The 57,406-nt window shown below is 72.4% G+C and carries 50 protein-coding genes (2 of these 50 running past the window's edge); 24 read left to right on the top strand and 26 right to left on the bottom strand.

From position 1 onward, the window contains the following. The 4 genes from P5G46_RS09835 to P5G46_RS09820 form a co-directional block, all read left to right on the top strand. Positions 1-354 carry the end of an ABC transporter substrate-binding protein gene (locus tag P5G46_RS09835; RefSeq protein WP_239277633.1) on the top strand. Its footprint begins 822 nt before the window's first position, so 354 of the gene's 1,176 nt are visible here — the last part of the coding sequence; its start codon lies off the left edge, out of view; the stop codon is at positions 352-354. 130 nt (positions 355-484) lie between these two features. Further along, complete coding sequence (locus P5G46_RS09830; RefSeq protein ID WP_408905597.1) at positions 485-1,813, top strand: FAD-binding oxidoreductase; 1,329 nt, start codon at positions 485-487, stop codon at positions 1,811-1,813. Continuing rightward, the gene (locus tag P5G46_RS09825; RefSeq protein ID WP_375094905.1) at positions 1,810-2,589 is read left to right on the top strand and encodes a creatininase family protein; all 780 of its coding nucleotides are present in this window, start codon (positions 1,810-1,812) and stop codon (positions 2,587-2,589) included. Before P5G46_RS09830 ends, P5G46_RS09825 begins: the two co-directional genes overlap by 4 nt. Before the next feature lie 703 nt (positions 2,590-3,292). Beyond that, positions 3,293-4,501, top strand: coding sequence for an MFS transporter (locus P5G46_RS09820; protein ID WP_408905596.1), 1,209 nt, complete (start codon positions 3,293-3,295; stop codon positions 4,499-4,501). Between the two features lie 107 nt (positions 4,502-4,608). Here the strand turns inward: P5G46_RS09820 and P5G46_RS09815 are convergent, their stop codons facing one another. The 3 genes from P5G46_RS09815 to P5G46_RS09805 are packed head-to-tail and all read right to left on the bottom strand — an operon-like array spanning position 4,609 to position 7,740. Next, positions 4,609-6,144, bottom strand: a complete 1,536-nt coding sequence (locus P5G46_RS09815) for a tripartite tricarboxylate transporter permease (protein WP_408905595.1) — start codon at positions 6,142-6,144, stop codon at positions 4,609-4,611. Between the two features lies 1 nt (position 6,145). Further along, complete coding sequence (locus tag P5G46_RS09810; RefSeq protein WP_239277499.1) at positions 6,146-6,706, bottom strand: tripartite tricarboxylate transporter TctB family protein; 561 nt, start codon at positions 6,704-6,706, stop codon at positions 6,146-6,148. Further along, positions 6,706-7,740: a tripartite tricarboxylate transporter substrate binding protein gene (locus P5G46_RS09805; protein WP_408905594.1), complete on the bottom strand. Its 1,035-nt coding sequence runs from the start codon at positions 7,738-7,740 to the stop codon at positions 6,706-6,708. The genes P5G46_RS09810 and P5G46_RS09805 overlap by 1 nt, the downstream gene beginning before the upstream one ends. Positions 7,741-7,861: 121 nt before the next feature. Here P5G46_RS09805 and P5G46_RS09800 point away from each other — a divergent pair, with 121 nt between their 5' ends. Further along, positions 7,862-9,142: a sensor histidine kinase gene (locus P5G46_RS09800; RefSeq protein ID WP_408905593.1), complete on the top strand. Its 1,281-nt coding sequence runs from the start codon at positions 7,862-7,864 to the stop codon at positions 9,140-9,142. Then, positions 9,139-9,852 (top strand): response regulator, encoded by a 714-nt coding sequence (locus tag P5G46_RS09795; protein WP_239277505.1) that lies wholly within the window; start codon positions 9,139-9,141, stop codon positions 9,850-9,852. Before P5G46_RS09800 ends, P5G46_RS09795 begins: the two co-directional genes overlap by 4 nt. Positions 9,853-9,883: 31 nt before the next feature. Here the strand turns inward: P5G46_RS09795 and P5G46_RS09790 are convergent, their stop codons facing one another. The 3 genes from P5G46_RS09790 to P5G46_RS09780 form a co-directional block, all read right to left on the bottom strand. Continuing rightward, positions 9,884-10,672, bottom strand: a complete 789-nt coding sequence (locus P5G46_RS09790; protein ID WP_408905592.1) for an alpha/beta fold hydrolase — start codon at positions 10,670-10,672, stop codon at positions 9,884-9,886. Positions 10,673-10,816: 144 nt separating this feature from the next. Next, complete coding sequence (locus tag P5G46_RS09785) at positions 10,817-12,193, bottom strand: amidohydrolase family protein (protein ID WP_408905591.1); 1,377 nt, start codon at positions 12,191-12,193, stop codon at positions 10,817-10,819. A 335-nt stretch (positions 12,194-12,528) separates the two neighbouring features. Continuing rightward, positions 12,529-13,479 carry an alpha/beta hydrolase gene (locus tag P5G46_RS09780; RefSeq protein ID WP_408905590.1) on the bottom strand — a complete coding sequence of 317 codons (951 nt, stop codon included), beginning with the start codon at positions 13,477-13,479 and terminating at the stop codon, positions 12,529-12,531. A 302-nt stretch (positions 13,480-13,781) separates the two neighbouring features. On the opposite strand from P5G46_RS09780, the gene P5G46_RS09775 reads away from it, so the two are divergent. Together P5G46_RS09775 and P5G46_RS09770 are read left to right on the top strand one after the other, a co-directional pair. Continuing rightward, positions 13,782-14,486 (top strand): SDR family NAD(P)-dependent oxidoreductase, encoded by a 705-nt coding sequence (locus tag P5G46_RS09775; RefSeq protein WP_408905589.1) that lies wholly within the window; start codon positions 13,782-13,784, stop codon positions 14,484-14,486. A gap of 165 nt (positions 14,487-14,651) precedes the next feature. Continuing rightward, complete coding sequence (locus tag P5G46_RS09770; RefSeq protein WP_408905588.1) at positions 14,652-16,121, top strand: hypothetical protein; 1,470 nt, start codon at positions 14,652-14,654, stop codon at positions 16,119-16,121. 39 nt (positions 16,122-16,160) lie between these two features. Here the strand turns inward: P5G46_RS09770 and P5G46_RS09765 are convergent, their stop codons facing one another. Genes P5G46_RS09765 through P5G46_RS09750 form a run of 4 tightly spaced genes read right to left on the bottom strand, consistent with a single transcriptional unit; the run spans position 16,161 to position 20,240 of the window. Beyond that, on the bottom strand, positions 16,161-17,204 hold the full coding sequence (locus P5G46_RS09765; protein WP_408905587.1) for an ABC transporter ATP-binding protein: 1,044 nt from the start codon (positions 17,202-17,204) through the stop codon (positions 16,161-16,163). After that, entirely contained in the window at positions 17,201-18,130 is a 930-nt protein-coding gene (locus P5G46_RS09760; RefSeq protein WP_239277520.1) for an ABC transporter permease, read from the bottom strand. Before P5G46_RS09760 ends, P5G46_RS09765 begins: the two co-directional genes overlap by 4 nt. Beyond that, on the bottom strand, positions 18,127-19,002 hold the full coding sequence (locus tag P5G46_RS09755) for an ABC transporter permease (protein ID WP_239277521.1): 876 nt from the start codon (positions 19,000-19,002) through the stop codon (positions 18,127-18,129). Before P5G46_RS09755 ends, P5G46_RS09760 begins: the two co-directional genes overlap by 4 nt. Further along, the gene (locus tag P5G46_RS09750; RefSeq protein ID WP_408905586.1) at positions 18,999-20,240 is read right to left on the bottom strand and encodes an ABC transporter substrate-binding protein; all 1,242 of its coding nucleotides are present in this window, start codon (positions 20,238-20,240) and stop codon (positions 18,999-19,001) included. Before P5G46_RS09750 ends, P5G46_RS09755 begins: the two co-directional genes overlap by 4 nt. A gap of 72 nt (positions 20,241-20,312) precedes the next feature. Between P5G46_RS09750 and P5G46_RS09745 the strand changes: the two genes are divergently transcribed. Together P5G46_RS09745 and P5G46_RS09740 are read left to right on the top strand one after the other, a co-directional pair. Next, positions 20,313-21,005 (top strand): TVP38/TMEM64 family protein, encoded by a 693-nt coding sequence (locus P5G46_RS09745; RefSeq protein ID WP_239277530.1) that lies wholly within the window; start codon positions 20,313-20,315, stop codon positions 21,003-21,005. After that, positions 20,998-21,624 carry a CDP-alcohol phosphatidyltransferase family protein gene (locus P5G46_RS09740; RefSeq protein WP_375094918.1) on the top strand — a complete coding sequence of 209 codons (627 nt, stop codon included), beginning with the start codon at positions 20,998-21,000 and terminating at the stop codon, positions 21,622-21,624. The genes P5G46_RS09745 and P5G46_RS09740 overlap by 8 nt, the downstream gene beginning before the upstream one ends. A 114-nt stretch (positions 21,625-21,738) precedes the next feature. Here the strand turns inward: P5G46_RS09740 and P5G46_RS09735 are convergent, their stop codons facing one another. After that, a complete protein-coding gene (locus P5G46_RS09735) occupies positions 21,739-23,202 on the bottom strand; it encodes a dihydrolipoyl dehydrogenase family protein (RefSeq protein ID WP_408905585.1) in 1,464 nt (487 codons plus the stop codon). Between the two features lie 37 nt (positions 23,203-23,239). Between P5G46_RS09735 and P5G46_RS09730 the strand changes: the two genes are divergently transcribed. The 3 genes from P5G46_RS09730 to P5G46_RS09720 all read left to right on the top strand — a co-directional run bounded on the left by P5G46_RS09730 (position 23,240) and on the right by P5G46_RS09720 (position 25,591). Then, complete coding sequence (locus tag P5G46_RS09730; RefSeq protein ID WP_408905584.1) at positions 23,240-23,902, top strand: methyltransferase domain-containing protein; 663 nt, start codon at positions 23,240-23,242, stop codon at positions 23,900-23,902. Positions 23,903-23,967: 65 nt separating this feature from the next. After that, complete coding sequence (locus P5G46_RS09725; protein ID WP_408905583.1) at positions 23,968-24,696, top strand: GNAT family N-acetyltransferase; 729 nt, start codon at positions 23,968-23,970, stop codon at positions 24,694-24,696. Positions 24,697-24,820: 124 nt separating this feature from the next. After that, positions 24,821-25,591: an alpha/beta fold hydrolase gene (locus tag P5G46_RS09720; protein ID WP_408905582.1), complete on the top strand. Its 771-nt coding sequence runs from the start codon at positions 24,821-24,823 to the stop codon at positions 25,589-25,591. A 761-nt stretch (positions 25,592-26,352) separates the two neighbouring features. Here P5G46_RS09720 and P5G46_RS09715 read toward each other — a convergent pair. Continuing rightward, the gene (locus P5G46_RS09715; RefSeq protein ID WP_408905581.1) at positions 26,353-27,375 is read right to left on the bottom strand and encodes a methylenetetrahydrofolate reductase C-terminal domain-containing protein; all 1,023 of its coding nucleotides are present in this window, start codon (positions 27,373-27,375) and stop codon (positions 26,353-26,355) included. Positions 27,376-27,514: 139 nt separating this feature from the next. Here P5G46_RS09715 and P5G46_RS09710 point away from each other — a divergent pair, with 139 nt between their 5' ends. From P5G46_RS09710 to P5G46_RS09700, 3 genes are read left to right on the top strand one after another with little or no spacing between them, the layout of a single operon-like run. Next, positions 27,515-28,129, top strand: a complete 615-nt coding sequence (locus P5G46_RS09710) for a pyridoxine/pyridoxamine 5'-phosphate oxidase (protein ID WP_408905580.1) — start codon at positions 27,515-27,517, stop codon at positions 28,127-28,129. Positions 28,130-28,132: 3 nt separating this feature from the next. After that, positions 28,133-28,966 (top strand): FAD binding domain-containing protein, encoded by an 834-nt coding sequence (locus P5G46_RS09705; RefSeq protein ID WP_408905579.1) that lies wholly within the window; start codon positions 28,133-28,135, stop codon positions 28,964-28,966. 43 nt (positions 28,967-29,009) lie between these two features. Beyond that, positions 29,010-31,745: a molybdopterin-dependent oxidoreductase gene (locus P5G46_RS09700; RefSeq protein ID WP_408905578.1), complete on the top strand. Its 2,736-nt coding sequence runs from the start codon at positions 29,010-29,012 to the stop codon at positions 31,743-31,745. A 79-nt stretch (positions 31,746-31,824) separates the two neighbouring features. Here the strand turns inward: P5G46_RS09700 and P5G46_RS09695 are convergent, their stop codons facing one another. The 9 genes from P5G46_RS09695 to P5G46_RS09655 all read right to left on the bottom strand — a co-directional run bounded on the left by P5G46_RS09695 (position 31,825) and on the right by P5G46_RS09655 (position 42,791). After that, positions 31,825-32,679, bottom strand: a complete 855-nt coding sequence (locus P5G46_RS09695) for a PhzF family phenazine biosynthesis protein (RefSeq protein WP_408905577.1) — start codon at positions 32,677-32,679, stop codon at positions 31,825-31,827. Positions 32,680-32,745: 66 nt separating this feature from the next. Next, complete coding sequence (locus P5G46_RS09690; RefSeq protein WP_275438552.1) at positions 32,746-34,023, bottom strand: allantoate amidohydrolase; 1,278 nt, start codon at positions 34,021-34,023, stop codon at positions 32,746-32,748. Next, a complete protein-coding gene (locus P5G46_RS09685) occupies positions 34,020-35,267 on the bottom strand; it encodes a pyridoxal-phosphate-dependent aminotransferase family protein (protein ID WP_408905576.1) in 1,248 nt (415 codons plus the stop codon). Before P5G46_RS09685 ends, P5G46_RS09690 begins: the two co-directional genes overlap by 4 nt. Then, entirely contained in the window at positions 35,264-35,422 is a 159-nt protein-coding gene (locus tag P5G46_RS09680; RefSeq protein WP_408905575.1) for a hypothetical protein, read from the bottom strand. The genes P5G46_RS09685 and P5G46_RS09680 overlap by 4 nt, the downstream gene beginning before the upstream one ends. A 74-nt stretch (positions 35,423-35,496) precedes the next feature. Beyond that, positions 35,497-37,221: an AtzH-like domain-containing protein gene (locus P5G46_RS09675; RefSeq protein WP_408905628.1), complete on the bottom strand. Its 1,725-nt coding sequence runs from the start codon at positions 37,219-37,221 to the stop codon at positions 35,497-35,499. Positions 37,222-37,726: 505 nt separating this feature from the next. Continuing rightward, a complete protein-coding gene (locus P5G46_RS09670; RefSeq protein WP_408905574.1) occupies positions 37,727-38,899 on the bottom strand; it encodes an acetamidase/formamidase family protein in 1,173 nt (390 codons plus the stop codon). Next, on the bottom strand, positions 38,896-40,230 hold the full coding sequence (allB, locus tag P5G46_RS09665; RefSeq protein ID WP_408905573.1) for an allantoinase AllB: 1,335 nt from the start codon (positions 40,228-40,230) through the stop codon (positions 38,896-38,898). Before allB ends, P5G46_RS09670 begins: the two co-directional genes overlap by 4 nt. Positions 40,231-40,281: 51 nt before the next feature. Next, the gene (locus tag P5G46_RS09660) at positions 40,282-41,127 is read right to left on the bottom strand and encodes an aspartate/glutamate racemase family protein (protein WP_408905572.1); all 846 of its coding nucleotides are present in this window, start codon (positions 41,125-41,127) and stop codon (positions 40,282-40,284) included. After that, positions 41,124-42,791, bottom strand: a complete 1,668-nt coding sequence (locus P5G46_RS09655; RefSeq protein ID WP_408905571.1) for an NCS1 family nucleobase:cation symporter-1 — start codon at positions 42,789-42,791, stop codon at positions 41,124-41,126. The genes P5G46_RS09660 and P5G46_RS09655 overlap by 4 nt, the downstream gene beginning before the upstream one ends. Positions 42,792-42,950: 159 nt before the next feature. Here P5G46_RS09655 and P5G46_RS09650 point away from each other — a divergent pair, with 159 nt between their 5' ends. The 4 genes from P5G46_RS09650 to hpxO all read left to right on the top strand — a co-directional run bounded on the left by P5G46_RS09650 (position 42,951) and on the right by hpxO (position 45,750). After that, entirely contained in the window at positions 42,951-43,556 is a 606-nt protein-coding gene (locus tag P5G46_RS09650; protein WP_239278949.1) for a helix-turn-helix domain-containing protein, read from the top strand. A gap of 167 nt (positions 43,557-43,723) precedes the next feature. Then, entirely contained in the window at positions 43,724-44,239 is a 516-nt protein-coding gene (uraD, locus tag P5G46_RS09645) for a 2-oxo-4-hydroxy-4-carboxy-5-ureidoimidazoline decarboxylase (RefSeq protein WP_239278947.1), read from the top strand. Continuing rightward, positions 44,236-44,556, top strand: coding sequence for a hydroxyisourate hydrolase (uraH, locus tag P5G46_RS09640; RefSeq protein ID WP_239278935.1), 321 nt, complete (start codon positions 44,236-44,238; stop codon positions 44,554-44,556). Before uraD ends, uraH begins: the two co-directional genes overlap by 4 nt. Positions 44,557-44,565: 9 nt before the next feature. Next, positions 44,566-45,750, top strand: coding sequence for an FAD-dependent urate hydroxylase HpxO (gene hpxO / locus P5G46_RS09635; RefSeq protein WP_239278906.1), 1,185 nt, complete (start codon positions 44,566-44,568; stop codon positions 45,748-45,750). A gap of 290 nt (positions 45,751-46,040) precedes the next feature. On the opposite strand, the gene P5G46_RS09630 is transcribed toward hpxO, so the two are convergent. Further along, a complete protein-coding gene (locus P5G46_RS09630; RefSeq protein WP_239279187.1) occupies positions 46,041-46,565 on the bottom strand; it encodes an adenine phosphoribosyltransferase in 525 nt (174 codons plus the stop codon). 561 nt (positions 46,566-47,126) lie between these two features. Here P5G46_RS09630 and P5G46_RS09625 point away from each other — a divergent pair. Further along, entirely contained in the window at positions 47,127-48,806 is a 1,680-nt protein-coding gene (locus P5G46_RS09625; RefSeq protein WP_408905570.1) for a glycoside hydrolase family 13 protein, read from the top strand. A 27-nt stretch (positions 48,807-48,833) separates the two neighbouring features. After that, positions 48,834-49,826: a LacI family DNA-binding transcriptional regulator gene (locus tag P5G46_RS09620; protein ID WP_408905627.1), complete on the top strand. Its 993-nt coding sequence runs from the start codon at positions 48,834-48,836 to the stop codon at positions 49,824-49,826. 510 nt (positions 49,827-50,336) lie between these two features. Here the strand turns inward: P5G46_RS09620 and P5G46_RS09615 are convergent. Next, complete coding sequence (locus P5G46_RS09615) at positions 50,337-51,530, bottom strand: NAD(P)/FAD-dependent oxidoreductase (RefSeq protein ID WP_408905569.1); 1,194 nt, start codon at positions 51,528-51,530, stop codon at positions 50,337-50,339. 535 nt (positions 51,531-52,065) lie between these two features. Between P5G46_RS09615 and P5G46_RS09610 the strand changes: the two genes are divergently transcribed. Together P5G46_RS09610 and ypfJ are read left to right on the top strand one after the other, a co-directional pair. After that, on the top strand, positions 52,066-53,280 hold the full coding sequence (locus tag P5G46_RS09610; RefSeq protein WP_408905568.1) for an amidohydrolase: 1,215 nt from the start codon (positions 52,066-52,068) through the stop codon (positions 53,278-53,280). A gap of 86 nt (positions 53,281-53,366) precedes the next feature. Then, positions 53,367-54,236, top strand: a complete 870-nt coding sequence (ypfJ, locus tag P5G46_RS09605) for a KPN_02809 family neutral zinc metallopeptidase (protein ID WP_375094940.1) — start codon at positions 53,367-53,369, stop codon at positions 54,234-54,236. Here the strand turns inward: ypfJ and P5G46_RS09600 are convergent. The 3 genes in view from P5G46_RS09600 to P5G46_RS09590 are tightly spaced (at most 47 nt apart) and all read right to left on the bottom strand, a layout consistent with a single transcriptional unit that may run on beyond the window. Beyond that, the gene (locus tag P5G46_RS09600; RefSeq protein WP_408905566.1) at positions 54,231-55,487 is read right to left on the bottom strand and encodes a wax ester/triacylglycerol synthase domain-containing protein; all 1,257 of its coding nucleotides are present in this window, start codon (positions 55,485-55,487) and stop codon (positions 54,231-54,233) included. The two genes, ypfJ and P5G46_RS09600, sit on opposite strands and share 6 nt — an antisense overlap. Before the next feature lie 25 nt (positions 55,488-55,512). Further along, positions 55,513-56,748: a glycoside hydrolase family 32 protein gene (locus tag P5G46_RS09595; protein WP_239277406.1), complete on the bottom strand. Its 1,236-nt coding sequence runs from the start codon at positions 56,746-56,748 to the stop codon at positions 55,513-55,515. A 47-nt stretch (positions 56,749-56,795) separates the two neighbouring features. Continuing rightward, on the bottom strand, positions 56,796-57,406 hold the 3' portion of the coding sequence (locus P5G46_RS09590) for a LacI family DNA-binding transcriptional regulator (protein WP_408905565.1). 436 nt of this gene lie beyond the right edge of the window; 611 of the gene's 1,047 nt are visible here — the last part of the coding sequence; the start codon falls outside the window, past its right edge; its stop codon occupies positions 56,796-56,798.

The raw sequence follows: 57,406 nt of genomic DNA, 5'->3' as shown, positions 1-57,406 counted from the left end.
GAGCTGTCGCCCTGCCTCACCAAGCTCGTCCCGGTGCTGCAGAAGGCGGGCGTGGCGTACTACGACGACCCGACCGCGGCGAACGACCTCATCCTCCAGCTCGTCGAGGAGTACGACACCGGCTGGACCTACACGCAGGGCGTGGCGGACTACTCGGTGAAGACGCAGGTCGACCTCGGCCTCGTCGGCGACGGCCCCGACTCCACCTACGGCAACTTCGACGACGCCCGCTTCGCGGACTTCTTCGACAAGGCCAGCAAGGTCTACACCGACCTCGGCACGCCGCCCGCGTCGGGCTACACCCCGGCCGACCTGTACACCAACGAGTTCATCGACACCTCGATCTCGTTCTGACCCGGACCGGCCCGGCCCGCCTCGCGCGGGCCGGGCCGCCGCCCGCCGCTGGTTCGGTTCGCCGAGCCCGCAGCCCCCGCGCAGCCCCGACCCCTGGCATCCACCCCATCCGCGTCACCCGGAGACACCCATGAGCGATACCGCCACCCGCGTCCTCTCCCTCGAAGACGACCTGCTCGACCTGCTCGGCCCCGCCGCCGTCAGCACCGAACCGCGCGTGCGCGAGCGCGCCAGCGTCGACGGGTCGCCGATGTCGCCGATCATCGCCGCCAAGCTCCCCCTCGGACTCGCCGACCTGGTGGTGTTCCCCGCGGATGCCGAGCAGATCGCGATCGCCGTCGCCGCCGCCGCGCGGCACGGCGTGCCCGTCACCGTGCGCGGCAAGGGCACCGGCAACTACGGCCAGGGCATCCCGATGCACGGGGGACTGGTCATCGACACCACGCGCGCCAAGGCGATCGTCGAGGTCGGCGACGGCTTCATCACCGCCGAGGCCGGCACGCCCATGGTGCTGCTCGAGCAGGCCGCGTGGGCGGCGGGACAGGCCCTGTGGATGTACCCCTCCACGGCGCAGTCCACCCTCGGCGGCTTCCTCTCCGGCGGCTCGGGCGGCACCGGCTCCATCGAGCACGGCTCCAACGACCGCGGCTTCGTCGCGGCGCTCGACGTCGTGCATGCCGACGGCAGCGCCGACATCATCCACGTCGAGGGCGACGAGGCCCAGAAATACGTGCACAACTACGGCACCGCCGGCGTCATCGTGCGCGCCACGGTACGCCTCGAACCGCTCCGCGAGTGGCGAGGCCTGTGGGCGAGCTTCCCCGACTTCGCGGGCACGCTGTCCGTGCTGCAGACCATCGGCAACCTCGAGCCCGCTCCGCGCCTGGTCTCCGGCGACGGCCCCGAGATCGCGGCATCCCTCCCCTCCGACGACGCCATCCCGGCCGGCCGGTCGAGCCTGCGCGCGATCATCGACGCATCGCTCATCGACGAGGTCACCGCCATCGTCGAGGGCGCGGGCGGCCGCGTCGAGGCGGTGCGCGAGGGGCCGCAGGCGAGCATCCGCCTTTCGATGCTCAGCTACAACCACCCGATCGAGTGGTACCAGAAGAGCCAGCCGCACGAGGTGTTCCACCTCGAGGTCGCCGGCGCACCGCTCGCCGAGAACGTCGACGCCGTCGAGGCCGTGTTCCCCGGCGGGAAGCTTCACATCGAGTCCACCAAACAGCACCCGATCGGCATGCTCGCCGCGCCCTATGTCAGCGAGGAAGACGTCTACCGCGGTATCGCCGACCTCAACGCCCTCGGCGTCGGGGTGCACAACCCGCACCAGTGGAACGTCGACTTCAACGTCGAGCAGACCGCCGCGACCGCCCGCATCACCGACCCGCACGGCCTGCTGAACCCCGGCAAGCTCGACCCGACCTACGCGGGCCCCCGCAAGGGCGCGATCCGATGACCCGGCTGCTCGCCGAGCTCAGCGGTCCGGCGGCTGCCGAGGCCCTGACCGAAAAGTCCATCGTCGTGCTGCCCACCGGTGCGATCGAGCACCACGGGCCGCACCTGCCCTTGGCGACGGATGCCATCGTCGCCGAGGCCTCCGCCACGGCGGCCGTCGCGCGCGCCGCGGCGATGGGTCTCGACGTGTGGCAGCTGCCGACCCTGTCGATCACGAAGTCGGACGAGCACTCGTGGGCGCCCGGCACGCTGTGGCTCACGCCCGAGACGATGATGCAGACCGTCGTCGACATCGGCCGCTCGCTCCTGACCACACGAGCGCGCACCCTGGTGTTCCTCAACGGCCACGGCGGCAACGTCGCGCTGCTGAACGTCGCCAACCGCGAGCTGCGCCGCCGCTTCGGCCTACGGACCTTCTTCATGCCCGCCGCGCGCGTACCGTCGTTCGACGGCACCGACGGCGGCCCCGACGAACACGGCACCGGCATCCACGCGGGTCACGGCGAGACGAGCATGATCATGCACCTGCGCCCCGAGCTCGTCGACGCGTCGCAGTTCGCCGCCACCGTGCCCGCACACATCGGCGACTTCCGGCACATCGGCTTCAACGGCAAGCCCGTGACCTTCGGGTGGCTCTCCAACGACTTCGGCCCCACCGGGGTGCTCGGCGACCCGACCGGCGCCAACGCGGCCCACGGCGCGGAGCTGTTCGAGCAGAGCGTGTCGTTCGTGGTCGAGGCGCTCGAGGAGATCAGCCGATTCGACTACGTCGCGTGAGCGGGGCGCACGCCGGGCGGGCACAACTCCTGCTGGAAGTCGGGTGTCGGTCGCCGCGGGCCGTGGGCGCGCCGATCCGCCGGAGTTCCGCCCGGCCGGCCCCCTTCCGCCCCCACCCCGCACAACTCCTGCACACCCCCGTCCACACCGCCCCTACCCGCCGGCATCCCCCCACCCGCCGGAGTTATGCCCGGCCGGCGCCCGCCGCCACCCACCCCGCACAACTCCGGCACAACCCCGTCCACACCGCCCCCACCCGCCGGCATCCACCGACCCGCCGGAGTTATGCCCGGCCGGCCCCCGCCTCCACCCACCCCGCACAACTCCGGCACAATCCCACCCATACCGCCCCCACCCGCTGGCATCCCCCCACCCGCAGGAGTTATGCCCGGCCGGCCCCCGCCTCCACCCACCCGGCACAACTCCTGCACACCCCCACCACCACCAGCCCCCAGCCCCGGCATCCCCCCACCCGCAGGAGTTATGCCCGGCCAGCGCCCGCCGCCACCCACCCGGCACAACTCCTGCACACCCCCGTCCACACCGCCCCCACCCGCCGGCATCCACCGATCCGCCGGAGTTATGCCCGGCCGGCCCCCGCCGCCACCCACCCCGCACAACTCCGGCACAACCCCGTCCACACCGCCCCCACCCGCCGGCATCCACCGATCCGCCGGAGTTGTGCACGGCAAGGAGTCCCCGCGTGACCGCCGCAGCCGAAGCCACCGGCGTCCGGGCGTACGGGCAGGTGCTGCGTCTGCCGGGGGCCCGCACGTTCGTCGCGGCCGGCATCCTGGCCCGGTTCCCGCGCGCCACGCTGTCGCTCGGCATCATCCTGCTGGTCTCCGCTGCGACCGGCAGCTTCGGCGCGGCCGGGGTCGTCGTCGCGCCGCTCGTGGTGGGCATGGCGGTGGCCGCGCCCCTGTGGTCGTCGCGCATGGACCGGCACGGCCAGGCTCGCGTCATCCTGATCTCGCTCGGATGCCTGGTGCTCGCGGCATCCGCGCTGCTCGCTCTCGTGCTGGCGGAGGCGCCGTTCTGGACGTGGCTCGTCGCGGCGTTCGCGACCGGGGCTGCGACCCCCGACCTCACGTCCGCGGTCCGTGCCCGCTGGACGGTGCTCGCGCCGGAGTCCCAACGCACCCACGCCCTGGCCCTGGAGACGATCGGCGACCAGATGGTGTTCATCTCGGGACCGCCGGTCATCACCGCCGTCGCCGCGGCGATCAACCCGACGGTCGCGGTGCTGGGTTCCCTCAGCCTCGGGGTGATCGGCGGGGTGTGGCTGGCGTCGCAACGGGGCACTCAACCGACGCCGACCGGCGCGACCGGGCGAGCGCGTCTCGTGCTGCCGCCCGTAGGGGTCGTACCGGTCGCTGTCGCGTGCATCGCCCTGGGCGGTGTGTTCGGGGCGTTCGATGTCACCCTCGTCGGCTGGGCCGAGGTGGGCGGCCGGCCGTGGCTCGCCGGACCGGCGTTCAGCGCTCTGGCGCTCGCGATCGCTGTCGGATCCGTGATCACCGGGGCGCGCGCGTGGACGCTGTCGCCGATCGCGCGGTTCATCGGCTTCGCGGTCGCGGCGGCGGTCGCCGCTCTCGCCTTGCCGCTCACGCAGGGCACGACCCCGGTGCTGTTCCTCGCGATCCTGGTCCTCGGGCTGCTGCTGTCGCCCGTGATGATCTCGGGGATCCTCGTGGCATCCGCCCGCGCCCCCGAGGGCCGCGTGACCGAGACGCTCGCCTACCCGACCGCGGCGATGTCGCTGGGCGTCCCGATCGGTGGCGTGATCGCCGGATCGGCACTGGATGCCACGGGCCCCGCGACCGCCCTCATCACGATCGCGGTGGCCCTGGCGGCAGCGGCGGTCATCGCCGTGTCGGGGGAGGCGTTGCTGCGCGTCGTGCGGCGCTGACGGGAATCGCCGAGACTTCGTCGGCGTGACGACCCGTCCGCATCATGTCGCTGCAACGTCAGCCAAATGCAGTCTCGCGAGAACCCGACCCCGGCCGCGGCGGCACGTCACACCGCGTCGACGCTCTCCCGCTCGGGGGGCTTCGCGGTCGCCCGCCGCGTCACCACGCGATTGCGGACGGCGAACACCAGCACCACGACGAGCACCGCGTAGATCGCCAGGGCGATCGGGCTCTGCACGAGCGTCGTGAGGTCGCCGTTGGCGCTCATCGCGGCATCCCGCAGGCTCGTCTCGGCCAGGGGGCCCAGCACCATGCCGATGATGAGCGGCGCGAGCGGGTAGTCGTTGGTGCGCAGCAGGAAGCCGAGCAGCCCGATGCCGAGGAGCATGAGGAGGTCGAACGTCGCCCCCGAGGTGGCGTAGATGCCCAGCCCGCAGAACACCGCGATGGAGGCGTAGAGGTACGGCCGCGGGATGACCAGGAGCTTCGCCCACAGCATCGCGAACGGCAGGTTGAGGATCAGCAGCACCACCATCGCGAGGAAGAAGCTCGCGATCAGGGCCCACACCAGGTCGGGCGCCCGCTCGAACAGAAGCGGCCCCGGCTGCAGGCCGTACTGCCGGAACGCCGCGAGCATGATGGCGGCGGTCGCCGAGATCGGAAGGCCGAGCGCGAGGAGCGACCCCATCGCCATGCCGGTCGTCGAGTTCCCGGCCGCCTCCGGGGCGGCGAGGCCCCGGATCGCGCCCGTGCCAAAGCGCGGCTTCTTCCTCCGCGCGTCGAGGCGCTTCTCGATGCCGTAGGCGAGGAACGTCGGGATCTCTGCCCCGCCGGCGGGGATCACACCGAACGGCAGACCGACCGCGGTACCGCGCAGCCACGCGGGGGCCGCCTCCTTGAGCTCCTTCCGCGACAGCCAGGGACGCCCCGAGGGACGGATGACCGTGCGGTTCGAGATGTGACGTTCGAGGCTTGCGACGTAGATGACCTCGCCGAGGGCCAGGATGCCGACGGTCACGGTGACGAGCGAGATCCCGTCGAACAGGTTCGGCGAGTCCAGCGTGAATCGGGGTGCGCCCGAGACGCCGTCGACGCCGATGACCGCGATCCCGAGGCCCAGGAACAGCGACGCGAGACCCTTCACGGCGTTGTCGGTGACGATGGACGACGTCGCGGCGAAAGCGAAGATCGCGAGCGCGAAGAACTCGGCCGGACCGAAGCTGCTCGACAGGTCGGCCAGCAGGGGCGCGAAGAACACCAGGAGGATCGAGGCGACGATGCCGCCGATGAACGCACCGATCGCGGCGGTGGCGAGGGCTTGCGCCGCCCGCCCGTTCAGCGCCATCTTGTGGCCCTCGAACGTCGACGCGATCGCCGAGGCCTGCCCCGGGGTGTTCAGCAGGATGCCGGTGATCGAGTCGCCGAACAACCCGCCGAAGTAAACGCCCGAGAACATGATGAAGGCGGCGGTCGGGTCGAGCGAGAACGTCACCGGCAGGAGCAGAGCCACCGCCATCGACGAGCCGAGACCGGGCATGACACCGACCGCCGTGCCGAGCACGCAGCCCACGAGCACCCAGATGAGGTTCTGCCACGTGAGGGCGCCGGCGAATCCTTCGCCGAGCAGAGCGAGAACATCCATGTCAGAAGCTCCATCCCAGGATGCCGGAGGGCAGGGACAGCCCCAAGCCCATGTCGAAGGCGATGTAGGTGAGCGAGCTGATCGTCACTCCGACGAGGAGAGCGAACAGCCACCGGGCGTGCCCGAAGCCGCGGGCGATGCCCGCGAACAGCAACGCCGCGGCGATGATCCAGCCCAGGATGCCGAGCAGGAACGCGAAGACGAGGAACGACCCGACGACCCAGGCGAACGATCGCCAGTCGACACCGACCGAGCGTTCGTCCGAGTCCGCGGCATCCGTCACCGGGCTGTCGGCGAGGGCGCGCACCGCGCCGATGCCGAGAACCACCGCGAAGACGTACAGCCCGGTGGCGATGAGGCCGGGGAAGAACTGCGGCCCGGGGAAGGCGGCCGCCGGCGGCACCTTCATCGTCACGATGCCGTAGACGAGGTAGGTGGCGAACGCCGCGAGCACCGCCGGCATGACGAGCGCCTTGGCGATCCCGGACGCACCGCGCCCGCGGCGGAACCGCAGCCGGTTGCCGACGACCGCCGAGACCGACGTGGGGTTGTTCGACGGCATCACAGGCCCATCTCCTCGTACAGTCGCTCGATGCGGGAACGTTCCTCCTTGAGGAACGCCGTGAGGTCGTCGCCCGTGATGAGCCGCTCGGTCCAGTGGTAGCGGGCGCGGGCGTCGGCCCATTCGGGGGTCGCCGTCGATTCGAGCACCAGGTCGGTCAGGTCGCCGACCTGCTCGTCGCTCAGCCCGCTCGGGGCGGCGAGCATGCGCCAGTTCGTGAGGTTGACGTCGTAGCCCTGGTCCGCGGCGGTCGGGATGTCGACGCCGTCGAGCGGCTGCTCGGCAACGAGCGCGAGGGCGCGGAGGCGGCCCGACTCGATCTGGTCGATGTTGTCGGGGTAGCCGCCCGCCGCCGCCTGTGCCGTGCCGTTGAGCAGCGCCTGGATCGCCTCCCCACCACCGTCGGACGAGATGTAGGTCATGTCCGACGGTGCGATGCCGGCGGCGAGCGCCAGATCGGCGACCACGAGCTGGTCGAAGGACCCGCCTCCGGTCCAGGGCAGCGCGCGCGGGTCGGACTTCCACGCCTGGACCAGGTCGTCGAGCGTCTGGAACGGCGAGTCCGCCGGAACGACGATCACGTCGTACTCCTCCACCATGACGGCGAGGGGCGTGACGTCGTCGAGCGTCGCGGCCGAGTCGAACTGCACGGTCGCTGCCAGCAGACCGGTACCGCCCACGAGGAGATTGTTGGCCTGCCCGTTCAGCACCGACACGTTGCCGAGCGCGATCGTGCCACCGGCACCGGGCATGTTCACGACCTGCACGTTGTTGACGAGGCCGTTGGCTTTCTGCGCCTGCTGCAGCTCGCGGGCGACACCGTCCCATCCACCGCCCGCCGCGGCCGGGGCGATGATCGTCATCGACGCGTGGATGTCATCGCCGGCGGCGGCCGAGGTGATCGAACCGTACGCGGCGACCGCGATCGCCGTCACGGCGACCGCTCCGCCGACGGCGCGGCCGATCCATCGGCGCCGACGAGCCGGGGGCGCTGACACACGGTCGGGGACAGAGGGGGGCGTAGGCTCCGTCATCACAGCTCCTCCTTGCGAACGTCGTCGTCTCGCAGAACGTCACGACGCTCGCAGGCGGACGAGCGCGGCGCACCCCCCGGTCGCATTGTGCTCATATTGCGCGCGAGAGAATGTTCCTGCCATGCCCGACCTCACCCCCTCGGTTCCCGCCCGGGTGGTCCGCCGCGCCCTCCTCGTGCTGCCGAGCCTCATCGTGCTCACCGCGGTGGGGATCACGACGTTCATCGCCGCGGCCGTGCAAGAGCGTCACATCCGCGACGACACCGCCGACCGGGTCTACGACGTCGCGTCGAGCCTCGCCTCACTCGACGACGTGCGCACCACCGTGGCATCCGTGTCCTCCGTCGGCACGGACGCGCGGCTCGCCGACGCCGGCGACCTCGCCGTGGCCTCGACGACGCTGCAGCCGCTCGCCGACCTGATCGAGCGGACCACGGGCGTCTTCTACGTCGTCATCACCGACGACGAGGGCGTGCGCATCACCCACCCCGTCGCCGAGCAGCGTGGACGGCAGGTCGAGACCACCAACGCGAGCGTCCTGGCGGGCACGCCGTTCCTGGGCACCGAGACCGGACCGTCGGGCAGTTCGCTGCGCGCGAAGGTTCCCATCCGCGACGGCAGCGCGGTCGTCGGGATGGTCGCGGTCGGCGTGCTCGAGTCCAGCATCCTGTCTGATCGCGACGAGGCGCTCGGCGACCTCCTCCCCTGGGCCGCCGGCGCGCTGATCGTCGGCACGCTGGCGTCGTCGGTGCTGGCGGCGGCGATCGAGCGGCGGTTCCGGCGTCTGGACGCTCTTGCCGTCGAGCAGGAGCAGACCGCACGAACGATGGGCGCTCTTCGAGAGCAGGCGCACGAGTTCGGCACGCGCCTGCACGTGCTGCACGGCCTGATCTCGCACGGCGACACCCGCGATGCGCTCGCGTACCTCTCCGACGCGATGCCCGGGCAGACCCCGCGCGAGCCGTCGGACACCCGACTGGATGCCTCTCTCGTGAGCGCCAGCATCGAGGCACTCCGCGCGGAGGTGTCGGCGCGTGGCGCGCAGCTGGAGGTACGGATCGACCCCCACACCCCCATCGACGAGACGGTCGTGCTCATCCTGACCAACCTGTGCCGGAATGCCGCCGAGGCGGGCGCCTCACGTGTCCGCTGCAGCCTCGACGTCGTCGGCGACGTGCTCCACGGCGCCGTCGACGACGACGGACCGGGTCTGGATCCCCGCGACATCGAGCGCGCCTTCACCCGCGGGTACACGTCGAAGCCCGACGCCACCGGCACGGGCCGCGGGATCGGACTCGCCGTCGTGCGTCGCGCGGTCACGGAGCGCGACGGCGAAATCTTGGTCTCGCGATCGGCCTGGGGCGGGACGCGGTTCGCTTTCGAGATGGCGGCGCCGCGATGACCGACCGGATCCGTGTGCTCGTCGTCGATGACGACGCGGCCGCGCGCGCCCTGCACGGGCGCTACGTCGCGGGAGTCCCGGGGTTCGTGGTCGTGGGCTCCGCGGGCAGCGGAGAGTCCGCCGTGGAACAGGCGCTCAGCGGCGTCGATCTCGTGCTGCTCGACATGCGTCTGCCCGACATCAGCGGGGTCGAGGTGCTGCATCGCCTCCGCACCCTCGGCGCGGAGGGCACCGACGTGTTGGTGATCAGCTCGTCGCAGGACCAGGTGACGGTCCGGCAGGCCCTCGCGGCCCACGTCATCGGCTACCTCGTGAAGCCGTTTACCGAGGAGACGCTGCGGCAGCGCCTCGAGACGTACCGCCTCGAGCGGCGCGCACGGGCGGATGCCGACCGAGACCGGTCGCTCAGCCAGGGCGACATCGACCGGCTCCTCGGCACCGGGACCGTCCGGCTGCCGGACCGCACGGCCCCGACCGCGCTCCCCAAGGGCCTCGCGCCGGTCACCCTGGAGCGGGTGCGGGCGGCGCTGGATCCGGTCGCGCTCGTCTCGGCATCCGATGTCGCGGCCGCGTGCGGACTGTCGCGCGCCACGGCGCAGCGCTACCTCGAGCACCTCGTCGCCGCCGGCGTCCTCGACCTCGCCCACCGCTACGGCGCACGGGGACGTCCGCGCATCCTGTACCGGCTCGCGCCGCCGCCGCCCGACTGACCCGACGCTCGGGCCCCGACCCGCGAGATGCCTACAGCACGGCAGACAGGTGACGGAGCACCGAAACGTGCCCGTCGCCGGGGCGCAGGTCGACCGTCGCGTGCGGCAGGGCCTCGGAAAGGAACCGCGCGTGCCGCGGAGGGATGACCCGGTCTTCCTCCCCCTGCACGAGGAGCACGGATGCCGCGACGCCGTCGAGCGCGAAACCCCAGGGCCGGACGAACGCGAGGTCGTCGTCGAGCAACCCGTCGATGCCGTACGACTCGGACGCCGCCACATCGGCCCCGAGCGAGGCCCACTCCCCGTCGAGCGCCGCGTAGTCGGCATCCACGAACGAGGCGGGGTCGAACTCGTCGATCTCGGCGAACCGGCGCCGCGCCTCTTCGCCCTCGGCCGCGGCGCGGAGCGCCTGGGGTGCCTGCATCCCCGCGAACCACTCGTCGCTGCCGTCGAACGGCGCCGGCGACGCGAACGTCACCACGCGGCGCACGAGACCGGGCATCGCCGCCGCGCACGCGATCGCGTGCGGCCCGCCGCCGGAAGCTCCCACCGAGATGACGGATGCCACCCCCAGTGCTTCCATCACCGGACGAAGTCCCGCAGCCACGTCGGCGACGCTGCGGCCGGGAATCCGCGGCGATCCGGCATAGGCGGGCCGGGCGACCGAGACGACCGCGAGCCCGCGGGCGTCTGCGGCGGCCTGCACCGGTGGCAGGATCGCCCCCGTCTGCGGTGAGCCGTGGTGCCAGAGCAGCACATCGCGTCCGGCGACGTGATCGTGCGAGGTGTGGACGTCGAGGCCCGCGACGGTCGTTCGCATGGGCTCAGAGTGGCACATCCGCCGTGCGGCGCGCATCCGACGCCGATGCGCGATGAGGTCGAGACTTCATCGCGCCGACGAGCACCCCGCAGGCTGCGCGACAGATGTCGGCGCGATGAAGTCTCGCGGGTCAACCGCAGGGAGCTACAGAATGACGCCGAACTCGTCCGCCAACGCCGGGAGCTGCGTGTGCAGCACGTGCGACGCCTCTTCCGCGAGCGGGTTCGTCGAAACGCCGTTCTCGTTCACGAGCGTGCCGCCGACGTACACCTGCTTCAGGTTCCGCAGGCCGCAGGCAAGGACATAGCTGCGCACCGGATTCCACAGCGGACCGACGTCGGGCAGGCGGGGGTCGACAACCACGAAGTCGGCGAACTTCCCCACCTCGAGGCTGCCGACGCGGTCGTCGACGCCCATGATCTCGGCGCCGCCCAGGGTGTGCAGGCGCAGCACGCGCTCGGGCATCATCGACAGCGGGTCGTGGGTGCGGGCGCGCTGCATGAACATGCCCATGCGCATGTTCTGCCACGGGTCGGCGACGTCGGTGCACGCCTGGTCGTCGAGCCCCATCCCGACCTTCATGCCGAGGTCGAGCATCTCGGGCACGTGCGCCACACCCGACGCGAGTCGCCCATTGGATGCCGGCTGCCACGACATCGCGGCCCCGCCCGCGGCGGCATCCGCGATGATCTCCGGCGTCGTCTGGATGAAGTGCCCGAACATCATGCCCGGACGCAGCGCGCCGGCGTTCTTGTACAGCTGAAACTTCGTCTGCTGGTGCTCGATCGCCTCGTACGTCTCGAGGAAGTGCGCCTGGTTGGTGACGCCGAAGCGGTCCATGACGGCGACCTCGATCTCAGCGGCGTCCGGCCTCGTCGACCACTGCACCTGCCCCATGACCGAGGCGCCGAGGGCGATGTCGGGGTCCATCGCCAGGACGTGATCGAGGGATGCCTCGAACCGGGCGAAGATCTCGTCGTCGGTGCCGACGGTGGCATCCAGCGCGATGGAGTCGACGAAGCGGAGCCCCGCGTCATGGCATCCATCCGCCTGACGGGTGTGCCACGCGTGATCGCGCAGCACGCCGCCGCCGTCGGCGCGCTTGCCGTCGACCATGGGTTCCCACGGCAGGAGCGGGTCGGTGAAGTTGTAGGCCGTCGTCACGCCGTTGGCGAGGAAGTCGAGCGAACCGTGCAGCGTCGCCCAGTAGATCTGATCGGGCGAGGCGTTGTTGAGCACGCTGAACATCGACGTGCACCAGCCGTAGAGCGTCTGATCGACGCCGAGTCCGCGCGAGCCGCTCGTGAAGAGGTGGCTGTGCGACGACACGAACCCGGGGGCGACGAACTTGCCGTCGACGTCGAGGGTCTCGTGGGCGGTGACGCCCGGGTCGGGGTCGCCGGCGCCGATCGCGGCGATGCGTCCGTCCTGCACGAGCATGTATCCGCGCTCGATATAGCCGGGGTCGTCGGTGCCCGCGGGAACCGTGATGAGCCGTGCGTTCGTGACCAGAAGCGACATGTTGATGACGGTAACAATGCCGTGTTTCCGCGGTGTTCCGGGCGTGCGGCGGGGTGTTTGCGGGCGGCGCTGCGATGGGTGAGCGGCGGCCGACGCCGTGTCCCAGCCGACGCCGCGTCCCAGCCCAGGCCGTGTCCCAGCCGACGCCGCGTCCCAGCCCAGGCCGTGTCCCAGCCCAGGCCGTGTCCCAGAATGTGCAGCTTGAGGCTCCTTCGACTGCACAAAGTGGGACACGCAGCGGTCGGTGAGCGACCCCATCCCACCAGGTGTCCCAGAATGTGCAGCTCACACCGCCCTGAGCTGCACAAAGCGGGACACGGCGCCCCAGCGCCGCCTCAGGCGAACGCCACACGCACCGCCGGCGCCACCGCGGCCAGCACCGCGTCGCGCGCGGGCGTCGACGGGAACACGAGGAACAGGTGCGGCACCCCCTCGCGCCGCACGAACTCCACGGGGGTTCCGGATGCCGCCAACCGCTCGGCGTACTCCTCGGCTTCGTCGGAGAGCGGGTCGACGCCGGCCGCGACGATCACGGCCGGAGCCGACCCGGCGAGGTCCGGCGCGCGCAGCGGCGCGGCTTCGACGGGCACCGGGCTCGCGGCATCCGCGAGATACAGCCCCCAGTACCACTGCATCCCGCGCGCGGTGAGCGGCAGATTCTCGGTGTGGGCGCGATAGCTCGGGCGGTCCGGGTCGGGCGCGTCGAGCACCGGGCACAGCAGGACCTGCACCCGGATGCCGGGAGCCCGGCCCGCACGCGAGCGCAGGGCGAGCGCGGCCGCGAGGTTGCCGCCCGCGCTGTGTCCCGCGACGCCGAGGAGCGTCGGGTCAGTGAGACCGCCCGCCCCCTCGGCGGCGAACCGGAGCGCACGATCGAGGTCGTCGAGCCCGGCGGGGAAGGGATGCTCCGGCGCGAGACGGTAGTCCACGCTCAGCACCTGCGCACCGGTCGCGGCGGCGAGCGCGCGACACAGGGCATCGTTGTTGTCGAGGTCGCCGGCGACCCACCCGCCGCCGTGCGCGAAGACGAGCGTTCCACGGTGGCCGGCGCGCGGGCGGTACAGGCGCAGCGCGAGATCCCCGTCGGCGGTGTCGATCGACTCGATCACGTCGTCGTCGGGCAACCGCACCCACGACGGGTTGGCGCGCAGCTCGGCGATGCGCGCGGCGTCGTCACCCGCGGCATCCGTTGCTCCGGAGGGGATCGTGCCCGCCCGCGCCGCGAGCCGCGCGAGGTGTGCGCGCACGTCTGGGTCGGTGATGGCGGGGTGCACGCTGTCGCTCACGGTGCTCCTCGAGGGGGGTCATTCGGTTGAGTGTCCAAGACACGCGGATGCCAGAGGGCCCGGTCCGCGTGTCTTGGACACTCAACGTGGGGGTGGGCGCCGAGCCACCCGCAGCGCGGCGGGCGCAGCACGGCGGAGGGGCCGGCGGGAGGGCGGCGAGAGCGAGCGTACGGGGAACGGGGGCGGCGACTCCCCGGGCGGCGAGAGAGCGTTACGCCGCCGAAACACCCGCGTCTCGGGGGCGTTCGCGCCCGGGCGTACGGTGACGCCACGGGCGGCCCGACGCCCGCGGAAGGAGTGCCATGTCTCAGCGCGTCATCGTCACCGGCGGATCCGGCGGCATCGGCGCCGCCATCGTGGAGCGCTTCGCGGCGGACGGCGCAGCGGTTGCGGTACTCGACCGGCGCGCGCCCTCGGGCGGCTCGGCATCCTTCGTCCCGGTCGATCTGCTCGACCCGCTCGACACCCGGCGCGCCGTCGGCGAGGCCATCGAGACGCTGGGCGGCGTCGATGTGCTCGTCAACTGCGCGGGGATCTTCCAGCACGCGTCGCTGCTCGACATCACCGTCGACGACTGGGACCGCGTGCTCGACATCAACGCCCGCGCCACCCTGGTCACGATGCAGGCGGTCGCCCCCGTGATGCTCGAGGCTGGCCGCGGCTCGATCGTCAACATCGCGAGCATGGCGGCCAAGCACGGTGGCGGGGGCGAGGGCCACTACGCCGCATCGAAGGCTGCGGTCGTGGCGCTCACGCGCGCCGGCGCACAGGAGTGGGGATGCCACGGCGTCACCGTCAACGCGGTGTGCCCCGGTTACGTACTCACCGAGATGGGCGCCGACACCCGCTCCGAGGCGGACGTCGCGGCCTGGAGCGCGAAGTCGCCGCTCGGTCGCCTCGGCATCCCGGAAGACGTCGCGGGGGTGACCCACTTCCTTGCGTCACCGGCGGGCGGCTACCTCACCGGCCAGGCGATCAACGTCACCGGCGGCATGATCATGCATTGAGCCGAGACGGCCCCCACTCGACGCCGTCCAGGCGGGACGGATACGCGGGCGTGCGCGGCGGGTGCACGGAGGAGGGGCCGGCACGGAAGTATGGAGGGCGTCGCAATCCGATCGATCCCCCGCGACGAAAACCTTCTGAGCGCGATGACGCCACGAAAGGACGACATGCGACTTGCCACGGCCCTCCGGCAGTTCGAGCTGGACACGCGGCCCATCCACCCCGAGACCCGGCGCGCGCTGGACCTGCGGTGGGCGGAACTGCCCGAACACGCCAAGACCGCAAACCAGCTCCTCGGCCGGTGCGCAGTCGGATGCGAGGGAACGCACGGCGTCTTCCCCAAGTGCAACCTGACCTGCTCTCCGTGCTACCACTCGGCCGACGCGAACAAGGTCCGCATCGACGGGGACCACACGGTCGACAACGTCACGCGACAGATGAACTACCTGCGCCAGGTGCGGGGCCCCCGTGCCCACGCTCAGCTCATCGGGGGCGAGGTGAGCTTGCTCAGCGCCGAGGACCACGCCCGCTCGCTGCTGGCGATGCGCGCCGCCGGCCGCGAGCCGATGTCGATGACCCACGGCGACTTCGACTACGACTACCTGCTCGACGTCGTCCTCGACGCCGACGGTCGACCGCGCTTCGACAAGGTCTCGTTCGCGGCCCACTTCGACTCGCTCATGCGCGGGCGCCGGGGTGCCGTGCGGCCGCGCAGCGAGGCGGAACTCAATCCGTTCCGCGAGAAGTTCGCGAGCATGTTCGTCGACCTCCGGCGCGATCACGGCGTGGGCAGCTACCTCGCGCACAACATGACGGTCACCCCGTCGAACGTCGCCGAGGTCGAACAGGTGACACGCGACGTGCTCGAGATGCCGTTCGACATGATGTCGTTCCAGCCGGCCGCCTTCATCGGCGACGACCGCCGCTGGCGCGAGGACTTCGGCGAGGTCACGATCGACGCGGTGTGGGAGAAGATCGAGGCCGGCGCGGGACAGAAGCTGCCCTGGCAGGCGACCCAGTTCGGCGATCCGCGCTGCAACCGCTCGACCGTCGGCGTCCGCGTCGCGGGAACGTTCGCGCCGCTGCTCGACCCCGAGGACCCGAAGGACATCGCCGCGCGCGACCGTTTTCTGGAGCACTTCGGCGGCATGATCTTCGGGGGCATCCCGAAGCACATCCTCGCGATCAAAATCGTGCGGGCCGTGGCATCCCACCCCGGCGACATCCCCCCGCTGATCGGCCTCATGAGCCGCGTCGTCCGACGGGCGGGCGGTATCGGACGCGTCCTGCGTGCGGCGCGGAAGAAGAAGGTCTCGTTCAAGACCTTCGTCATCCACAACTTCATGGATGCCGAACAGGTCGCCCCCGCGTGGAAGCTCATGGAGGAGGGCGTCGTCGCCGACGACCCGCTGCTCCGTGAGACGCAGGAGCGACTGGGATCGTGCATGTACGCCATGTCCCACCCCGAGGACGGACGCCTGGTCCCGGCCTGCGTGCAGCACTCGGTACTGGACCCGATCGAGAACGTCGAGCTGCGTCGCATCCTGCCCCTGCCGACCGTGCGGCCCGGCGCCACCGTGACGACCCGGCCCTCGGGGCTGACGGCGGTGCGGGAGACGGGCAGCGGCGCGCGCTGATCCGCGGCCCGGTGGCCGACTTCGCTTCAGTCGAGGCCGTCAGCCGGGCACGACGTGGACAAGGGCATGCGGCACCGACACCGCGACGTCCTCGCCCGGACGCAATCCGGACGTGGACGGGACTTCGGCGTGCACGAGTACGCCGGAGGCGCGGATGCCGATCTCGCCGCGCGCGCCGAGCGGTCGGAGCGTCTCGACCGTGCCGGTCGTCCGCAGAGACGTCTCGCCTGGCGAGGGGGCGTCGACCCGAACGTCCTCCTGCCGGAAGACGAGGGTCGCGGCCCCGTCGGCCGTTCCGGGCACGGGGACCTCTCCGAGGGCGCTGACGTGCAGGCCGCCACGGACGTGTCCCGAGACGGCGTTGCGCCCACCCATGAGCTCTGCCGCGCGAAGGCTCCGGGGGCGACGGTAAGCCTCGGCGACCGTGCCCTCGTGCAACAGCCGCCCGTTCTCTACGAGCGCGATTCGGTCGGCGACCCGCGCGGCCTCGTCCCGGTCGTGCGTGACGAGCAGGATGGTCGGCGAGAACGCTCCGCGGACCGCCGCGAGAAGGTCGTGCATGTCGGTGCGCAGCGACGGGTCGAGGGCGCTGAAGGGCTCGTCGAGCAGCAGCACCGACGGTTCCGCCGCGAGCGCCCGCGCGATGGCCACGCGCTGTTCCTGCCCGCCGGAGAGTTCTTCGACGCGACGGCGGCCGTATCCGCCCAGACGCACCGTCTCGAGGTAGTGCGCGGCGCGCTCGCGGGCTCGGGCGCGCGGCATCCCGGCCACCCGATCCGAGAACGCGACATTGTCGAGCACCGAGAGATGCGGGAAAAGCAACGGCCGCTGGAAGACCATGCCAACGCCCCGGCGTTCGGCGGCCACCGCGGCCACATCTCGCCCGTCGATCAAGACGGAACCGCGCTCGGGCGTCTCGAGGCCGGCGACGAGTCGCAAGAGCGTGGACTTGCCCGAGCCGCTCGGGCCGAGGACCGCAGTGCACGTTCCGGCGCGCACCTCCAGCGACAGGTCGTCCACCGCCGGGATCGGCGAGGCGGCGTAGGTCTTGGACAGGCCGATGAGAGCGAGATCGGCGCTCACACGACCACCTCCTTGGTCGGGTCTTCGGTTCGGGCGGGCACTGGATCGGGTGCTCGTTCAAGGGAGTGCGGAGCAACCGGCGTTCCGGGTCGGCGCGGTCGGCGGCTGCGGCGGTGTCCTCGGCGGCCCCGCCCGACGGCGAGGACACCGGTGAGTAGGACGATGGGGGGAACGACGGCCACGAGAGACATCACGGCGACCGCGGCATCGTTGCCGAGTCCCGCCGCGGCGGACGCGACGACCAGGGGCAGCGTCACCAGCTCGCCCCCTCCGACGATGAGCGTGACGATGTAGTCGCTCCAGGCCACCAGGAACGCGAGGAACGCCGCGCGGGCGAGCGCGGGGGCGATCATCGGCAGGTGGACGCGTCGTAGGACCTGCAGCCGACCGGCGCCGAGAAGGCGTGCCTCCTCCTCGTACGAGGGGTCGTAGGCGCCGTAGGCGGTGCGCATCACGAAAGCCGTGTACGGCAACGCCAGGACCGTGAGCACGAGAGCCACCCCGATGACCGACGGGATGTGCGCGCGCAGCAGCACGACGTTGACCCCCAGGACAGCGGCGAAGGGCGGGAGTGCGACGGGCGCGAGCAGGAGCGCCGAGACGACACGCGCACCGGGCACCGCGCCGAACGTGAGGGCGCGAGCGGCGAGCGCCCCGATCGCGGTCGCGAGGACCGCGACGACCAGTCCGAGCACGAGCGAGCGCCCGAAGGCCGGGACGGCCCCGAAGGCGACGGCAGCAGAGATGGAGCGTCCGCCGAAAACGGTGGGGAACGGGTCGGGGAACGTCCACGACTCGGCGAAGGACCACAGCACCAGCGGGAGCAGCGGAAGGGCGAACCACACGGACAGCGCCACCGCCAGGGTCCACCGCACCACGCGGCCGGCTCCGCGCGACCGGGTGAGGGTGTTCGTGTCGCCGCTCATCGCCACGCCGCCGATCTCCGCAGGGCGGCGAAGGTGCAGGCGACCACCGCGAGGGCGATCACGCACGTCACGAGTGCGACCGCCGCCGCCTCGGGCCGGGAGTCGAGCGAGACGCCCTGGAACAGCCGCACCGCGAGGACCGGGAGCGGTTCGGGCGACGTCCGTCCGAGCAGCCAGAGCACCTCGTACGAGCCCAGGGCGTAGACGAAGCTGATCGCCGCCCCGATGAGGATCGTGGGCGCCGTCAGCGGGAGCAGGACATGGCGGAACCGACGCGCCCGCCCCGCACCCAACAGCGCCGCGGTCTCGTCGTAGGTGCGGATGCGGGTCGCGAGCGTGCCGGTGACGATGAGCGCGAGGAAAGCGGACTCCTTCCACGCCAGCTCCGCGATCGCCGCCCCCCACAGCGGACCACCGACCCACGGCGCCCACGATTCCGACGGGATGCCGAGCAGTCGGGGCAGCACGCCAGCGTCGGACAGGAGCAGACCGATGGTGGCCGCCGCGATGAGGTGCGGGATGGTCACCGTCAGGGCGCTGAGCGCCGCCACGATGCGGCTGCTTCGCCGATGGGACACGATGACCACGGCCGCCGTGGTGCCGACGACCACCGCGATGACGGTGGAGACGGCGGCCACGCTCACCGAGACGGCGATCGCCGCGGCGATCTCGCCCGGCCGCGCGGTGAACGCCTCGATCCCGACCCGGGGTCGCCCGACGACGGGCAGCAGGCCGAACGCTTGCAGCACCGTGGCACCGACTCCTCCGCCCAGGACGAACACCGCGAGGGCGACGGCGGGGAGCACGAAAAGAGCCCCCCGCACCCGCTCTCGTGCGGTGCCGGCGCGCCCGGCGACCGGGACCCAGGTCACCGCGAAAGCACGTTCTGCCGCCAGCCGTCGTCGAGCGCGGGCACCCACTCTGCGGCGAGCTCACCGTGAGCGTTGCGGGAGAGCACGTCGTACGACGGGACGACCGGCGATGACGGGAGCGCGTCGAACAGGGCACGGTCCTCGGCCGAGAGGGCGCCCAGGTCGAGGACGGGGAACTGGCCCCACACGTCGGGCTCGGCCTTCTTCGCCTGCTGCTCCGCCGAGAGCGCGACGTCGGCCACGACCATGGCCCCGGCAGCGGCATCCGAGTTGACGGGGAGACCGAGGAAGCTCGCGTTGCCGACCGTGCCTTCCTCGAGCGTGAGCACGCGCGTGTCGGCGGGGTACGTCCCGTCGGCCACAAGCCCGGTGAGCGTCGCCGGCCCGTACGTCATGGTCATGTCGATCTGCCGGTCGGCGAAGAGCTGGCCGAGCTCGGACTCGTTCGCGGGATAGGTGTCGCCCCCGCGCCACAGGTTCGGTGCCAGCGACGCGAGCCGGTCCCACAGCGCAGGTGTCAGCTCGTCATAGGCATCCTGCGAGAAGGCTGTCGGCACCGCGTCGGCACCGCCGGACACGCTCGCGAGCACCTCGCGCACGAAGACGGAACCGGTGAAGTCCGGTGGCGCCGGGTAGGTGAAGCGGCCCGGGTGCGCGGCAGCCCAGTCCAGCACCCCGGCCAGCGTCGTCGGCGGGTTGGGGACCGCGGCGGCGTCGTAGACGAGCGTGAACTGCGCCTTGTGCCACGCTGCCTCGCAGCCGTCCACGGGCGTGCCGAAGTCGGACTGCAGCAGGGGGTCGTCCGGGTCGGTGTTCGCCATGGACGGGAGCAGACCCGTCCAGCCGCAGCGCCACGCGCCGGCTTCCTTGCCCGTGCGGAAATTGTCGCCGTTCACCCACACGAGGTCGACCGACCCGTCGTCGCGTCCGGCTTGGAGTTCGGTGAAGACGCGGTTCAGCGCGTCCCGCGTGTCCGTGACGGGGACGCGCTCGAGCGTCACACCGTACTCCGCCACCGCGGGGGCGAGCACGTCGTCGACGTACGCGTTCCCCTGGTCGTCACCGCCGTACATCCACAGCTGCACGGTCTGCCCGCGCGCGTCCTCGAGCACTTGGTCCCAGTCGGTGTAGGCCTCGGCCGACGAGGCATCCGGCGCCGCACACCCGGCGAGTGCGAGAAGCGACACCGCCGCGGTGGCCACCGCGAGGGTCGGACGACGGCGTCGGGGGATGGTCATGGCACTCCTTGAACGATGGCGCGGCCGGCGGGTCGCGTGCGGACTTAGGGTATGGGGGACCGGAAGGAATCGATGGAGCTTGACGACACCGCCACGCGTCCGCAGGGCTCCGCTCGCCGACCCGTGATCCGGTTGGTGCTTCTCGGTCTGTTCGTTGCCGCGGTCGCATCGGTTGGCTTTCTGCTCGTCCCGCACGATGTCGAGCAGATCCGTGCCTGGTCCGGCCAGGTCGGAGCGCCCGGCGTCGTGCTCTTCACGCTGCTGTACGCCGCCCTGACCCTGAGTCCTGCGCCGAAGAACGTCCTCGGCATCGCGGCCGGTCTGGTCTGGGGTTTCCCGGTGGCGTTCGCCATGGTCTACATCGGCGCTCTGCTGGGGGCGGCGGCATCCTTCGCTCTCGGTCGGGCGCTCGGGCGCGAAGCCGTCGAACGCTTCACCGGCGCGCGGGTGGCCCGATTGGATGCCGCGATCGGGCGCCGCGGCATGCCCGCCGTGCTGGGGGCCCGGCTCGTCCCCGTGATCCCCTTCACGCTCATCAACTACGGCGCGGGTCTGACGTCCGTGCGCCGACGCGACTACGCGATCGGGACCGCGGTGGGCATCATCCCGGGCTCCGCCGCCTACGTCGCGCTGGGCGCATTCGGGTGGGAGCTGGGCCCGTGGCTCTGGGTGGCGCTGAGCGTCGTCGGCGTGCTCCTGATCGGCGGCGTGGTGGCCGGCACCCTGGTGCGCCGCCGGCGGGCGGAGGGTGCCGCGGATGCTTGATCGCTCTCTGCGCGCGGCGCTGTCCGGTCCGCTCGAGGCCGTCGCCGCCGCACTGGACCGACCGTTCCTCACGCCCGACCGTCTCACCGTCGCCGGGCTCGTCCTGGGGCTCGCCTCCGCCGGTGCGGCGGCCGCGCAGTGGTGGGCGGCCGCGGTGGTGCTGTGGCTCGTGTCTCGCGTCGCCGACGGTCTCGACGGGGCCCTCGCCCGGCGACGTCGCGCACGCGGCCGCGGAAACGACAGCGAGGCCGGCGGGTTCCTCGACATCGCCGCCGATTTCGTCGTCTATGGCGCCGGGGTGTTCGGGGTGGCGTGGGGCGCATCCGCGGCCTACGGCGCGCCGTGGTGGCCGTTCCTGCTCGTCCTGCTGACGTACTACGTCAACGGGACGGCGTTCCTGGCCTTTTCCTCGATCGCCGAGCGCACCGGGCGGCAGGTCGACGACGGGCGGTCGCTGTCGTTCCTCGGTCGTATCGCGGAGGGCACCGAGACGATCGCCGTCCACACGCTCTGGCTGATCCTGCCGTTCTGGGCGTGGCAGATCGCCCTGGTGTGGAGCCTGTTCGTGGCCGTGAGCGCGGTGCAGCGGATCGTGGCCGGGTATCGGCTGCTGCGCTGAGTCAGGTCCCGACGGGCCCGGTAGCCGCGAGGGCGCGGCCGCCTCGGGCAGCGACGCATCGCCGCGGGGCACCGCCGGGATGAGCCGTGCGGGGTCGCCGCGAGGGCGCGCCGTTCACCCGCGACGACGACGGACCGCGCGCAACAGCCGGATCGCCGCGGCGACGAGCCCGTGGCGCAGAGCCCCTTGGGCATCGCGGACGGCGGCGTTCCACCCCGCGTCCGAGTACGTGGGGTAGGCGTGCATGGCGCCCGCGAGCGCTCCGACCTTGAGCCCCAGCGCGACGGCCGTCGAGAGCTCCCCGAGCGACTCGCCCGCGCGGGGACCGACGATGACGGCTCCGGTCACGCGGCCCTTCCCGTCGACCACGAGACGGGTGAAGCCGTCGGTCTGCCCCTCGGCGATCGCGCGATCGAGGTCGGCGTGGCGGGTCTCCACCACGCGCATCCCGCGCGCGGCGGCCTCGTGCGGCGACACCCCGACCGCCGCCACCTCGGGCGAGGTGAAGGTCACGCGCGGGATCACGTCGACGCCCGCCCGGCGCGGGAGCCCGAGCACGGCGTTCGTCGCCGCGACGCTCGCGAACATGCCCGCCGTGTGCGTGAACCGCGGCAGCGGGGTCGCGTCGCCCGCCGCGCGGATGCGCGGGTTGCTGGTGGCCAGGGTCGCATCGACGGCGATCGCGCCGTCGTCATCGCGGCGGACCCCGGCGACATCGAGCCCCAGGCCCGTGGTGTCCACTCGGCGTCCGAGCGCGGCGAGCACGCGGTCGGCCATCACGGTCGTGCCGTCGCTGAGACGCGCCGTCACGGTCTCGCCCGCGGTGTCCGCGTCGACCAGGGTGGTGCCCAGGCGCACGTCGACGCCGTCCGCGCGCAGCGCCGCGAGCACTACCGCCGCGGCATCCGGATCCTCCTTGGACAGCAGGCGCTCGCCACGATGGACGAGGGTCACGCGGCTACCCAGACGCGCCATGGCCTGCGCGATCTCGCACCCGATGGCTCCCCCGCCGAGCACGAGCAGGCGCTCGGGCAGCGCGGTCAGATCCCACACGGTCTCGTTCGTGAGGACGGCATCCGGATCGATGCCCTCCGGCAGCACCGGAGAGCTCCCCGTCGCCACCAGGGCGTCGCGGAAGCGGATGCCGACCCGTTCGACGCGCAGCGAACGCGGACCGTCGAAGCGGGCACGGCCGCGCAGCGTGAAGACACCGGCCTCGGCGAGCGCCTCGGGAGAGTCGACGGGCTCGATCTCGTGGATCGCGTGCCGGACGTGGGCCATCACGGCGGCGAAGTCGACCCGGACGTCGGCGACGTGCACCCCCAGCCGGGCGGCATCGCGCGCGTCGTGCGCCGCCGTCGCCGCCGCGATCAGCGCTTTCGAGGGCACGCACCCCGTGTACAGGCACTCGCCGCCGAACCCGTCGGCCTCGATCAGCAGCACCTTCGCACCCAGGATCGCGGCCGTCTTCGCACCGACGAGACCGGCGCTGCCGGCGCCGATCACGACCAGGTCCCACCGGGTACGGCCGGCTTCGGCGGAGGTGAGCGGGCGGGCACGGCGCGTCGGCACGGTCATGTCCGAAGCCTAAGGTGGTCGGGAAGGGGGTGGCTCGATGGCGGCACCACTGCGGCGCTATGGGCTCGGAGCCCGCTGGTACGACGTGCTCTCCGGCGAGCGCTGGGTGTACCGCGCGGGGCGCGAGGCCGGGATCAGCCTGCTGCACCCTCGCCCCGGCGACGTCGTGCTCGACCTCGGCTGCGGCACCGGCTTGAACTTCGCGGCGCTGCTCACCGCCGTCGGACCGCGCGGGCGAGTGATCGGCGTCGACCGCAGCCCCGACATGCTCGACATGGCCCGGCGCCGGGTGGGCGCCGCCGGGTGGAGCGACCGCGTCGATCTCGTCGAGGCGGATGCCGCCGCCCTGGACCCGGCCGAGATCCGCGACCGCACCGACGGACGCGGGGCGGACGCCCTGCTGTCGACCTACGCGCTCAGCGTGTTCGGCGAGAGGGAGGCGGCGTGGGCGCGAGCCGTCGCGGCGGTCCGCCCGGGAGGACGCGCGGCCGTGGTGGACATGCAGCGTCCGCACGGGCCGTGGCGGGTGTTCACGCCGCTCACGCTGCTGGCGTGCGCGACCGGCGGCGCCGACATCGAAGCCCACCCGTGGCGGATGCTCGAGCGCGACGCCGACCCCCGCTCCCTCGAGCGCGCGGAGCGCAAGGGCGGTCACCTCGTCGCCGTCGCCGCCGACCTCGCGATCCACCCCCAGCCCTGAGGTCGGGCGGGAATGCGCCGTCGACCCCGACGTTGCATCTCGGGTACTCGACCCGAACGGATGCCATGACCTCGGCCACCCCCGCCTCACCCGCCGCGGCGACCGCGGACGACCCCGCCGCCGTCCTCGACAACGCCGCCTGGCACTCGCTGGCCGGGCCGCACGCGCATTTCGCGATCGGCGGCGACCTGGTGCGCCGGTATCCCGAAGACGTCGCTCCGTTCGTGGCCGTGCGCACCTGGGACGACCCGGCCGTGTGGGACGCCCTGCGCGATCTCGTCGGCCCCGGCGCCGAGGTCGGCCTGTCCGGCTACGAGGGTGAGATCCCGGCGGGGTGGGAGTTCGTCGGCGGAGGCGAGGGCGTGCAGCTCGTCGAGACCGCGGCGCTGCGACCGCGCCCGTTCGACGAGGCGATCGAGCTGGACGCGGACGACGCCGCCGAGATGATGGCGATCGTCGAGCGGAACCAACCCGGGCCCTTCCGACCCCGCACCCACGAGCTCGGCCGGTACATCGGCATCCGTCGCGGCGGGCGCCTCATCGCGATGGCGGGCGAGCGCCTGCACCCCACCGGCTGGACCGAGATCAGCGCCGTCGCCGTCGACGCCGACCACCGGCGTCAGGGGCTGGCCTCCCGTCTCGTCCTGGATGTCGCGTTCCACATCCAGAAGCGCGGCGACCGCGCGATGATGCACGCGGCGGCGAGCAACACCGGCGCCATCGCCGCCTACGAACGGCTGGGTTTCGCCCTGCGCCGCGTGAACCGCTTCGCGGCGGTGCGCACCCCGGCCTGACCCGGCGACGGCGGTGCGCAACCCGGCCGGACGCATCGCGGCACCGATGCTCCCCCGGCTGATCCGGCGGCGCCGGTCCGCAACCCCGTTCCGTGGCATCCGGATCCGATCTACGGTGGCCCCCATGCCTTCGTCCCCCGCGCCCGCGACGCCGCTCGCCGAATGGACCGGTGAGATCGACGGTCTCGCGTTCCGCGTGCTGTCGACCCGGCACGCCGCGGCCGACGCTCCGACGTTCGTGCTCGTGCACGGGATCGGCACGTCGCACCGCTATCTCACTCGCCTGCACGCGGAGCTGGCGGCGGGCGCGACGGTGCACTCGATCGACCTCCCCGGCTTCGGCGGTCTCCCGGCACCGAAGGGGGCGCCGGGGGTCCCCGAGATCTCGCACGCCCTCGGCACGCTCCTCGAGCGCACGGGAGTCACTCACGCGGTGCTCCTCGGACACTCGATGGGGGTGCAGTGGGTCGTCGACCTGGCCGCGCAGCGTCCGGATCTCGCGCGGGCCGTCGTGCTGTGCAGTCCCGTCGTCGACCGCGCGCACCGCACGCGCCGGATGCAGGCCTTCCTTCTGAGCCACGACAGCGCGCTCGAGCCGCCGCGCGCGGCGCTGACCGTTTTCCGCGAGTATCTCCGGAGCGGGCTGCGCTGGTACGCCGCACAAGCGCGTCACATGGTCCGCTACCCCCTCGAGGACCGCGTGGCGACGCTGTCCGTTCCGGTGCTGATCGTCCGCGGCTCGAAGGATCGCATCGCCGGCCAGCGCTGGTGCTCGGAGTTGCGCGATCGCGCCGCGGACGGAACGCTCGCGGTCGTGCCCGGCCACCGGCACCTCGTGCAGTTCACCGCGCCCGCGACGGTGGCAGCCGGCATCCGTCGGTTCCTCGGCTCCTGAGCCGCAGCTCCCTCCGCCGCCGCCTCACCCCGCCCGGCACCTGCACAACTCCGGCAGAACCCCGGCCCCACGGCATCCACCCCACCCCCGACCCACACAACGCCGGAGTTCTGCACACCGGATGCCACCGGCACAGCCCGCGCGGGCCCGCAGCCCCCGCAGCCCCGCGTCGGCGCAGCCGCCGCCACACCCCGCCCAGCACCTGCACAACTCCGGCAGAACCCCGCGCCCACGGCATCGACCCCACCCCCGGCCCACACAACGCCGGAGTTCTGCACACCGGATGCCACCGGCACAGCCCGCAGCCGCCTCCCCCGCAGCCGCGCACCCCGCACGAGGCCACAGCCCCGCACACCCGCCTCAGCGCCGCAACAGCCTCACCCCCGCCCAGCACCTGCACAACTCCGGCAGAACCCGGCCCCACGGCATCCACCCCACCCCCGACCCACACAACGCCGGAGTTCTGCACACCGGATGCCACCGGCACAACCCGCGCGGGTCGGCAGCCCCCGCAGCCCCGCGTCGGCGCAGCCGCCGCCTCACCCCGCCCGGCGCCTGCACAACTCCGGCAGAACCCCGGCCCCACGGCATCCACCCCACCCCCGGCCCACACAACGCCGGAGTTCTGCACACCGGATGCCACCCGCACAGCCCCGCACGCCGCGCGAGGCCGGCAGCCCCCGCACGGCGCAGCCCCGCCCCCGCACCCCCGCACCCCCGCACCCGCACCCCGCGCGCGCCGGCTGTCCCGCGCGCCCGCGTCAGCGCAGCCGCCGCGCGATCTCGGCCTGGGCCTCGGCGAACGCCTCCTCGCCGCCGTCGCGGCCGCCGGAGAGATTCACACCGACGACGCCGGGGAGAGCCAGCATCTCCTCCGCGAGCGCCACCGCCAGGGCGATGCCCTCGGCGCGGGGGTCGTGCGCCGACCGCACCCGCGGCAGAAACCCCTCGGGCAGCACGAGCGTCGTGAAGGATTCGAGCAGGTCGGCCGACGCGTGATCCACCACCACCGGCACGCACGGAATGAACCGCACCGGGGCGGCCACGGAGTCGACGAACCGCCGCACCGGTTCCGCTCCCCCGGCGTGGTTCACGAAGCACACGTCGGCTCCGGCGCGCAGCTTCTCTCGCAGCCGCGCCGCGCGCCGCTCCACGGGCGGCGCCGCGGGGGAGGCGGCCACGGACACGACGTGTCCTGCGGCGCGGGCGAGCGCCGTCGCCTCGGTCGAGTCGAGGTCGAACACGGGTGCGGCGTCGGGCCGGTGCCCCGTGCGGGTGTGGTCGCCGGTGACGCAGTGCACCCCGGCCACCCCCTCGACCGCCAGGGCCGCGAGCTCTCCCTCGATCGCCACGCGGTTGCGGTCGCGCATGTTCAGCCCGGTCCACACCCGCAGCCCCGCCCGGCGCAGCAGGTGCGCGCGGTAGGCGGGAGGGAACTGCACCCGCGCCGATCCTGCGTCGCCGGCGAGGACGGCATCCACCTCCCCCGACAGGATCGCGGCGCAGGCGTCGATGGATGCCACGCTCAACGCCCGCGCGGGCAGGTCGGCGACGATCCAGGGGCGTGCGCCGAGGGAGGCCAGGGTTTCGACCGCCGCGGCGGTGCGCGGCGCCGGGTGGACCGGGGTCGTGCGATCGATCCCCGCCCACGGGACGGTCGCCCGTGGCAGGAACATGCACGCGTGCTCGGCGTCGATCTCGCACGACCCGTCGAACCCGACGCCGCCGCACGGGCCGTACTCCATCCGCTTCGGGCACGTGTCGAGAAGGGGCAGGGCCTGCACGGTTCCTCCGATCCGGGGCGTCGCCGCCCCTGGCCCGGAGTGTAGGGAGCGCGTGTTTCCACGAATGTTCATGGCGGCAACATCACCGAAACGCGCGGTGCCTACGCTCGGCGATGACGCTGCAATCCCGGAGGTGGCCATGATCACGGCAGGCACCACGTTCGGCTCCGACCTCGACGAGACCGACGCGCTCGTCACCGACCCGCTCACGCTGATGGTGCAATGGCTCCCTCCGCACGACAGCGAGCTGCGCCCCCTGGCGGCCCTGTCGACGATGGGGCGCGATGGGCTGCCTTCGCTGCGTCACGTCCTGGTGAGCGATCGGGATGCCACGGGCCTGTACTTCCACACCGATGCCGCCAGCGCGAAGGTCGCCGAGATCGCCGCCAACCCCGTCGCGGCGATGTCGGTCGCGTGGCCCGAGGTGGGGCGGCAGCTCGTCGTGCGGGGCATCGTCGAGCGGGTGAGCGCGCCCGAGGCCGCCGCCGTCTACGCACAACGGTCGCGGTACCTGCAGCTGCTGGCCTGGATGAACACCCTCGACAACGCTCAGCTGCCGGTCGACGAGCGTCGGCGGGTGTGGGCCGAGTTCGACGCCACGCACCCCGTCCTCGAACCTCCGCAGCGGTGGGTCGGCTTCCGTGTCCGTCCCGTCACGCTGACGTTCTGGCGCGGGGATGCCGCAGGCCAGAGCACCCGCCAGCACTACCGGCTCTCCGACGGCGCGTGGTCGGGCGAGATCCTGGCGGGCTGAGGCGTGGACATCACCACCGTCACCTCGTACCGCGCGGCGCACACCCGCGCCGACCTGGTGCTCGCCCCGGGGGAGGTCGTCATGGCCGGCGGCACGTGGCTGATGAGCGAGCCGCAGCCCGATGTCGCGGGGTTCGTCGACCTCACCACCCTCGAGTGGCCGGACGTCGAGGTCACCGACGAGGGGCTGCGCATCGGCGCGACGTGCACGATCGCGCGGCTGCTGGCGTGGGTCGAGCGTGACGCCCCCGCCGAGTGGACGTCGCTCGCCCTGGCCCGGCCCGCCGCCGATGCCCTGCTGGCGTCGTTCAAGATCTGGAACACCGCCACCGTCGGCGGCAACGTCTGCCAGGCGTTCGCGGCCGGGGCGATGATCGCGTTCCTCTCGACCCTGGATGCCACGGCCGTGGTGTGGACGCCCGACGGCGGCGAGCGCCGGATCGCGGTGGCCGACCTCGTCATCGACAACGCTGCGACGTCGCTCGCGCCGGGAGAGGTGCTGCGCGCGCTCGATGTGCCGCTCTCGGCACTGACCTCGCACGTCGGGCTGCAGAAGATCGCGCTCGCCGAGCTCGGACGTTCGGGCGCCGTGGTCACGGCCCGCGTCGACCCCGACGGTACGGCGGTGTTCGTCGTCACCGCCGCGGTGCGCCGACCGCGCGTCCTGCGGTTCGCGCGCGTGCCCGGAGCCGGCGAGCTGCGGGATGCCGTGGCATCCGCCACCGATTTCTACACCGATCCGCTCGGAAGCGCCGACTGGCGGCGCGGCATGAGCGTGGTGTTGGCCGAGCGGCTGCGCGCCGGGTTCGCCCGCACCGCGCACGAGGGCGCCGCGTGAGTGCGCGGCGCCGGGCCGGCGGGAGCCGGCGGGAGGGCACCGAGTGAAGTTCGAGGTCAACGGGTCTGCCGTCGAGGCCGACCCGCGGCCCGGCCAATGCGCGCGCACGCTGCTGCGCGAGACCGGGCACGTCGAGGTCAAGAAGGGATGCGACGCGGGCGACTGCGGCGCATGCTCCGTGCTCATCGACGGTGAGCCCACGCACTCGTGCATCGTCCCGGCGATGCGCCTGGAGGGGCGTTCCATCACGACCGCCGCCGGGCTCGCCCCCGGCGACGAGCTGCACCCGGTGCAGGAGGCACTGGCATCCGGATTCGGGTTCCAGTGTGGGTTCTGCACCCCGGGCATGAGCGTCACGGCGTCGACGCTGTGCGCGAGCGACCTGGACGACCTGGACCGCCGCATGAAGGGCAACCTGTGCCGGTGCACGGGGTATCGCCCGATCCGCGAGGCCATCCGCGCGTCCGTGCTGGGGCCGGTCCGCGAGACGGGGACCGGCGACGGCCGCGTGGGGACATCGGTCGTGCCCGAGGCCGCGCAACGCATCGTCCAGGGCCGCGAGCCGTTCACGTTCGACGAGCCCGTGCCCGGCGGCCCCGCGCTCGTGCTGCGCGTCGTGACCTCGCCCCACGCCCACGCGCGCATCACCTCGATCGACACCTCGGCCGCCCTGGCCCTCCCCGGGGTCGTCGCCGTCTTCACCCACGCCGACGTCCCCGACGTGCGGTACTCGACCGGCCGGCACGAGCACCGCACCGACGACCCCGACGACACGCGCATGCTCGACGACGTCGTGCGGCACGTCGGACAGCGCGTGGCCGCGGTGGTCGCCGAGACGGCCGAGGCGGCGGACGCCGGCTGCCGCGCGGTCCGCGTCGAGTACGACGTGCTGCCCGCCGTCTTCGATCCCGACGAGGCGCGTCGCCCCGGAGCGCCGCTGCTGCACCCCGACCGCACGCCCGACGAGCGGGTCATGGAGGCCGGGCGCAACGTCGTGGCCGGCTTTCACACCGGTCACGGCGGCGACATCGACGCGGCCCTGGCCGCGAGTCACGTGACCGTCACCGGGGAGTGGCGCTCGTCGCGGGTCACGCACGCGGCCCTCGAAACGCACGGGTCGGTCGGCTGGCTCGACGAGGACGGGCGGCTCGTCATCCGCTCGTCGACCCAGGTGCCCTTCCTCGCCCGTAACGAGCTCGCGCACGTCTTCGGCCTGGAGCGCGACCGCATCCGCGTGTTCGCGAACCGGGTCGGCGGCGGATTCGGCGGCAAGCAAGAGCTCTTCACCGAAGACCTCACGGCGCTGGCGGTGCTGAAGCTCGGCCGCCCCGTGGCCTACGAGTTCTCGCGCACCGACCAGTTCGTGCGCGCGTCGCTGCGGCATCCGATGCGCGTACGCACCACGCTGGGGGCGGATGCCGACGGCCGCCTCACCGCGATGAAGCTCGACGTGCTCAGCGACACCGGCGCGTACGGCAACCACGCGATCGGGGTGCTGTTCCACTCGTGCGCCGAGTCGACGACGCTGTACCGCGTGCCCGTGAAGTGGATCGACGCCGAGGCGGTCTACACGAACAACCCTCCGTCGGGCGCGTTCCGCGGCTACGGGTTGGGGCAGGTGGTGTTCGCGGTCGAATCGGCGATGGACGCGCTGTCGGAAGAGCTGGGCATCGACCCGTTCGACCTGCGCCGGATCAACGCGGTGCGGGAGGGCGACCCCCTGCAACCCGACGACGACAAGTACGAGGAGGATCTGATCTGGGGCAGTTACGGTCTCGACCAATGCCTCGATCTCGCTCAGGACGCACTGCGGCGCGGCAACGGCGTCGACGCCCCCGACGGGTGGGCGGTCGGCGAGGGCATGGCCGCGGCGATGATCGCCACGATGGCCCCCCGCGGACACATCGCGCACACCACCGCCACCCTTCGCCGCGACGGCACCTATCTGCTGCGCGTGGGCACGGCCGAGTTCGGCAACGGCACCTCGACCGTGCACCGGCAGATCGCGGCGACGGTCCTGGACGCGGATCCCGAGCGCCTGGAGCTGTGGGCGGCCGACACCGACGCCGTCCGCCATGACACCGGAGCGTTCGCCTCGGCGGGCACAACGGTCGCGGGCAAAGCCCTGCACGCCGCGTGCACGGTGCTGCGCCGACGCATGATCGACATCGCCGTGTCGTTGACGGGGGCGGAGGCCACGGACGCCGAAGTCGTGGCATCCGGGGTCTCGGTCGCCGGCGAACTCGTTCCGTGGGAGCGGATCGTGGATGCCGCGCCCGCGACGATGCGCGACGATCACGGTCTGACCGCGGACGGCGCCGAGTTCGGCGATCTCCGGTCACTCGCCTTCAACGTGCACGCCGTGCGGGTGGCCGTCGATCCGGAGACGGGAACGGTGAAGGTGCTGCAGTCGATCCAGACCGCCGACGCCGGCGTCGTCATCAACCCGGCGCAGTGCCGCGGGCAGATCGAGGGCGGCGCCGCGCAGGCCCTGGGCGGCGCGCTTTACGAGGAAGTCATGCTCGAGGACGGGGTGGTGCAGAACCCGGTGTTCCGCACCTACCGCGTGCCGCAGTTCGCCGACGTGCCCGACACCGAGGTGTACTTCGCCGAGACCGACGACACGCTCGGCCCTTTCGGCGCGAAGTCGATGAGCGAGTCGCCGTACAACCCCGTGGGTGCGGCGATCGGCAACGCCGTGTCGCGGGCCCTGGGCCGCCGCGGCTACGAGCTGCCCTTCTCGCGCGACCGTGTGTGGAGGTTGGCCGGCGGGGAGTGAGGCCGCCGCCCTCGCCGAGGCCGTGTCCCACTTTGTGCAATTGCGCCGGCGCAAACCTGCACAAAGTGGGACATCAACATCAGCGCGCCAGCGGGACCGCCGTCCCCGAGACCCGGATGCCGCCGGCCTTCGGAACATCGACCTCGAGGATGCTCGGCCGGCCGATGTGCCGCCCCTGCCGCACGGTGACGTGGAAGGGCGCGGCGAGCCCCGCGCGCTCGCGCAGGTAGGCGCCCAGGGCCGCCGCCGCGGAACCGGTGGCGGGGTCTTCGGTGATGTCGCCGACGGGGAAGAGGTTGCGCACCTCGGCGACCGCTCCGTCCGCGACCGCGCCGGGAACGTGGACCACCGTGACCGTGCCCGGCCATCCGCGCTCCCTCATCAGGGCCCGCATCGCGACCGGATCGAACCCGAAACCGTCGAACACGTCGAGCGACCGCACGGCGACCACCGGATGCCAGTTGCCGGCGAAGGCCTCCGCGAGCGGCATCCGCGGGTCGAGGTCGTCGGCCCCGAGCCCCAGCAGCGCGAGCAACGGCGCCGCGTCGGGAAAGTCGCGAACGGCCGGCTCGACGCTGGTGAAGCCCGCGGTGACGCGACCGTCGTCGTCGACCGCCGACACCGCGACGTCGCCGGCGACCGTCTCGAACACAAGCTCACCGGGCCCCTCGGCTTCGGCGAGCGCGACCGCCGTCGCGATCGTCGCGTGTCCGCAGAACGGCACCTCGGCCTCGGGTGAGAAGTAGCGCACGCGCAGGCGACGCCCGTGCCGCGCGACGACGTACGCGGTCTCGGGGTACCCCAGGTCGGTCGCGATCCGCCGCATGTCGGCCTCGACGAGCGCGGTGGCATCCAGAACCACACCGGCCGGATTGCCGCCGCCCGGTTCGGCCGCAAAGGCGAGCAGGTGCAGGATGCCAGGGGCTTCGGTCATGCGTCGATTCTGTCGAACGCGGGTCGGGGCGTCGTGTGCCACCCGGCGATCCGTGGACCGCCTCCGTCAGCGCCGCTCGGACCCCACGTGCAGCACCGCCTCGGCGAGCGCCCGGATCCCGGCCGCGACGTCGGCGCCCGAGACGGCCTCGTCGGGGTGGTGGCTGATCCCGTCGGGGTTGCGAAGGAACAGCATCCCCACCCCGGCGATCGCGCCGATCGCCATCGCGTCGTGGCCGGCGCGACTGAACAGGGTCGGTGCTTCGCCGCCGATCCCCGCACGCACCACGTCCTGCAGGAGCGGTGCGCAGAACACCGCGGGCGCGGAGTGCACCTCACGGGCGCGCCAGCGCAGGCCGCGGCGGCCCATGATGGCATCCAGCTCTGCCGAGATCGCCGTCCATGTGCGATCGCGTGTGTCGTCGAACTCGCCGCGCAGGTCGAGCGAGAAGTGCGCCTCGCCGGGCACGACGTTGACCGCGCCGGGAAACGCCTCGAGCTGACCCACCGTGCCGATGATGTGGTGCTCGGCGCGGCAGATGCGCTCCACCGCGAGCGCCGCCTCGCTCGCGCCGAGCAGCGCGTCGCGGCGCATGTCGTACGGCGTTCCGCCCGCGTGCCGGGCCTCGCCCTCGACGACGAGCTGGAACCGCCGCGCCGACGCGATCGACGACACCGCCGCCAGCGGCAGCCCCGCCCGGTCCAGCTCGGGGCCCTGCTCGATGTGCGCCTCCAGGTAGGCGACGAGCGATTCCGGTCTCCGGGCCGCCTCGCCGATGCGGCCCGGATCGAGACCGAACTCGCGGAACGCCTCGCGCAGCGTCGTGCCGTCGGCATCCGTGAGATCCCACCACGACGGGTCCCACTGCCCGGCCACGGCAGACGAACCGAGCAGCGCCTTGCCGAATCGCGTGCCCTCCTCGTCCGAGAAGGCGATGACTTCGAGCGCGAACGGGAGGGGGCTGGATGCCACGCCCTCATCGTCGACGCGCCGGATGAGCCGCACGACCTCGAGCGCCATCAGCACGCCCACGATGCCGTCGAAGCGCCCGGCATCCGGAACCGTGTCGAGATGCGACCCCATCAGAAGGGCCGGGGCATCGGGCTCTCCGGCGGGCGCGAGCCGTCCGACCTGGTTGCCGGCCGCGTCCTGGCGCGTCGTCATGCCGAGTTCGCGCATCCACTCGGCGGCGAGGCGGTTCACCCGGGCGTGCTCGGGCGAGAGGTACACGCGCTCGATCGTCCCTGGGGTGGCGGTCACGCGTGCGAGCTCCTCGCACCGAGCCATCACGCGCCGCGCCGCGGAGGCGATGCGCTCGGGCGCGACCTGCAGGCGGGTCGTCATCCGGCGGCCCCGGCCGGCGTGGCGGCCCCGTACACACCCTGCGCGGCCTCGACGCCCCCGCCCGCGGCGACGGAGGCGCCGTGGCGCCGCAGTACCGTTTCGAGCGCGGCGAGCGTGGTGAGCACCGCGTCCTTCCGGGCGTTGTAGCCCATCGTTCCGATGCGCCACACGCGCCCGTGCAGGGGACCGAACGACGTGCCGATCTCGATGCCGAAGTCGTCCAGCAGTTCCGCGCGCACCGCGTCGCCGACGACGCCGTCCGGAATCTCCACCGCCACCACGTTGGTCATCTTGTGCGCGACATCGCCGAAGACCCGCAGCCCCAGGCCCTCGACGCCCGCCAGCATCGCGTCACCGTGCAGCCGGTGCCGCGCGATGACCTCGTCGCGTCCCTCGAGCAGCAGCACGCGCGCGCACTCCCGCGCGCCGTAGAGCATCGTCGTCGCCTCGGTGTGGTGGTTCAGACGCCGCGGACCCCAATAGTCCAGGATCATCGCCAGGTCGAAGTAGTTCGAGCGGATGAAATCGGATGCCTCGGCATCCCCCTCCTCCCGGATCCCCGCCTCGACCCGGGCGCGCGACCGCACCACCTCGACGGCGCGGTCGGACAGGCTGATCGGCGCCGAGCCGGAGGGGCCACCGAGGCACTTCTGCAGACCCGCGGTCGCGGCATCCAGGCCCCAGGCATCCATCTCGAACGGGTTGCCCCCGAGCGAGGCCGTCGCGTCGGTGTAGAACAGGGCGCCGTGGGCGCGGCAGATCTCCCCGATCTCCTCGAGGGGCTGCAGCATCGTGGTGGACGTGTCGCCCTGCACGCACGCGACGAGGTGCGGCTTCATCCGCTCGATCGCTTCGCGGATCATCGACACGGGGAACACCTCTCCCCACGGCACATCGATCGTGTGGACCTCGGCGAGCGCGCGCTCGGCGATCTCTTTCAACAGGTGGCCGAAGCGGCCGAAGATCGGTACCAATACGCGCTGCCCCGGACGCACGAGGGAGAGGATGGCCGCCTCGATGCCGGCGCGGCTCGTGCCGTCGATGAGAAGTGTCGCGTCGTTCCGTGTGCGCCAGACCTGGCGGTACAGCTCCTGCGTCTCGGTCATCGTCGCCGTCATGAACGGGTCGTACTGCCCGACGAGCGGGGCGCCCATGGCGCGCAGCACGCTCGGATACGCCGAAATGGGGCCGGGGCCCATCAGCAGACGCGCGGGCGGGTCGATCGGGCCGGGGAGGTGGGTCATCGGGACTCCGTGGTGCGGGGGCGGGTGTCGGGGGTGGGGGCGGAGGCCGCGGCGGCCGGGGCGGGGGCAGAGGCGGCGGCCGGAACGGCGACGCCGGGGACGTCGGCCGAAGCGGAGGCGGCGGGGACGGCGGCGGCGGGGGCGGAGGGGCGCATAACTCCGGCATCCCCGGCTCTCCCGGCACGGGATGCCGAGAAGCCACGACTTTGCAGGAGTTGTGCAGCGCCGCTCATCGGCCCGCTCCTGCCCCTACGAGGTCGGCGAGCCGCCGCGCGAGCCGGACCAGCGCGATGTCGGTCCCGGCGCGCGAGACGAGGCACACGCCCACCGGTGCGCCGGCGACGGTCAGCACCGGCACCGACACCGCGGGGAACCCCGCCGCGGCTGCGGGGGCGGTCATGCGCAGGGTCGCGGCGCGGACGGCATCCACGTCGGCCGTTCGCAGCGGCGCCGGACCGGGCACGGTGGGGAAGATCAGGACGGCACCGTCGACGAGCTCCGCCAGGTCGGCCGCGATCGCCTCCAGATCGCGGCGGGCGGCAGCCTCCTCCGCGGCGGTGATCTGGGACGCGATGCGGAAACGTTCCGCGACCGCCGGCCCCACCGCCCAGGGGTGCGCGCGCAGCCACTCGCCGTTGTTGCGCCACGCCTCGGCGCCCTGAACGGTGCGGAACGCCGTGAAGGTGGCATCCAGGTCTCCCGCGTGCACGGCACGTAGCGGGGGCGGATCGTCGGATGCCGCGAGCGCGGCCAGCATGCGTGAGAAGGCCGCGCGGGTCGCGGGCTCGACGCACTCGAGGATCTCCTCGGGCACGACGAACCGCCAGGGGAGGTCGCGGCCGGCGGCGCCGTACACGTTCTCGGTCGACGCGGACCCGTCGTAGCTGAGGCACCAGTCGGCCACGCGCTGGAGCGTGTCGCCGTCACGGGTGAGCCACCCGATCGTGTCGAACGACTGCGCGAGCGGGAGCATGCCCTGCCGCGGGACGAGGTCGTGCGTCGTCCGCAGACCCCACAGGCCCTGGTACGACGCCGGCACGCGGATCGACCCCGCCGTGTCGGTGGCGAGTCCGATGTCGGCGTGGCCGAGGGCGACGGCGGAGGCCGGTCCACTCGACGACCCGCCGGGCAGGGCACCCACGACCGCCCCGTTGGGAGGCGTGCCGTAGTGCACGTTGTCGCCCGCGATCGAGTACGCGAACTCGTCGGTGCGGGCGATGCCGCGCAGCGACGCTCCCGCACGCAGCAGGTCGACGACGGCGGGGGCGGTGACCTTCTCGGGACGGGCCTCTTCGAGGAACGTCGGGTTGCCGGCGCCCACGCGGAAACCCGCGATCGCGAACAGGTCCTTCACGGCGACGGTGAGCCCCTCGAGCGGGCCCTCCCACGCACCCTGCAGGAAGGGATCGCCCACGCTGCGCCAGATCGTGCGATCGAGGGCAGGCGTGCGCGGCGTCACATGCGCCGCGGTGATGAGCCATCGCCCGCCCGTGCGCTGCCACACCTGCGTCTGAAGCCCCCGACCTCCGCCGCGGAACGCCGAGACCGACACGAGCAGTGCGACGTCCCCGTCGACGCTCGGTGCGGTGGTGGTGACGGGGGTGTTGGCGGCGGCGGGCGCGGCGGCGGCGGGAGTGGGGGTGGCGGGGGCGGCGGCGGCGGGAGTGGGGGTGGCCGTCACGGCCTCGGCGGGCGCGGTGGATGCCACGGCGTTGCCGGCACGGACGAGCGGACGATAGTGCAGCTCGGCGATCTCCCGCGGAGGAACACCGCCACGCAACGCACGGAACCCACTGATCGCGTCGTGCCCGACGAGCAGCCCCCCGGTGTCACCGCGCAGCGTGTCCGGGCCGGGCGCGAAGAACGCGTCGAGCGCGTCGAGGTCGTTCGCGACGATCGCCGCCTCGTACGCCTCGAACGCCGCACGCAGGTCGGCCGGGATCGTGGCATCCATCACTGTCGACCCCGTTCCGGCGCGTCATCGAGTATTGAGTGTCCAGAACACGCGGATGCCACGAGCCGCCGTCCGCGTGTCTTGGACACCGAACCCGCCACACCACCCGCGCGCACCTCCACGCGCGCCACACCCGCCGCCCAGTGTCCACAACACGCGGATGCCACGCCCCACCGTCCGCGTGTCTTGGACACCGAACCCGCCACACCACCCGCGCGCACCACACCACCCACGTCGCACACACCGGGCACCGCAAGCGCCACACCCCGCGTTGAGTGTCCACAACACGCGGATGCCGCACGGCACTGTCCGCGTGTCCTGGACACCGAACCCGCCACACCACCCGAACCCGCCACACCACCCGCGCGCACCACACCACCCACGTCGCACACACCGGGCACCGCAAGCGCCACGCCCCGCGTTGAGTGTCCACAACACGCGGATGCCACGCCCCACCGTCCGCGTGTCTTGGACACCGAACCGGGGCGCACAGCGACCGGGCGGCTCACGCGACGTCCCCATCGAGAGGAGCGGTGGCGGATGCCAGGGGCTGCGGCTCCACCGAGGGGACCCCGGCGAAGTCCGCCTCGCGGATGCGGGCGTGGACGCCGGACACGATGTCGACGACCTGCGAGATGTCGAAGTCGGTCGCGGCGCTGAGGTAGGCGTAGGCGAGGTGTTCGTCCATGCCCCAGCGCGCGCCGAGGAGCGACAGCGCTGAGCGGACGCACGCGCGCATCGCGGCATCCAGGTCGGGGTCCATCCCCGTCGGCACGAGATACTCGGGCGTGCGGACGAGGGGGCCCGTCACCTCGCCGAACGCCGTGCGGGCGGCATCCGCGGGTATGACTTCGAAACGGAGAGTCGCCCGAAGTGACGCCTCGAGCGCGGTCAGCGCGACCTCGCCGTCGCCCTGGGCGAAGTGCGGGTCGCCGACGTACGCGAGCGCGCCCTCGACCTGAACGGGGAGGAACAGCGTCGTCCCCTCGACGAGCAGGTTGATGTCGATGTTGCCGCCGTGGGTTCCGGGCGGGACGGAGTGCGGGCGTTCGTCGCCCGCGACGGCGACCCCCATCGTCCCGAGGAACGGCGAGAGCGGGAACGCCACCGCGGGCTCGCCGCCCTCCGTGACCGGGAGGGTCCCGTGCAGCACACCGTCGCGCTCTGCGACGGCGGCGAACACGCTGACGTTGTGTTCTCCGCGGGGCAGCTCACCCACCAGCGCCCCCTTGCCGTGGCGGTTCGAGATCACGCCGTACGGTACGCGCGGCGCGAGCGTCTCGACGGTGATCTTGAGCAGATCGCCGGGGTGCGCACCGCGCACGCGCACCGGCCCGACGACGACGTGCGGGCCGTCGGCGAACGGGTCGCGGGCGACGGATGCCGCGATCTCGATCGCGTCGTCGAGGATGTGCTCCGACGGCACACCGTGCGACGTGAAGTAGGCGCGCGGGTCTTTGCCCTGGTCGTCGAGGATGCCTTCGTGACTCACGGTGTCGAAGGTGACGCTCTCGCCCGAGCCGATCTCGAGCACCGCCGCGTCGACGGCGCACGGGAGGCGTCCCCACAGGACGGTCTCGGGCGTCGCGCGGAGGTAATGGTCACCCGGGATCGCGCCGACCCCGGGCTGCAGGACGGGGACCGCCGGTCCACTGCCGGGGAGGTCCGCGCCGCTCATGCCTGGACCGCCTCGGACGTGTCGACCAGCTCGCGCCCCGAACGGAGCGTCACCGGCTCGCCGCGCCGGAACACCGACTCCCCGCGGAGCCACGTCTCGCGCACGACACCGGTGAGCGTCTGCCCGTGCCACGGCGAGACCGGGTTGCGGTATTCGAGGGCCGTGGCATCCACGACGAACTCCCCGTCGGGGGCGAACGCCACGAGGTGCGCGGGGGCGCCCGCCGCGATGACGCCGAGCCCCGCGAGCCCGGCGATGCGCGCGGGGCCCGTGGTCAGAAGCGGCAGCAGGTCTTCGAGCCGGATGCCACGCCCCCGCGCCGCGGTGTGCACCGACGACAGACCGGTCTGGAGGCCCGCGATCCCGCCCCACGCCAGGCCGAAGTCGGGGTTGGACTTCAGCTCGACGGTCGCGGGCGAATGGTCGCTGACGATCGCGTCGATCGTGCCGTCGACCACTCCGGCCCACAGCAGGTCGCGGTTCGCGGCCCCGCGAATGGGCGGGCAGCACTTGAACGCCGCGTCGCCGTCGGGCACATCGGCGGCGTCGAGGGTGAGGTAGTGCGGGCAGGTCTCGACGGTCAGGCGCACGCCCTCGGCCTTCGCGGCCCGGACGTCGTCCAGCGCTTCGCCGTCGGACACGTGCACGATGTGCGCCCGGGCCCCGGTGCGGCGGGCCGCGTCGATCACACGACGGATCGCCGCGCGCTCGCTGACGGGCGGGCGACTGGCCTCGAAGTCGGCGTATCGCGGGCCGAGAGCGCCGTCGGCGTGCAGGTGCGCCGGGTCCTCCGCGTGCACGATGAGCAACCCGTCGAACATCGCGAGCTCGGCGAGGCATTCCTCCAGCTGCGCGGCGTCGAGGTGCCCGAACTCGTCGATGCCGCTCGGCGCGAGGAAGCACTTCACCCCGACGACCCCGGCATCCACCAGCGCGCGCAGCGATCCGAGGTTCTCCGGGACGGCTCCTCCCCAGTAGGCGACGTCGACCGCGAGCTTGCCCGCGGCGGCGGCGCGCTTGGCATCCAGTGCCTCGGGGGTCGTGGTCACGGGTGAGCTGTTCAGGGGCATGTCGACGACGGTCGTCACTCCCCCGGCTGCCGCCGCGGCGGTGCCCGTGGCGAAGCCCTCCCATTCGGTGCGGCCCGGCTCGTCGAGGTGCACGTGCGAGTCGACGAGGCCCGGCAGCAGCACGGCGTCGTCGGGCAGCACCGTGTCGGCCATCGGGTCGAACACCGTGACGGCCGCGATGCGCCCCTCATCGATGACGACTGTAGCGGGGATGAAGCGGCCGTCGACGAACGTGCGGCGGGCCGCGATCCTCGTGCTCATGCCGCTCACGCTAGAGGCCCCGCGTTTCGCCGATGTAACCGTCATCAACATTCATGCGAACACTCCCGCTGTGGAGGCGGGGTCGGCGGGCGCGAGGTCCGGTGCTTCCCCCGGGTTCGGCGCGCGGTCGTCCAGTTGGGGCAAGGAATTCCCCGCCCCAAACGGAAATTCGCGCCCCGGACGGAAGCCGGTCACGCCCCGCGCCGGGGGCGCCGCGTACTCGTCGCGCTTGCTCGTCCCGAGGCCCATGCGCACCATCCCGGATGCCAGGCCCACCGCCGCCGCGACCCCGTCGACGACGGGCACGCCGACGCGGGACGTCAGCTCGGCACAGAGGTCGGCCATGCCCGCGCATCCCAGGACGACCACGTCCGCACCCCCGGAAACGGCCTCGGCCGCGAACCGCTCGATCGTCGCGACGGCGGCCGAGCCGGTGTCCTCGAGATCCAGCACGGGGATGCCCGTCGCCGCCAGCGACACGCACGCCCGCTCCATGCCGTATCGACTCACGAGATCGCGGGCGCGACCGAGGGTGCGACTCAGGGTCGTGACGACGCCGAAGTGCCGCCCCGAGACGGCGGCCAGGTGCATCGCCGCCTCGGCGATGCCGACCACCGGAACGGTGACGAGCTCGCGCGCCGCGTCGAGCCCCGGGTCACCGAAGCACGCGACGACGTAGGCGTCGGCGGGGGCCGCGCCGTCACGGTCGGCCGCGACGAGCTCCACCACCGCGGCCGCGGCGGCGACCTCATCGACGTGGCTCTCGATCGCCGCCGCTCCGACCTCGGGGCACACCGCGGCGATCTCGACGTCAGGCCCCGCGACCCCCCGGGCGGCGTCCGCGATCTTCACGGTCATCGCCCGGGAGGTGTTGGGGTTGATGAGCAGGATCCTCACGCGGTCGTGCCCGTTCCCGACGCCGCGGCGGTCGACGCCGAGCGCCTGGCATCCACGGGGATCTCCGCGGAGATGGCGGGCGGCTCGGATGCCGCCGTGGTCGCGGCCCCGTCGACGGCGCCGTCCGAGATGCCCTCGGTCTCGCCGTCGAAGGTGGGGATGCGCGGGTCGAGCCGCTCGAAGAGGAGGAACAGTACGTACCCCAGGCCGCACCCGATGAACCAGCTGTAGTCGCTGATGGCGGAGATGTCGAAGATCCCCAGATCTGCGAACAGCTTCGGGAAGACGGCGATCCCCACGGTCGGCACGCCCGCCGCGATGACGGCCTTCACGGAATTGGGGTTGAAGCCGTTGCGGTACCAGTAGGGACCCTGGGCGTCCATCGTGATCATCGCATCGACCTTCACGCGCTGACGGGCGGCGATGTAGTACCCGGCGATCAGGATGCCGAAGAGGGGGCCGATGAGGGCGCCCAGCACGCCGAGCGAGTAGTGGATGGCGTCGCTGTTGGAGTACCAGTTCCACGGCATGAGGAAGGTCGACCCCACGGCGGCGATCATGCCACCCGCCCGCCACGAGATCTTCTTCGGGGCGACGTTGGAGAAGTCGAACGCCGGGGAGATGAAGTTGGCGACGATGTTGATGCCGACCGTGGCGGTCACGAACGTGAGGCCCCCGAGGAGGATCGCGAACGGGGTGTCGATGCGCTCGACGGTGGCGATCGGATCGGTGATCAGTTCGCCGAACACCGGCACCGTGGCCGAGGCGGTGATGACCGTCAACAGCGAGAAGAACAGGAAGTTGAGCGGCAGGCCCCAGAAGTTGCCGCGCTTGACCGCCGCGAAGCTCTTGCCGTACCGGGCGAAGTCGCCGAAGTTGAGCATCGGACCCGAGAAGTACGAGACCACGAGCGCGATGGCGGCGAACATCACCGGGATGGAAGCCCAGAAGTCCAGCTGCGTCGTCGACAGGGTGAACGAGATGTTCTGGATGCCGGCCTGCGACACGAGGTACACGGCGAGCACGATCATCACGAGGTACACCGCGGGGCCCGCCCAGTCGATGAATCGGCGGATGACCTCCATGCCGTTCCAGAACAGCAGGAACTGCGCGGTCCACAGGATCGCGTACGAGATCCAACCGAGCGCCGACAGTCCCGCGAACGAGACCTCGAGCAGGGCCGCGGAGCCGGGGATGAACTTCAGGAAGACGATGTTCAGCGACTCCGCTGCGAGGAACGTCTGCACGCCGTACCAGGCGATCGCGATAAGGCCGCGGATGATCGCGGGAATGTTCGCGCCCCGGATGCCGAACACGACGCGGTTGATCACCGGGTAGGGCACACCGGTCTTCTGGCTCGGCTTGGCGACCATGTTGGCGAACACCTGCACGATGACGATTCCGGCGATCAGCGCCACCAGCACCTGCCAGGACTGCAGGCCCAGGGCGAACAGCGAGCCGGCGGTGATGTAGCCGCCGACCGAGTGCACGTCGCTCATCCAGAACGCGAAGATGTTGTACGAGGACCACTTCTGCTTGCGCAGCGGCGCGAGGTCTTCGTTGGCGAGCCGGTCGTCGTAGTGCGGTTGCATGTTGCCGCCCCCGTGGGGGTGGCCGGCCGCCTCCACGAGGTCGTGGGGGCCGGTGCGCGTTGTGGTGGTCATGTCTTTCCTCTCAGGGCGGGGGATGCCACGACGTGGAGTCCGCGGCCGGAGTGGGGCTTGCAAGTGAAGCTATGGGTTCACACGACGCGCTCGATTTCGCTCATGTAACGGGTATGTGAAGTCGCTCCTTCACACCGCGGCCACTTCTAGACTCAGGGCATGACGCAGCCGACCACCGTGGACGAGAACACGGTCTCCGCCGGAGGCGTGGGCGAGCGCATTCGATCCCTGCGCACGGCGCGGGGGATCTCGGCCCGTTCACTGGCCGCGACCCTCGGCATCTCCCCCAGCGCCGTGTCACAGATCGAGCGCGGCGTGATGCAGCCGAGCGTGTCCCGGCTCATCGCCATCACCGACGCCCTCGGCGTTCCCCTGGTGGCCGCGTTCGACCCGGCATCCGACCGTCCCATCGAACCCGCCGGCCCCTCGGGCTTCACCCTGCAGCGCGCCGGTCAGGCGCCCGACATCGTGCTCGACAGCGGCGTATCGTTCCGGCGGCTGACACCCGGCACCTCTCCCGGCGTCGACTACTTCGAGTCGATCTACCCGCCCGGGACCGCGGCCCACGGCGCCGACGGATTGTTCCACCACGAGGGATACGAGGTCGGCACGGTCGTCTCAGGCGAGCTGACCATCGACTTCGAGGCCGAGCGCGTGATCCTGCGTGCCGGCGACGCCATCAGCTACCCCTGCTCGGTCCCCCACCGCCTGCACAACACCGGCGGGGTGGACGCCGTGGCGCACTGGCTGATCGTCCACGGCTGAGACTCCCGGTTTCGGCCACACCCACGGCGCGCGCTCCGGCCCCGCCCCGCGGCACCGCTTCGTCGTGCCCGCAGAGACGGTCGGCCGCTACCGAAATGTTCCCCACAGCAACATCGCGGACACATCGCGCCACAGCCCCGTAACGCGGCGGCCCTAGCGTTGCCCGCATGCACCTCACCGCCTTCAACGCGGCCCCGCCCGCCCCCGCGGCGGAGGTGGTCCGCGTCTGGGCCGACATCCCCGGGTGGGTCGACGCCGTCGTCGCCGGCCGCCCCTACGCCGACGTCGACGCCCTCGCCGCCTACGCCGAGAACCTCGCCGCGACCTGGTCTCCCGCCGATCTCGAGCGAGCACTGCACGCCCACCCCCGCATCGGGGCGACGGTGTCGGGGGACAACGCCGAGGCCGCGGCATCCCGTCGCGAACAAGCCGCGATGACCACCGCGGCCGACGACGACGTCGCCGCGATCGCCGCGGGCAACGCGGCGTACGAGAAGCGTTTCGGTCGCGTCTTCCTCATCCGGGCGGCCGGACGCACACCGGGTGAGATCCGTTCCGAACTCGAGCGACGCCTTCGCAACACCCCCGACGCCGAGACCCTCGAAGCGACGCGACAACTCGCCGAGATCGCGCTGCTTCGCCTGCGCGGCACGATGACCGACGACCCGGAGGGCACCGAATGACGCACCTCACCACCCATGTGCTGGATGCCGCGACCGGCACGCCCGCGGCCGGGATCGCGGTGACGCTCGCGCACCTCGATGGCGCCACCATCGACTCCGCCGTGACCGACGCGGACGGCCGCCTCGCGCTCGGCCCCGACCGCCTCGCCGACGGCGACTACGCCCTGACGTTCGGCACCGGCGCGTACTTCCGCACGCGGGGCGTGACGTCGTTCCACCCCGTCGCGACCGTGGCGTTCACCGCGTCCGGCGAGGAGCACCTGCACGTGCCGCTGCTGCTCAGCCCCTTCGCCTACTCCACCTACCGCGGCAGCTGAGGAGGACCCGTGAAGGTCATCGTCATCGGGGCCGGCGTCGGAGGAACCTCCGCCGCCCTCGCCCTGCAGAAGCTCGGGCACGATGTCGTGATCTACGACCGCATGCGCGAGAACCGTCCCGTGGGCGCGGCGTTGTCACTGTGGTCCAACGGCGTGAAGGTGCTGAACTGGCTCGGCCTCGGGCCGCAGGTCGCCGCCCTCGGCGGCCAGATGGACGACATGGCCTACTACGACGGCCACACCGGCGACGAGATGTGCCGGTTCAGCCTGGCATCCGTCACCTCCCAGACCGGGCAGCGGCCCTACCCCGTCGCCCGCGCCGACCTGCAGGCGCTGATGATGGATGCCGTCGGCACAGGCCGCATCCACCTCGGGATGCAACTCGTCGAGGTCGCCGACGACGGCACCACCGTGACCGCGACGTTCGCCGACGGCACGACCGACACCGCCGACCTGCTCATCGGCGCCGACGGGGCGCGCTCGCTCGTGCGGGACTACGTCACCGAGCCCACTGGCATCCGCCCCGAGCGCGTGTACTCCGGGTACGTGAACTTCAACGGCCTCGTCCGGGCGGATCCCCGCATCGGCCCGCCGCACCAGTGGACCACGTTCGTCGGCGACGGCAAGCGCTGCGCCGTCATGCCCGTCGCCGGCGACCGCTTCTACTTCTTCGTCGACGTGCCGGGGCCCTCGGGCGTGCTCGAGGACCGCATGGCCGCCCTCGAAGAGGCCTTCGGGTCGTGGGGCGCCCCGGGCGTGCGGGCGCTCCTGGATGCCATCGACCCCGACGTTTCACTCAACCGCGTCGAGATCTGGGACATCGACCCCTTCGACACGTGGGTCCGTGGACGCGTGGCGATCCTCGGCGACGCCGCGCACAACACCGCCCCCGACATCGGGCAGGGGGCGTGCTCGGCGCTGGAGGACAGCTTCGCCCTCGGCATCGTGTTCGCCACGACGACGCTCGGCGTCGAGGATTCGCTGAAGCGATACGAGCGCATCCGCACCGAGCGGGCGGGCGACCTCGTGCTCCGCGCCCGCAAGCGCGCACACGAGACGCACGCGTTCGACGTCGAAGCGACCCAGGCCTGGTACGACGGCCTGCGCCGCGAGGACGGCTCGGGCGTCATCCGCGGCATCGTCGGCAACATCGAGGGCAGCCCCGTCGAGCTCGGGGCGTCGGTACTGCGCTGACGCCGGGGCGCGGTGCGGTAGGGCCGGGGCGGTGGGGCGCGGCGGTGGGGCCGGGGCGGTGGGGCGCGGCGGTGGGGGCGGCGGCTTCAGTGTCCAAAACACGCGGACGGCAGCACACGGCATCCGCGTGTCCTGGACACCCAACCCCGCAGCACCCGACCCCGACACTCCAGTGTCCACAACACGCCGACGGCAGCACACGGCATCCGCGTGTCCTGGACACTCAACGCCGCAAAACCCCGCGCACACGGCAGCACCGAAGGAACCGGCACGCGCCGCGGGCGCGAGAATCAGGCGTGGAAGACCGTGTGCACGTCGCCGCCCAACACGGCGCGGCCGCCGAGGGCGTCGATCTCGAGCAGCACCGCGGTGCCGGTGACCTCACCGCCGAGCCGGGCGACGAGCGCGCGTCCCGCTTCGAGCGTGCCCCCCGTGGCCAGGACGTCGTCGAGCAGCAGCACGCGGGTACCCGAGGCGATGTCGTCGTGCATCTCGATCTCGGCGGTGCCGTACTCGAGTGCATACGAAACGGATGCCGCGGGCCGCGGGAGCTTGCCCGCCTTTCGGATCGGCACGAGCCCAACGCCGGCCGCCACGGCTGCGGCTCCGGCGAGCAGGAAGCCGCGCGCCTCGATGCCGGCCACGACGTCGAACTGCCCCGCGAAGGGCTCGAGCAGCGCGTCGATCGTCGCGCGCAGGGCCTCGGCATCCGCCAGCAGCGGTGTGATGTCGCGGAACACGACCCCCGGTTCGGGGTAGTCGGCAATGCTGCCGATCAGCGATTCGGCACGGGCGAGAGCGGAAGCGTCGGGCACCGCCCCAGCCTAATCGTCGCCCGCCGGTCGCGCCCTGGCGCACCCCCGTCGCCCTCGCCCGTCCGCAAAACGCGAGCGTGCGCTTCAGTGTCCACAACACGCGGGTGGCGGCGCCCGGCATCCGCGTGTCTTGGACACCGAAGTGAGGGGCCGACGCGCGCGCGACACGGGCACCATGCGCCGCGGCAGTCACGCAGCCCTGGGCTGATCCGCCGGGCCGACACCCTCGCCCGTCCGCAAAACGCGAGCGTGCGCTTCAGTGTCCACAACACGCGGGTGGCGGCGTCCGGCATCCGCGTGTCTTGGACACCGAAATTGGAGGGGGCGACGCGCGCGCCCCGAGCACCATGCGCCGCGCCGACGCCCGCGCGACCCGGGCACGATACGCCGCGCCGACGCCCGCGCGACCCGGGCACGATGCGCCGGGCCGACGCCCGCGACCCGGGCATGCCGCGCCTCGGGCGGTCCGGCTCGTGACACGGCGGAAACGCAGCCCCGGTAGTCTGCGATCGTGTCGACGCCCTTTCTCGCTATGCAAGCGCTTGCAGTAGGTTGGACCGCATGACTTTCACGCAGCAGGACACGCGTCCCGAACTCGAGTCCGCTCCGGGTTCCGAGTGGTGGCGCACGGCCGTCATCTACCAGATCTACCCCCGCTCCTTCGCCGACGCCTCGGGCGACGGCCTGGGCGATCTGCCCGGCGTCACGGCGCACCTCGACGACCTCAAAGACCTGGGAGTGGATGCCATCTGGCTGAGCCCCTTCCAGCGGTCGCCGCAGAAGGACGCGGGGTACGACGTCGCCGACTACCGCGACGTCGACCCGATCTTCGGCACGCTCGCCGACTTCGACGCGATGCTCGCCGGGGCGCACGAGCGTGGCATCCGGGTGATCGTCGACCTGGTGCCGAACCACTCCAGTGACCAGCACGTGTGGTTCCAGGAGGCGCTCGAGGCCGCTCCCGGCAGCCCGGAGCGGGGGCGCTACATCTTCCGTGACGGGAAGGGCGAGAACGGCGAGCTGCCGCCCAACAACTGGGAGTCGGTGTTCGGCGGCGGCATGTGGAAGCGGGTCACCGAGGCCGACGGCACCCCGGGGCAGTGGTACCTGCACATCTTCGACGAGTCGCAGCCCGACTTCGACTGGACCAACCCCGAGGTGCGCGCGGAATTCCGCGACATCCTGCGCTTCTGGCTGGACCGCGGGGTCGACGGGTTCCGCGTCGACGTCGCCCACGGCCTCATCAAGGCCGAGGGTCTCCCCGACTTCACGCCCGACCCCGAGGGCGGTTCGATGGGCGGCGACTCCGCCGGCGTTCCGTACTGGGGCCAGCCCGGTGTCCACGACGTGTGGCGCGAGTGGCACGAGGTGCTCGCCGAGTACGACGGCGACCGCGCCCTGTGCGCCGAGGCGTGGTTGCCCACCGTCGCGCAGACCGCGCTGTGGGTGCGCCCCGACGAGATGCACCAGGCCTTCAACTTCGCGTACCTCGAGACGAAGTGGGATGCCGAGGCCCTGCGCGACGTGATCGAGGAATCGCTCATCGCCTACGGGGCCGTCGGCGCGCCGAGCACCTGGGTGCTGTCGAACCACGACGTCGTCCGGCACGCCTCGCGTCTCGCGCTGACCGCGGAGAACCCGCAGGGCGCGGGTATCGGCCCGAAGTCCCCCGGGCAGCCCGACCCCGTGAAGGGGCTGCGCCGCGCGCGGGCCGCGACCTCCCTGATGCTCGCCCTGCCGGGTTCCTCCTACCTCTACCAGGGTGAGGAGCTCGGCCTGCCCGAGGTCATCGACCTCCCCGACGACGCCCGGCAGGACCCGACGTGGTTCCGCACCGAGGGCGAGCGCTACGGCCGCGACGGCTGCCGCGTCCCGATCCCGTGGACCGCCGAGGCCCCCGCCTACGGCTTCAACGACACCGGCGCCGCCTGGTTGCCGCAGCCCGCCGAGTGGGCGGAGCTCGCCCGCGACGTGCAGCGCGACGACCCGGCATCCACCCTGTCGCTGTACCGCTCGCTGCTCGCCGAGCGCCGCGCGCACGGCCTCGGCGCGGGATCGCTGAAGTGGCTCGACGGTTTCGGCGACGACGTCGTGGCATTCCGCAACGGGTCGATCGCCGTGGTCGCCAACCTCGGTGACGCTCCCGTCGACCTCCCCGCCGGCGAAGTGCTCGTCGCGAGCGGCCCGCTCGACGGCGATCGCCTGCCGACCGACACGACCGTCTGGATCGCCACGGCCTGAGCCGTGGCATCCGGAATCCGCGAGACCATGGTCGGCATCGACGAGGTCGCCCGCCGGGCGGGTGTGTCGACGGCCACGGTCTCGCGGGCCCTGAGCGGTCGAGGTCCGGTCTCGCCCGTCACCCGCCAGCGCGTGCAGACCGCCGCCGATGAGCTGGGCTACGTGGTCTCGGCTGCCGCGTCGGCCCTCGCCACCGGACGGGCGCGGGCGATCGGGGTCATCGTGCCGTTCCTCGACCGGTGGTTCTACAGCACCGTGCTGGCGGGGATCTCGGACGGACTCGTGCGCCGAGGCTTCGACATCACCCTCTACGGTGTCAGTGCGGCGGCCGAGGAACGGCAGCGGGTGTTCTCCGACAACGTCCGGCGTCGTCGCGTCGACGGGATCATCACGATCGCGCCGGAGCTCGACGCCGACGAGGCCGCATCACTGCGGGGGCTCGGCGTGCCGATCGTCGCGATCGCGGGCCCGAACCCGCTCCTGACGACCCTCACGGTCGACGACCTCGCCGTGGGACGCCTCGCCACGCGCCACCTCCTCGACCTCGGCCACCGCCGCATCGCCCACATCGGCTCCCCCGAGGTGACCGGGTCCTCCGTGCCCGCTCTGCGCCGACGCGGCTTCGCCGAGCAGATGGATGCCGCGGGCGCACGGCCGCTGTTCGCCGACGCGGACTTCACGATCGAGGGCGCGTCGACCGCCGCTCGGCACCTGCTCGACAGCACCGAGCGCCCGACCGCCATCTTCGCGGCGTCGGACGAGATGGCGATCGGCGCCATCCTGGCCGCGCGCGAGGCCGGGCTGCACGTGCCCGACGACATCTCGATCATCGGCGTCGACGGCAACGAGCTGGGGCGCTGGTTCGGCCTGACCACGGTCGACCAGTTCGCCCGCTGCCAGGGCGAGCGCGCCGCCGAGGCCGTCCTCGCCGAGCTCGACGGTGCAGCGCCGGCCCTACGGCGTGGCACCCTGCCATTCGCATTGCTCGAGCGCGGGTCGACGGCGACGGCGCCAGGCTGAGGCTGACGCCCGCGCCCCTGGCATCCCGGCACAACCCGCGCCCCCGGCATTCCGGCACAACTCCTGCAGGTCACACGCCTGCCGCCGGAATCGGCGCCTGGATGCCGAATCGCCGGAGTTCTGCGCCTCGTCCGGTCGCACCCGCCTCGCGCAGACTCCCCGCCTCGCCCGGACTCCCCGCCTCGTCCGGTCGCACCCGCTTCGCCCGGTCGCACCCGCCTCGCCGGGTCGCACCCGCCTCGCCCGGCCGTACCCGCCTCGCGCGGTCACACCCGCCTCGCCCGCGCCCCTGGCATCCCGGCACAACTCCTGCACATCACACGCCTGCCGCCGGAATCCGCGCCGGGATGCCGAATCGCCGGAGCTCTGCACCTCGCCCGGGCTCCCCGCCTCGCCCGGTCACACCCGCCTCGCGCGCACTCTCCGCACAACTCCGGCACACCGCGCGCGAGAGACGGCGGGTGCGGATCGGCGGCCCGGTGCCACCGGAGTTGTGCCGCCGCCTGGACGTCAGCGGATACGGCCCACCAGGTCGGCGCGCGTGAGGGTATCGGCCTCCGCGAGCACTGCCCGGGCGGCGTCGCGGGCGTTCTCGATGTTCCACAGCAGCACGCCGACGACGCGATCGTCGTCGAGGTAGTAGACGACGCCGTGGTCGGCGTCGATCCAGTCCTCCACGGTGTCCAGCGACGAGTCCAGCGTTCCGACGGCCTCGTACCGGATGCCGAACACCGCCGAGTAGTAGTACGGCGTGTGCGTGTACGGCTCCCCGGCGCCGGCGAGGTTCCGTCCCACGGCACGCCCCATCTCGTTGGAATTGTCGACGTGCTCGACGCGACGCCGTCCGAGCAGCCGGTCGGGGTAGCTGGCCACGTCGCCCGCGGCCCAGATGCCGTCGGCCGAGGAGCGCAGCTGCGCGTCCACCACGATCCCGTCGTCGACGGCGAGCCCCGCGGCTTCGGCCAGGCCGGTGGCGACATCGATGCCGAGGCCGCTCACGACCGCGTCGGCGCGCACCTCGTCACCGCCCTCGAGCACGAGCCGGACGCCGTCGGCATCCGCCTCTCCCGCCTCGACCTTCGAGCCGGCGACGATCTCGACCCCGGCGTCGCGGAAGAGCTTCTCGAACCGCTCCGCCAGCGCGGGCGGGAAGACCGCGTCGCCGAGCACCGCTCCGGTGTGGATCAGCACGGTGTCGACGCCGTTCTGCACGAGCGCGGCGGCGAGCTCGGAGCCGATGTAGCCGCCGCCGACGACAGCGATGCGCACGACATCCTCGGACAGGGTGCGAAGGTGCCGGTAGTCCTCGGCCGTGCGGAACGTGAGTGCGCGCGCGCCCCCGCTGCGGTCGTCGATGGGGAGGGGCACGGGGTGTCCGCCGGTCGCGAGCAGCAGCTTGCCGTACGAGAACGTCTCGCCGGCGGCATCCACTTCTCGCGCCTCGGGGCGCACGGCCGTGGCACGTGTGCGCAACCGGATGTCGGCGCCGGTGTCGTCGGCGGTGCCGAGCGGCACCTTGTCCCAGGTGAACTCGTCGTCGGTCCACAGCTTCTTGCTCAGCGCGGGACGCGTGTAGGGCTCGTCGACATCGTCGCTCAGGATGCCGATCGACCCGCTCGTGTCGAGCTCGCGGATGCCGCGCGCAGCACTGTCGGCGACCATGCCGCCGCCGACGATGAGGTAGTCGAAATGTGTCGTGGCCATGCGGCCAGCCTCCCCGCCGCGCCCGCCGCAACGGGACGGCTGGACAGGCGCCCCGGCATCCGGTACCCGGGTCCCGGAAGCGGGAGCTTCGGTGTCCACAACACGCGGATGCCACGCCCCCGCATCCGCGTGTCCTGGACACTCAACCGCAACGAGCCGCCCCGGCCGCACCCCCGCCGCACCCCCGCCCCGGTACCGGCACCCGCACCGGGACCGGGACCGGGACCGGCACCGGCACCGGCACCGGCACCGGGAGCTTCAGTGTCCACGACACGCGGACACCACACCCCCGCATCCGCGTGTCCTGGACACTCAACGCAACGAGCCGCCCCGGCCACACCCCCGCCCCGGGCGCCCGGAGCTTCAGCGTCCACAACACGCGGACACCACACCCCCGCATCCGCGTGTCCTGGACACTCAAGGCTCGAGCGGGCCGGGGAGGCGGGCGCGGCCCGCATGGGCGCGAAGGAACGGCGCGAGGGAAGAGGGTGGCCGCAAGGGCGCGAGGGAGGGGCGGGCGCATAGGCTCGGGGGCATGAGTGTCGACCTCGAAAGCCTGTACACCGACCTGCACACGCATCCCGAGCTGTCGTTCCAGGAGACGCGGACCGCGGGCGTCATCGCCCGCCACCTCGCCGACCTGGGGCTCGAGGTCGAGGAGGGCGTCGGCCGGACCGGCGTGGTCACCAAGATCGACAACGGCCCCGGGCCCGTGGTGTGGCTGCGCGCCGACATGGACGGCCTGCCCGTCCAGGAGCAGACCGGCCTCCCGTACGCCAGCACCGCCCGCGGCACCGACCCCGCGGGCAACACCGTGCCCGTGATGCACGCGTGCGGACACGATATGCACGTCACCGCCCTCATCGGTGCGCTCGAGCGCCTCGTCGCCACCACCGGCGAATGGTCGGGTACCGTCGTCGCGGTGTTCCAGCCCGCCGAGGAGTACGGCGCCGGATCGCAGGCGATGATCGCCGACGGCGTGCTCGACCGCTACCCGCGCCCCGATATCGTCCTCGGCCAGCACGTCACGCCACTCCCGGCCGGCACGATCGGGGTGCGCCCGGGAACGCAGATGGCCGCGTCCGATGGGCTCACGGTCGTCTTGCACGGACGCGGCGGCCACGGCTCGCGCCCGCACTCCACAATCGACCCGGTCGTCATGGCCGCCGCAACGGTCATGCGCCTGCAGACCGTGGTCTCGCGGGAGGTCGACCCTCGCGACGTCGCCGTCGTGACGGTCGGCTCGATCCACGCGGGCCTGAAGAACAACATCATCCCCGCCGAAGCGAAACTCGAGCTCAGCCTTCGCTACCCCGACGACGAGGCGCGCGCGCGCGTGATGAGCAAGGTCGAGCGGATCGTCCGCGCCGAGGCCGAGGCATCCGGAGCCGAACAGACGCCGACGATCTCCGTCGATCATTCGCTGCCGCCCACGATCAACGACCCGGATGCCACATCCCGCCTGACGGCCGCTTTCCGGCGGGCGTTCGGTGAGGCCGGCGTCGTCGATCCCGGCATGTTCACCGGGAGCGAGGACGTCTCGTGGTTCGCGCGGGAGTCGGGGGCGCCGCTGGTGTTCTGGTTCTGGGGCGGTGTGGACCCTCAGACGTTCGCGGATGCCGTGGCCGGCGGCACGGTCGAACGAGACATCCCGACCAACCACTCGCCGTTCTTCGCCCCGGTCATGCAGCCGACGATCGACCGCGGGGTCGAGAATCTCGTCGTCGCCGCGCGGGAGTTCCTGGACTGACTGTCGGCGTCTCAGGGGCGTGACCGGCTGACCCGCGGGTTTCAAGCCCCCTTTCCGGCGTGGCACCGCGCGCTACCGTCGCGGTCGTGACGTTCAACGACAACGCCCGCGTGGGCGGGAACTCCGCCCGACGCCGGGGTGGCACGGTAGCCGCCGTCGGTGGCGGCGCGGTGGGTATCGGTGCGATCGCCGTGCTGCTGATCTCCCTCTTCACCGGGACCGACCTGACCGGGCTCCTCGGCGGCGGGGGCGCCGCCCCGCAGACCGGCGGGGAGCGCATCGCGAATTGTGAGACAGGCCAGGATGCCAACGCCGGCGACGACTGTCGGCTCGCGGCCGCGTCGCTGAACCTCGACCAGTTCTGGGGCAGGACGCTCGAGGGGTATCGCGAACCGCAGCTCATCATCGTCGACGGGTCGACGTCGACGCAGTGCGGCACCGCGTCCAACGCCACCGGTCCCTTCTACTGCCCACCCGAGGAGACGGTGTACGTCGACCCGACTTTCTTCGCGATCCTGCGCGAACAGTTCGACACCACCGCGGGTCCGCTCGCCCAGCTGTACGTGCTCGCGCACGAGTACGGCCACCACGTGCAGAACCTCATCGGAGTGATGGAGCAGTACCCCAACAACGGCACCGGTCCCGCGAGCAACGGTGTGCGAACCGAGCTGCAGGCGGACTGCTTCGCGGGCGCCTGGGTCACCGACGCCGAAGAACAGGTGGATGAGAACGGAACGCCCTACCTGGAGCCGCCCACGGCGCAGCAGATCGCGGATGCGCTGGCGGCGGCGGCGTCCGTCGGCGACGACCACATCCAGGCCGAGTCCGGCGGGGTCGTGAACCCCGAGAGCTGGACGCACGGATCGAGCGAGCAGCGCCAGCGCTGGTTCGACGCCGGGCGCGCGGGGGGCGTCGAAGCGTGCGACACGTTCTCGGTGCCGGCGGAGAGCCTATAGTCCTCGACCGGCGTCGGCCCGCAGTGCCTCCCACGCGTCGTGCGCGGCGTCGGCGAACGCCTCCACGCCCGGGACCGCGGTCGGGTCGACGCAGAAGCCGACCCCCAGCCACCGGTCGTTCGAGATCGCCGCGACGCGGAGCGCGTGCCGAGGGGCCGGTTCGGACGACGTGTAGACGTGCGTGACGCGCCGACCCGACACCGCGACGGCGACCCGCGGCCCCGGCACGTTCGACACCGACAGCGCGAACGCGCGCGGACCGTCGGCGAAGCCGCGCACGGCCGCCCCGAACGGCCCCGCCGCGGCGAGCGCGTGGAACAGGTCGGCGAGCGACCGCGCGTCATTGTCGCGCTTGCGCTCCCGGGTCTGGGCGCTGAGCAGGTCGAGACGACGCGCATCGTCGGCTTCGTGCAGACACAGGTCGACGTCGACGAACGAGTCCCGGTTGCCCGCGCTCGCGGCATCCTCCCCCGCCTCGTGCAGGCTCACGGGAACCTGGGCGTTCAGGTGCGGCAGGTGCCCGCGCGCGACGAGCACGCGGCGCACCGCCCCGCCGACGACCGCGAGCAGCACGTCGTTGATGGTCGCGTGGTCGGTCCGGGCGGCGCCGACCGCGTGGGCCTCGCGCAGCGGCACGTCAGCGAAGGCCAGTGCCCGCCGCGCCGTGATCGGTCGATCGAACGGCGACCGTGAGCCCGGGTGACCCAGTTCGCGCGCGAGGGTGCGCGGCATCCGTTCCCACTCCCGCCATCGCGAGGGCCGAGAATCGGGATCGCGGATGCCGACCTCGTGCGCCGGATCGTCGTGCGGTTCGAAGACCACCGCGTCCAGGAAACGGACGGCCGTGATCCCATCGGCCATCGCGTGGTGCAGGCGGACGGCCAATGCCTCTCGACCGTCGGCGAGCGGCCCGACGAGGTCGATCGTCCACAGCGGACGGGCGCGGTCGAGCGGTTCGGACATGAGCCGTCCCACGACCGCCCGGAGTTCTCCGGGGTCGGCGGCGGGAAACTGCCGTACGTGCGCGGCGATGTCGAGCGCGGTGTCCTCCCACTGCGGCGAGGCGTGACCCACGACTCGCTGCCGCGCGCGGGGAAACCCGCCGAGGCGAGAGAGCACACCCGCGCGGACGGCCTCGAGATCCAGCGCCGCACCCGGCTCCAGCACCAGCAGCTTGAGCGCGTGCCCGCGGACCGCGTCGGACTCGAGCGCGAGGATGCGCGCATCGTCGTCCGAGAGGGGCTCCCCCATGCCGACTACGGTAGCGGGCCGCCACTCAGCTCAGGGGGTAGACCTCGCAGGCCCCTGCGCTCGCCTCGATGCGCAGGTCGCCGCCCGCGGGGGTCAGGGCGGCGGTGAAGACCCCCGCGGGCGACGACAGCTCGAGCACGGGCCCGTCCACGATCACGCGGAGCGGACCCGACGCGGGGACGGTCCACTCCCGATCCCCGACGCGCACCGCGGCCTCACCGGTCCGGCGCTCGACCGTGGCGATCGTGCCGCCGCCGGAGGCGAAGGTGAGCGATCCGTCCGCATCCGACCACACCACGTCGGCCGCAAGACCCTCGACTCGTCCGTCGACGGCACAAGGCCCGCGGTGCGCCGCCACGTCCGGGTGCGGCTCGGCCGTGAGCACGGCACCGTCGCGGCCCAGGCGGTACGGCACGCTGTGCGCACCCTCCCAGCCCGCTTCGTGATCGCCGATGCCGCGGATCCAGAACTGGACGCACGGCTGCCCGTCGGCGTCGAAGAACAGTGAGGGGGCGTACAGACCCTCACCGTAGGTGAGCCGCCCCCACCCGTCGGCATCGAAGCGTTCGCCGTCGAAACCGCCGACCGCGTAACCGGCGTAGTGCAGCACATCGGCGTCCCACACCGACGAGATCATCACCTCGCGGCCGTCGATCGCGATGAACTGCGGACACTCCCACAGCGCGCCCATCCACACCGGCTCGGTGATCTCGGTGGACCGTTCGAGGACGACGCCGGCGTAGTGCCACATCTCGAGGTCGCGCGAGGTCCACGACAGCGCCATGGCCGTGCCGTCCCGACCGGCCGCCCCGACGAACATGCGCCAGCTCTCGCCCTCGCGCCGGATGAACGGGTCGCGGAAGGCGATGAGGTCCAGGTCCTCGGGGACGGTGACGAGCACGTCGCCCTTCCGCCACGATCCGTCGAGGCCCGCCTCGGGAAACGCCACCCGCACCCGCCCGATGCCGAAGTCGGGCTCGGTGATCGCGGTGTAGAAGATGCGCGCCTCCCCCGCGTCGTCGACGACAAGGCATCCGGTCCAGATCCCGTCGTCGCCGTCGCCCGGGTACAGCGCCACCGCCCGCTCGCGCAGCGAAAGCAGGTCGGGTCCGCTCGCGTGACCCCAGTGGCAGCTGGGGGCCCAGGACACTCGGTCCGGAACGTATTGGAAGAACGCGTGGTACTCGCCGTCACGGAAGGTGATGCCGTGCGGGTCGTTGATCCAGCCCGAGCGGGCGGTGAAGTGCAGGGAAGGGCGCATGAAGGGTCCTCGAAGGCAGGCTCCCCGGGGGGAGTGAGGCGGAAGGGTCAGGCGCGCGGAGCCGCGACGGACTCGCGCTCCACGAGCGGGCACGGCAACAGGGCCGGGGGGAGGGATGCCGTGCGCTCGGCGGAGTCGTTGACGATCGCGTACAGAGCGTCGACCGCCCACGCGCCCATCTCGTAGTGCGGGAGCGCGACGGTCGTGAGAGGGGGGAACAGGCTCTCGGGGATCGGAGCCTGATCGTCGAAGCCGACGACGGACAGGTCGTCGGGGACCACCAGACCGCGGTCCCCCGCGGCGCGGTAGGCCCCCATGGCCATGCGGTCGTTGTAGCAGAACAGCGCCGTGGGAGCGGCATCCAGGAGGGTGTTCGTCGCGGCGTATCCGCCGCGGGCGTCGGAGCTCCCCTCGACGACGAGTCCCTCGGTGGGCAGCCCCGCCTCGGCCATCGCCTCGAGGTAGCCGCGCAGGCGGCCGCGCGTGGCCGGGACGTCTTCCGCGCTCGCGGCGAACGCGATGCGGCGATGGCCGCGGCCGACCAGCATCTCGACGACCGCCCGCGCCCCGCCGCGCTCGTCGGGGAGCACCGCGGGGATGGTGCCGGCGCGATCGCGCGCGCCGATGAGCACCGCGGGTCGAGCCGCGAGGTTCTCCG

Origin of the sequence: Microbacterium mcarthurae (assembly GCF_046064585.1) — a bacterium.
GTDB lineage: Bacteria > Actinomycetota > Actinomycetes > Actinomycetales > Microbacteriaceae > Microbacterium > Microbacterium mcarthurae.
This window is presented reverse-complemented; position numbering and strand designations above follow the sequence as displayed.

Coding starts and splice junctions, on each gene's coding strand:
- P5G46_RS09610 (WP_408905568.1), top strand. CDS start 52,066: ATGAGTGTCGACCTCGAAAGCCTGTACACCGACCTGCACACGCATCCC.
- P5G46_RS09720 (WP_408905582.1), top strand. CDS start 24,821: ATGCCTTCGTCCCCCGCGCCCGCGACGCCGCTCGCCGAATGGACCGGT.
- P5G46_RS09830 (WP_408905597.1), top strand. CDS start 485: ATGAGCGATACCGCCACCCGCGTCCTCTCCCTCGAAGACGACCTGCTC.
- P5G46_RS09615 (WP_408905569.1), bottom strand. CDS start 51,530: ATGGCCACGACACATTTCGACTACCTCATCGTCGGCGGCGGCATGGTC.
- P5G46_RS09695 (WP_408905577.1), bottom strand. CDS start 32,679: ATGACCGAAGCCCCTGGCATCCTGCACCTGCTCGCCTTTGCGGCCGAA.
- P5G46_RS09815 (WP_408905595.1), bottom strand. CDS start 6,144: ATGGATGTTCTCGCTCTGCTCGGCGAAGGATTCGCCGGCGCCCTCACG.
- allB (WP_408905573.1), bottom strand. CDS start 40,230: ATGAGCACGAGGATCGCGGCCCGCCGCACGTTCGTCGACGGCCGCTTC.
- P5G46_RS09650 (WP_239278949.1), top strand. CDS start 42,951: ATGACGCAGCCGACCACCGTGGACGAGAACACGGTCTCCGCCGGAGGC.
- P5G46_RS09825 (WP_375094905.1), top strand. CDS start 1,810: ATGACCCGGCTGCTCGCCGAGCTCAGCGGTCCGGCGGCTGCCGAGGCC.
- P5G46_RS09625 (WP_408905570.1), top strand. CDS start 47,127: ATGACTTTCACGCAGCAGGACACGCGTCCCGAACTCGAGTCCGCTCCG.
- P5G46_RS09750 (WP_408905586.1), bottom strand. CDS start 20,240: ATGACCATCCCCCGACGCCGTCGTCCGACCCTCGCGGTGGCCACCGCG.
- P5G46_RS09730 (WP_408905584.1), top strand. CDS start 23,240: ATGGCGGCACCACTGCGGCGCTATGGGCTCGGAGCCCGCTGGTACGAC.
- P5G46_RS09655 (WP_408905571.1), bottom strand. CDS start 42,791: ATGACCACCACAACGCGCACCGGCCCCCACGACCTCGTGGAGGCGGCC.
- P5G46_RS09775 (WP_408905589.1), top strand. CDS start 13,782: ATGTCTCAGCGCGTCATCGTCACCGGCGGATCCGGCGGCATCGGCGCC.
- P5G46_RS09800 (WP_408905593.1), top strand. CDS start 7,862: ATGCCCGACCTCACCCCCTCGGTTCCCGCCCGGGTGGTCCGCCGCGCC.
- P5G46_RS09810 (WP_239277499.1), bottom strand. CDS start 6,706: ATGCCGTCGAACAACCCCACGTCGGTCTCGGCGGTCGTCGGCAACCGG.
- P5G46_RS09725 (WP_408905583.1), top strand. CDS start 23,968: ATGACCTCGGCCACCCCCGCCTCACCCGCCGCGGCGACCGCGGACGAC.
- uraH (WP_239278935.1), top strand. CDS start 44,236: ATGACGCACCTCACCACCCATGTGCTGGATGCCGCGACCGGCACGCCC.
- P5G46_RS09745 (WP_239277530.1), top strand. CDS start 20,313: ATGGAGCTTGACGACACCGCCACGCGTCCGCAGGGCTCCGCTCGCCGA.
- P5G46_RS09790 (WP_408905592.1), bottom strand. CDS start 10,672: ATGCGAACGACCGTCGCGGGCCTCGACGTCCACACCTCGCACGATCAC.
- P5G46_RS09735 (WP_408905585.1), bottom strand. CDS start 23,202: ATGACCGTGCCGACGCGCCGTGCCCGCCCGCTCACCTCCGCCGAAGCC.
- P5G46_RS09670 (WP_408905574.1), bottom strand. CDS start 38,899: ATGAGCGGCGCGGACCTCCCCGGCAGTGGACCGGCGGTCCCCGTCCTG.
- P5G46_RS09710 (WP_408905580.1), top strand. CDS start 27,515: ATGATCACGGCAGGCACCACGTTCGGCTCCGACCTCGACGAGACCGAC.
- P5G46_RS09675 (WP_408905628.1), bottom strand. CDS start 37,221: ATGGATGCCACGATCCCGGCCGACCTGCGTGCGGCGTTCGAGGCGTAC.
- P5G46_RS09595 (WP_239277406.1), bottom strand. CDS start 56,748: ATGCGCCCTTCCCTGCACTTCACCGCCCGCTCGGGCTGGATCAACGAC.
- P5G46_RS09770 (WP_408905588.1), top strand. CDS start 14,652: ATGCGACTTGCCACGGCCCTCCGGCAGTTCGAGCTGGACACGCGGCCC.
- P5G46_RS09760 (WP_239277520.1), bottom strand. CDS start 18,130: ATGAGCGGCGACACGAACACCCTCACCCGGTCGCGCGGAGCCGGCCGC.
- P5G46_RS09690 (WP_275438552.1), bottom strand. CDS start 34,023: ATGACGACCCGCCTGCAGGTCGCGCCCGAGCGCATCGCCTCCGCGGCG.
- P5G46_RS09620 (WP_408905627.1), top strand. CDS start 48,834: ATGGTCGGCATCGACGAGGTCGCCCGCCGGGCGGGTGTGTCGACGGCC.
- P5G46_RS09740 (WP_375094918.1), top strand. CDS start 20,998: ATGCTTGATCGCTCTCTGCGCGCGGCGCTGTCCGGTCCGCTCGAGGCC.
- P5G46_RS09795 (WP_239277505.1), top strand. CDS start 9,139: ATGACCGACCGGATCCGTGTGCTCGTCGTCGATGACGACGCGGCCGCG.
- uraD (WP_239278947.1), top strand. CDS start 43,724: ATGCACCTCACCGCCTTCAACGCGGCCCCGCCCGCCCCCGCGGCGGAG.
- P5G46_RS09680 (WP_408905575.1), bottom strand. CDS start 35,422: ATGCGCCCCTCCGCCCCCGCCGCCGCCGTCCCCGCCGCCTCCGCTTCG.
- P5G46_RS09805 (WP_408905594.1), bottom strand. CDS start 7,740: ATGACGGAGCCTACGCCCCCCTCTGTCCCCGACCGTGTGTCAGCGCCC.
- P5G46_RS09600 (WP_408905566.1), bottom strand. CDS start 55,487: ATGGGGGAGCCCCTCTCGGACGACGATGCGCGCATCCTCGCGCTCGAG.
- P5G46_RS09785 (WP_408905591.1), bottom strand. CDS start 12,193: ATGTCGCTTCTGGTCACGAACGCACGGCTCATCACGGTTCCCGCGGGC.
- P5G46_RS09685 (WP_408905576.1), bottom strand. CDS start 35,267: ATGACCCACCTCCCCGGCCCGATCGACCCGCCCGCGCGTCTGCTGATG.